A 56918-nucleotide genomic window follows, 5' to 3' on the forward strand; every position below is an offset into this window, starting at 1 on the left:
AGCGACTGCAGGGCGGATGCGAGCGTGCACGAAGGAGTCATCGGCGAAGGCTGAAAGACGGCGAAGGGCGGCATCATGCCGCAATGTTCCGCGAGCGTCTTGTGCACTGGGATGACATGCGGTACCGCATGGTGAACGCGTACGGCATCGCGTCGTCGCACGCCTGGGTCTCGCCCGGCTCAGGGCGCGAACACGACCTTGCGATAACCCTGCGCCACCCGCAGCAACGCGGTGGCCTTGGCCTTCCAATGCGCGCTGCGCTGCCTCTGCACGTGCGTCAACGGCGCATCGATGGTGCTGGTGAACACGATCTGCTCCGGAGCGGCGTGGAAGAACTTGTCCTGGATGCAGGCCGCCGGCGCCAGCTGATAGGTGGACAGCTGCTGTGCGACCGGCGATTCGTTCCAGCCGAACAGGAAAATGTCGGCCATGGTGTGCCAGCGTGCCTCGGCCGCCAGCAGCAGGCGCGCCGCATCGCGGCTGAGGATCAGCGCACCGGCGCAGACCGGCCAGCAGTGTTGGTGGGTCGAGGGACGCACCAGGCGCAGCTGCCGGCCACCGACTTCGGCAACCTTGGCATCGAGTTTGATGCGGTTGTAGGACGGCTCCAGCCGCACGATGCTGTTGCCGCCCGGCAGCCACTCGCTGCTGCGCAGCAGCGCCGGCAGCGCGTCGGACAGATGCATGTCGTCTTCGAAGATGGCGGTGTAGGCGTCGTCGGAGTCGGCTGCGATGCGCCACGCGGCCTGATGGCTCAGGAAGCACCCGATGTTGGAGGCGGTCCACTTGCGCGGGCCGGTGCTGAAGGCATCCCCGGAGCCTTCCAGCGGCCGCTCGCGTGCGAAGTCGGCAATCTGCGCAGGCGTCAGGGTGGCGCCATCGACTGCGGGAATCCGCTCGAACGGCAGGCCCAGTGCCTGGAACCGCGTCGACATCGCCTGCAGGCGCTCGCCGCTGCGCTGCATGTTGATGAGGTAGGACTTGATCACGGCGCCACTCCAGCTCGATCGTCGTGGCGGATCGTGGGCGGTAGCGGTCATCGGCACAGACCCGGGGACGAGGTTCTGGCCGCAGAAACGCAGGCATGGCGTCGAGCAGGCACGCAAAGGCCAGACAGCGCGCGAGGATCGAATCGCCGCCAGCGCCAGCGCAGCGCGCGACACCCGCCCCCGATAACGCACGGCTCTCGCATAATCACTGGATGACACCTCCCGCCCCAGCTGCCGACGCCTGGACCCTGATTTCACTGCGGCCCAGCGGTGAACACGCGCCACTGCGGCGGGCCGCCGCGCGGCACGGCGGACGGCTGCTGGCGCTGTCGCCGTGGCGGCTGCAGACCAACGACACCCCGCAGGCACGGGCTGCATTGCGGCAGGCCTTGCATGCGCCGATCGCGGTGTTCACCAGCCCAGCCGCAGTGCACGCAGCGCATCGCCTGGCGCCGCTGCAGCGGCCGGCGCAGGCGCAGTGGGTGAGCGTGGGAGACGGCACTGCGCGTGCGCTGCAGGCCTGCGGCATCGACACGGTGATACGCCCGGAGCGCATGGACAGCGAGGGCCTGCTCGCATTGCCGCTGTTCCGGCAACCGCTGCAGGCCGTCGGGCTGGTCACCGCCCCGGGCGGGCGCGGCATGCTGGCGCCGGCCCTGGAGCAGCGGGGCGCCCGCATCCTGCGCGCCGATGTCTATCAGCGCGTGCCGTTGCGCCTGCGCGCATCGGCAGTGCGTGCCCTGGCGAACGCGCTGCCCGCTAGCGTGCTGGCGCTGAGCAGCGCCGAAGCGCTGACGCTGGTGCTGCAGCAACTGCCCGGACCGCTGATCGACGCCTTGCGGCAACGCCCGCTGGTGGCCTCCAGCGAGCGCATGCTGCAAGCCGCACACGCCGCCGGCTTCCAGCATGCGGTGCGCGCTGCGGGTCCCTTGCCCGAGCAATTGGCCGCTGCCGCCGCCGCGATCGTGACACCATCGCGATCTTGCTGAACTTCGAACTCAAGCACGGCTTGCGGCTGTCTGCCGCTGCACGCCATGCTGTGGCAGATGACTGCGGCACCTGCACCCGTCGTGACCGCGCGAGGATGGACGAATGACCGAAATGCCCGCTTCCACGCGACGCTTTCCCCTGGCATGGCTGCTGCTCGTCGTCGCGCTGGCCGCCGTGGGCGTGGCGCTATTCTTCGGTTGGCGCGCGTGGCAGGGCTATCAAAGTGCGCAGCTGCAGGCCGCCGAAGCGCAGCAGCAGCGCTGGGATGGCACGCAGCAGATGCTGGAGACCTTGCGCCGCGACCAACGCCTGGCCAACGAACGCCTGGCGGATGCGGCAGCCACCAACCGCGTGCTGCGCGACGAGATGCTCGGCCTGAGCCAACGCAGCGCCTTGCTCGAAGAAACCGTGCAAAAGCTTGCCGATCCCAACCGCCACGGTGCACAGGCGCTGCGGCTGGATGAAGTAGAACTGCTGCTGCGGCTGGGCCAGCAGCGGCTGAGCATCGCCGGCGACGCCGACGGTGCGCGCCGCGCCTACGCACTGGCCAATGCCGCACTCAATGGCATCGACGATCCCGGCTATCTCAACCTGCGCCAGGCGCTGGTACAGGAACGCGACGCACTGGATCGCCTGGGCGCCGGTCCGCAGGCGCAGGCCGGCCACACCCTGGATCAGTTGGCCGGCGACCTGCTGCGCCTGCCCGAACAGACCGCTCAAGAGAGCGAAGCAGCGCAGCCGTGGTGGCAGAAAGCACTCACACCGCTGGTGGACATCCGTCCCAGCCGAGGCGATGCACTGCTGACCGGCGGCGATCGCCATGCCGCGCGCGACGCCTTGCAGATCGAGGTCAGCCTGGCCCGCGCTGCGGCCGAGCGCGGCGATGCCGCCGGCTTTGCGCAATCGCTGCGCCGGGTGGACACCTGGACCACCCGGCTGTGGCCGGATTCACCACAACGTCGCCAGGCACGTACCCGCCTGCGCACGCTGCAACAAGCGCCACTGCGTCCGCGCCTGCCGGAACTGGGCACCACCCTGCTGCAACTGCAGGCCATGCGTGAAGGGAGATCCACCCAATGAAAGTGTTGCGTACCGTCTTGATCCTGTTGGTTGCCGTGGCGCTGGGCGTGCTCGGTGCGCAATGGCTGTCGCATCAGACCAGTTACGACCTGGGCAATGTGGTGGTCAGCGTCGGCGGCAACGACTACCGCGCCGCCATGCCGCAGGCGTTGCTGATCCTGGTCATCGCGCTGCTGGTGCTGTGGCTGGTGTGGACGCTGGTCAGCCTGCCGTTCCGGGTCTGGGGCAAGTACCGCCGCAGGAAGGGCCGCGCCCGCCTGATCGAAGGCCTGCGCGCAGCCGATCACGGCCAGTGGCAGCGTGCCGAGCGCCTGTTGGTCAACGCCAGCGAGGATGCGGAGGTCAGCGGCATCGCCCTGGCCAGCGCGGTGCGGGTTGCCGATGCACGCGGAGACGAGGTGGCGGCCAACGCGCTGGCCCAGCAATTGGCAGAGCGCGACCCCACCGCACATGCGTTGCTGCAGGGCGAGCGGCATCTGGCGCGGCAACGCCCGGTCGAGGCGATCAATGCGCTCGATCATGCCAACGCCCAGCCGCTGCCGGCGCGTGGCCTACTGCTGCGCACGCACGCCCTGGCGCAGATCGGCCGCGCCGACGAGGCTTACGGCCAGCTGGGCGCATTGCGTCAGCAGGCGGTACTGGCACCGGAGGCCTACAGCGCCCTGGAAGCCACGCTGGCCGAGCAGACGCTGTTGCAGGCCGGCGATGCCAATGCCCTGGCCGAACGCTGGGAAGCGCTGCCCAAACCGCTGCGTACCTATCCTGCGGTGGTAGGCGCCTATGCACAGCGCGCCGCGGCGCTGCATTGGGACGACGCGGCAGTGCACAGCCTGGAGCAGGCGCTGGACACGCAGTGGGACGAATCGCTGGTGCGCCTGTACGGCGTGCTGCCCTTGGAAAAATACGATTCGCGCCGCGCCAGTGCGCAGCGTTGGCTGGCCCAGTACCCGGACAGCCCGGGCCTGTTGCTGACCCTGGCGCGCCTGGCCCGTCACCAGCAGCAGTGGTCGCAGGCCGAAGAGTTCCTGCATCGCGCGGTGGCCAATGGCGCGGGCAGCGAGGCCTGGGAAGAACTCGGCCACGGCTTTGCCGCCGCGGGGGATCTGCTGTCTGCACAGCATTGCTACGCCAACGCCCTGCGCGCCGCACGCGGCGAGCCGGTGCACGAGGGCTTGCCGCAGCAGTCGCTGCACGGGCCGATCGTCTCGGCGTATGCCACGCCGCCGGCCGATCCGCTCGCACCGGACGATCGCGTGCTTTGACCTGAGGTCTGATCGCCGTTGCGGCGATGCGTGGACTCACCATCAGCCCCGGCATGTCCGGGGCTTTTGGTTTTCTAGATCAGGGCAGAAGCGCCGCCGGCAACGTTTGCCGGCCCGTCGTCCTCACGTCCGCGGGGATGGCAACGCATTGACGTTACAAAGCTATCTGCAAACATAGCGGCGCAGATCACCCATCGCGCGATTCCCGGGGCGGCGCTGGCAATGCGCGCAAAAACGCGTCACAGGCACCGAAATAACGTGCCTGCTCGTGATCGACCGATTGCGCCGACAACACGCGCGAACCGCGCCTGCCGATCAACAGCATCGCCGCCGTCACACCGGCACCGGTCAGCCAGCCGGTCGCACCACCGATCCACAGCACCCCGACCAACAACGGCACGATCGACGCCATCGCGATGGCGACACACCGCACGCGGCGGCGCTCATGCCACGCGCACAGGCTCAGCACGTGCGCACTGCGCTTGCGCAGCACGATGGCCAGGATCAGATACGGCAGCACCCCCATCAATAGGGTCAGATAGATCGCCGGGTGATGCCAATGGAAGATGTAGCGGCGCGGCGAGATGTCCGCGGCCGCGTTGCACTTGACGCAACGCGGCGGCAGATCGGCGCCCGGCGTGCACACCAGCACATCGCCCTCGCGCCAGACGGCGCCGTGCGTCGGGGGCAAATAAAGCGTAGGGGGCTCGTGTGAATCAATGTTCGACATCCATGCGTCCTTGCAGGTTGGGGATTCGGGATTGGGGATTCGTAAAATCAGGAGTCCGCAGCTGCTTTTGCGAATCCCCAATCCCGAATGCCCAATCCCACGCTGCGCAGCAGCGTCAGCGCTCGACGATGGCCACCACGCCCATGCCGCCGGCGGTGCAGATCGAAATCAATGCACGGCCGCCGCCACGTTCTTCCAGTTGCTTGGCGGCAGTGGCCACCACGCGTGCGCCGGTGGCGGCGAAGGGGTGGCCGGTGGCCAGCGACGAGCCCAGCGGGTTGATCTTGTCCGGGTCGATACGGCCCAGCGGCGCTTCCAGCCCCAGGCGATTGCGGCAGTAATCCTCGCTTTCCCAGGCGCGCAGCGTGCACAGCACCTGCGCGGCGAAGGCCTCGTGGATTTCGTAGATGTCGAAGTCCTGCAGGGTCAGGCCCTGACGCGCCAGCATCTGCGGCACCGCAATGGTCGGCGCCATCAACAGGCCTTCGCCATGCACGAAATCCACCGCCGCCACCTGCGCATCGCGCAGATAGGCCATCGGGGTGTGGCCATGCGCCAGCGCCCAGGCTTCGCTGGACAGCAGCACCGCGGCCGCACCATCGGTGAGCGGGGTGGAATTGGCCGCGGTCAACGTGCCGCGGCCGGAGGTCTTGTCGAAGGCCGGGCGCAGCGTGGCCAGCTTTTCCAGCGAAGTGTCGGCGCGCAGGATGTTGTCGCGCGAGACGCCGCGGAACGGCGCGATCAGCGTGTCGAAGAAGCCGCGCTCATAGGCAGCGGCCAGCTTGTGGTGCGAGGACACCGCCCATTCGTCCTGCGAGTCGCGCGAGATGTTCCATTCCTTGGCCATGTCCTCGCAGTGGTCGCCCATGCTCTTGCCGGTGCGCGGCTCGGCCACGCCGGGGAATTCGGGCTTGAGCTCGCTCAGCTTGAAGCCGCGCAGCAGCGCCTTGAGCTTGTCGCCGGTGGCCTTGGCGCGGTTGGCGGCCATCAGCCGCGCGCGCAGCTTCTTGCCGTAGACGATCGGCACTTCGGAGGTGGTGTCCGAGCCGCCGCCGATGCCTGAATCGATCTGGCCCAGCGCGATCTTGTTGGCGATGGTGATCACCGAATCCAGGCTGGTGCCGCAGGCGCGTTGCAGGGTGATGCCCGGCGTCAGCGGCGACAACCCGGACGACAGCGCCGCCTCGCGCGCCAGGTTCCAGTCCGAGGAGTGCTTGATCACCGCCCCCATCGCCACTTCGCCCAGTTGCTGCCCGTGCAGCCCGAAGCGCTCGACCAGCGCCCCCAGCGTGCGCACCGACATGCCCAGGTTGCCCACGTCCGCGTAAGCGGTGTTCTGACGACAGAACGGGATACGAACGCCGCCCAGAATGGCGACGGGACGGGCTGCGGGCATCGGTTGACCTGGCATGGAGGACTCGGGGACATGGCCTGCACAGGGCCGGCAGGCATAATGGCCGCAGTGTAGCTTCGACCCCGTGATGGGCCAACCGCGAATCATGAGCAAGACCGAACACGGCGTGACCGCCATGGGTGTGATGGCGCTGGAATTGACGGGCGGCACCGCCCCCGAGCGCGGCGCCCTGGCGCCCGAGCAAGCCGGCATGCTGGCCGAACGCATCGGCCGCGACCTGGCGCAGTGGATCCCCGAAGTCCGCGAGCTCGAGCTCAGCGTGGCAATGGCGCACTTCGACCCGGCCGAAGTGCTGCGGCCGGGCTGGCCGTTGCATCGCCGGCTGGACGAGCTGCATGCGCGCGCGCCCGGGCGCGATCAGGGCCCGCGCGTGCTGGCGTTCGGCGCCGATGCGCAGGGCGAGATCCCCCTGCCCTTCCAGGCCGACGCACAGCTGACCGGCGGCGGCCTGCGCGTGCTGCCGTTCCTGCTGTCCGGCGATCCGCAGGTCGTGGCGACGGTGGCCGATGCGATGGAAGAAGTGCTGCTGGCCCAGGGCATGGCGCAGGCCGATACCGCGCTGCTGGCGCAGGAAAGCTTCGGCGCACGCATCGAACATGCGCGGTATCTCACCGCGAACGATCTGGCCGCGATGATTTCGATGCAGTACGACAACCAGGGCCTGGCCCCGTTGTGGCCGCTGATCGAAGCCGCCCTGCTGGCGCCGCATACCGAAGAGTGGCTGGAACAGCCGCCCGAGCCGGTGCTGCGCTATGTCGAGGGCGAAGTGCGCATCGCGCTGTTCGACCCGGCCGGCTGGTGCGATTACTACGCGCACGACCGCGAGAATTGCGAACGCCTGCGCGGCGTCTACGAACAATTCCTCTCGCGTCAGCGACAGATGGCCGCAGTGCTGGAAGCGCATGGCCTGCCGGTACTGTACGTGCATGTGGAACCGGGCCAGGATCCGCGCCAGGCATTGGCCGCGTGAGCCAGACGCCGGCTTCCACAGCGCCGGCGTTGCAGGGCGTACTGGAAACCGGCGTGTATGTGGCCGACCTGGAGCGCGCATGCGCGTTCTATGCCCGCGTACTGGGACTGGCAGCCATGTATCGCGACACGCGCATGGCCGCGTACGCAATCGCGCCCGGGCAGGTGTTGCTGCTGTTCTTGCAGGGCAGCACCGCCTCCACGGTCACGCTGCCGGGCGGCACGATTCCGCCGCACGATGGCAGCGGGCGCGCGCATTACGCATTCGCCATCGCCAGTGATGAGCTGGCCGGATGGGAGGCACATCTGCAATCCTGCCACGTGCCCATCGAGGGCCGCACGCAATGGCCGGGCGGCGGGCACAGCCTGTACTTCCGCGATCCGGATGCGCATCTGCTGGAGCTGGCGACGCCGGGGCTGTGGCCGAATTACTGAGTGCCGATGACGCGGGTCTTGCGCAAGCGATCGACGTTGGTCGCCTGTGCGGTGCGCCCGGTGTGCGGTGTATCGACGGTTCGAGATGTACCGACAATTCAACAGGAAGCATGCAGCGCGCGACATGCGGCGTGCCGGATGCACTAGCGTCGGCACGCCGCAGGACCGGATCGCTCCCCCACCGTAGCCCAGAAACAACAACGCCGCGGTAATCGATCACCGCGGCGTTTTGCCTGGCTGCTGGCCTGTCCTGCTTACTTGGCTGCAGCTGGGGCGTTGTCGGTGGTGATCACACCGCAGGCCAGACGGCCGCCGGCGTTGCCGGTGGGCTGGGTTTTGTAGTCGTCGGCATCGGCGTGCACGATCACCGCGTGGCCGGCGATATCGAACTGATCGGCCTTGCCCAGATTGACGTTGCTCGACACCGGGCCATCGATGCTGGCATTGCCCTGCGCATCGGCCTTGATGTTGGGCATGTCGCCGCCGTGGTGCGGATCGGCACTGACGGCGCCGTGATCGGACTGGGCCGGGTTGAAGTGGCCGCCAGCGCTGCTGCCGTCCGGTGCGCTGCAATCGCCCTTTTCGTGGATATGGAAGCCGTGTTCGCTGTCGGGCTTGAGGCCACTGAGCTGGCCGGTGACGCGTAGCGCGCCGTCGACGATCTTGAAGCTCACCGTGCCTTTGACGTCGTTGCCCTTGGTCGGCTTGAGCTCGGCGGTGGCGGTGGTGGTGGCCGCCGCTTCGGTGACCATGGACGCGGCGTGCTCACCGCCATGCGCCGCTTCGGCCGCTGCGCCGGCCTGCGGTGCGGGTGCAGGGTCGGCCGGCGCGGGTTCGTCGCGTTTGCACGCGGTCAGCACCAGCGCGGTGGCCAGGAACAACGTCGTTGGAAGAATGCGCATGAGAAAACTCCTGTAGAAAGGCCGCAGCTGCAGCCAGGGGTGCCCCGACTCAGGGCTGCGAAGGGGGTGTGCGCCACTGGGTGACGCGGATGACGCCGCAGGCCAGGCGCGCGCCGGCATTGCCGCTGGGTTGGCTGCGATAGTCGTCGGCATCGGCATGCACGACCAGCGACTTGCCGACCACGTCGGTGGGCGCGGCATCGCCCAGGGTGATGCCGGCAACGATCATGTCCAGATGCGCGACACCTTCGGCATCGGCACGCAGGTTGTCCATGTCGCCGGCGTGGTGGGGAGTGTTGCCGGCACGTCCGTGCGCCGCACCGGTCGGATTGAAATGCGCACCGGCACTGCTGGCGTCGGCGGCGCTGCAATCGCCGCGTTCGTGCACATGGAAACCGGCCACGCCGCCCGGGCGCAGGCCACCGACCGTGCCGGTGATGCGAATGCCTTGCAGCGCAGGGACCAGCACCACCCGACCACTGACCAGGCTGCCCGACGCCGATGCCAGCGCCGCTTCGGCCTGCTGGACCGGACGCACGGGTACCACGCGCGCCGCCGGGGGCGGTGGTGGCGGAGGCGGTGGCGTGCTGCTGCAGGCGGCAAGCGCCAGCGCGGTGAGGGCAACGATCGTGGACGACCGGTAACGCATCGAGCTGTTCTCCTGATCAGGCTGGAAACCTATGCGGGCGCATGTTCACATGTCATGAAATGCGCGCGCTGGCAGTACAGGAGTTTACGGGGTTGGTGCGGATGCTCGGGTTGTTGGAGGTGCGGGTCGATGGGATGCGGGTTGTTGGGATGGTGTGCGGGGCGCCGAGTACACGTGTCGTGAGCTGCTTGGACGATGGCGTCGGCACGTTAGAACTGCGATGGCGTCATCGAGCGCAAGGACGCGGCGGCGTGTCACTGATCAACGCTTGCCGCGGGTAGTGTCGGGCAGCCTCAGCTCGATCAAGGCATCGTTGCAATAGATGCGCGTGCAGCAGCGCTTCCATCGGCACAGGGACCCTCACCCCAACCCCTCTCCCATCGGAGAGGGGCTTTAGCGCCAGATCAGCGGCGTTTGCGGCCTGGGCCGAGTTTGCGGGTGACGGTGTTGCGGCCCAGACCCAATCGGGCGGCGGCTTCGGCACGGCGGCCCTGGGTGAGTTGCAGGGCGGCTTCGAGCAGGGTCTTGTCCAGGCGTTCGCGGGCTTCGGCGTGCAGGCCCTGGGCGCCTTCACTCAGGCGTTGCGCAGCCCAGCTGGAGAGCATCTCGTCCCATTGCCCGTCGCCGCGGCCGGCACGCTGGCGGCGGCCGCCGCGCGCCAGTGCCGATTCCACGTCCACCACGTCGATGATGTCGGCAGTAGCCAGGGCCGCCAGGCGCCAGCAGACGTTTTCCAGCTCGCGCACGTTGCCGGGCCAATCGTATTGGCGGAGTTGTTCCAGCGCGACCGAGGAGAGCCGCTTGGGCAGCATGTCGAGCTTGCGCCCGGCCATGGCCAGGAAATTCTCGGCCAGCTGCGCGATATCGCCGCGGCGCTCGCGCAGCGGCGGCAATTGCAGGCGCACCACGTCCAGGCGATGCAACAGGTCGGCACGGAAGCGGCCTTGTTCGACCAGCGCCTCCAGGTCCTGGTGGGTGGCGGCGATCACGCGCACATCGACGCGGATCAACTCGCGCCCGCCGACGCGGAAGAATTCGTTCTCGGCCAGCACGCGCAGCAGGCGGGTCTGCAGCGGCAGCGGCATGTCGCCGATTTCGTCCAGGAACAGCGTGCCGCCGTCGGCCTGTTCGAAGCGGCCGATATGGCGTTTGGTGGCGCCGGTGAAGGCGCCGGTTTCGTGGCCGAACAACTCGCTTTCCAGCAGTTCCGCGGGGATGGCGGCGGTGTTGAGCGCGACGAAGGGTTTGCGCGCGCGCGGCGATTCGTTATGCAGCGCGCGCGCCACCAGTTCCTTGCCGGTGCCGGTCTCGCCATTGATCAGCACCGACAGCGGTGCCTGCGCCAGCCGGCCGATCGCGCGGAACAGCGCCTGCATCGCCGGGGTGTCGCCGATCAGCGAGGCCGAGCCTTCTGCCAACGGTGTCCCGATGATCTCCTCGACACCGGCATCGGCATCCGGCAGCGCGCGTGCGGCCAAGGCCACCGCATCGTCCAGATCGAAGGGCTTGGACAGGAACTCGTGCGCGCCGCCGCGGAAGGCGCCGGCGGTACTGGCCACATCGGTGTAGGCCGACATCACGATCACCGGCAGTTGCGGGTGCCTGGACTTGAGCTTGTCGAGCAGGCTCAGGCCGTCTTCACCGGGCATGCGCACGTCGGTGAACAGCAGATCCGGGGTGGGCCGCATGGCCAGTGCCTGCAGTGCGGCGGCGGCGCTCTCGAAGCCATCCACGGCGTAGCCGGCATCGCGCAAGGCGGTGGACAGCACGAAGCGGACCGAACGGTCGTCGTCGACCACCCAGATGTGGTGGGATGCGGCGGCGGCCTCAGCCATGCAGATGTTCCTTGTCGTGATCGCCGGCCAGCTCGGGCAACAGCAGGGTGAAAACGGTATGTCCCGGCCGCGAGCGGTAGGTCAGCGTGCCGTGGTGTTCGCGCGAGACCTGCTGGGCCAGCGCCAGGCCCAGGCCGCTGCCCTCGGCGCGGCCGCTGACCAGCGGCAGGAACAGGTGCTCGGCCAGTTCCTCCGGCACACCGCCGCCGTCGTCGATGATCTCCAGCCGCAGCGACATCGCATGCACGCGGTCGCGGATGCGCTGGCCGTGCTCGACGCGGGTGCGCAGGGTCACCCGCGTGGCGCCGGCCTGGAACGCATTGCGCACCAGATTCCACACTGCCTGGGTCAGGCGGTCGCCATCGCCGAGGATGTCGGGAATGCTGGGGTCGTAATCGCGCTGCACCTGCACCGACCAGCCGCCCTCGGCCTCGGCCAGGCGCAGCACACGCTCGAGCACGACGTGGATGTTGAGGCGGTCGTGCGGGCGCGCCGGCGTGGGCGAGAGCAGGCGTTCGAGCAAGGTATTGAGGCGTTCGATCTCGGTGCCGATCAACTCGATCAGCTCGCGCTCGTCCTCGTCGCGCCCGGCCGAGCGCCGCGCCAGCAACTGCGCCGCGCCCTTGAGCCCGGCCAGCGGATTGCGCAGTTCGTGCGCTAGGCCCTTGAGCGCGGCGCTCAAGGCATTGGGCAGCGCGTGGGTGGGATCCAGCGCGGGGAATTCGTCGACCGGATGGGTTTCCAGCAGCCAGCCGCCGTCGTCCAGCCGCGACAGCCAGCCTTCGGCAAAGCGCGGCGCGTCATTGGGCAGGCCCAATGCCAGCCGATGCAGGCGCAGCACGTCGCGCTCGTCGTTGAGCAGGAAACGGGCCAGCGCATCGCCCTGCACTTCCAGCGCGGCCAGCGGTTGATCGACCAGGCGCCGCGCACTGACCCCGAGCCAGCGCGCGAAGGCGGGATTGACGCCCAGCACGCGGCCCTCGCGGTCGGCCCAGGCCACAGGCGTGCCCAGGCTGTCCAGCGACGGGAGGATGGACGACATCAGCATTGCACCAATTTAGTGCAAACATGATCGGCCTGCGCATATGGCGCGCAAAACGAAGCATGCAGGCAAGGAATCGGGGCCGGACGGCAGCAGGTCGCACCGATCCAGCGGACATCCGCGCCGACAGTCACAGGCGTGGGGCTGGTCATGCAGGCACCTCGGCAGTTGGTCCGCGCCCAGTGGGGCAACGGGGAAAACGGACCCGGCATGGCTGTCCCGGCCGGGTCGTTGCGCCACCCGCGGCAGCGTGGCCGCGGGTGTGCATGCTCAGGACTCGTATGCCGCTTCGCCGTGCGAGGTGATATCCAGGCCCTCGCGTTCGGCTTCTTCGGTGACGCGCAGCCCGAACACCAGCTTGGCGACCAGGAAGCCCACCACCGACACCACGCCGATCCATACCAGGGTGATGCCCACGCCCAGCGCCTGGATGCCGACGTGATGCACGATGTCGTAATCGCCGCCCTTCTGGCCGCCCAGCGAGGCCGCCGAGAACACGCCGGTCAGGATGGCGCCGATGATGCCGCCCAGGCCATGCACGCCGAACACGTCCAGGCTGTCGTCTGCGCCCAGCAGGCGCTTCAGGCCGGTGACGCCCCACACGCACAGCACGCCGGCGGCCAGGCCGATGACGATCGCACCGAACGGACCCACGGTGCCGCAGGCCGGGGTGATGCCGACCAGGCCGGCGACCATGCCCGAAGCCACGCCCAGCGCCGACGACTTGCCCTTGATGATCTTCTCGGTCAGCGACCAGCCCAGGATGGCGGCCGCGGTGGCCAGCAAGGTGTTGAGGAAGGCCAGGGCCGCACCGGCATTGGCTTCCAGGTTGGAGCCGGCGTTGAAGCCGAACCAGCCCACCCACAGCAGCGAGGCACCGACGAAGGTCAGGGTCACGTTGTGCGGCTTGATCGCCTCACGACCCAGGCCGGCCCGCTTGCCGACGAAGTAGGCGCCGACCAGGCCGGCGATACCGGCGTTGATGTGCACCACGGTGCCGCCGGCAAAATCCAGCGCGCCCAGGCCGAACAGGTACCCGCCGGTGGCCCAGACCATGTGCGCCAGCGGCAGGTAGCCGAAGGTGAACCAGATCACCGAGAACAGCAGCACCGCGGCGAACTTGGCGCGTTCGGCAAAGGCGCCGACGATCAGCGCGCCGGTGATGCCGGCAAAGGTCGCCTGGAACGCCACGAACACGTATTCCGGCAGGCTCACGCCCTTGGTGAAGGTGGCCGCCAGCGTCTCGATGGTCACGCCCTTGAGCAGCGCCTTGTCCAGATTGCCGATCCACGGGCCTTCGCCGGAGAACGCCAGGCTGTAGCCGTACACCACCCACAGGATGGTCAGCAGCGAGAACACCACCGCGACCTGGATCAGCACCGACAGCACGTTCTTGGCGCGCACCATGCCGCCGTAGAACAACGCCAGGCCCGGCACCACCATCAGCAGCACCAGCAGCGTGGAGGTCAGCATCCAGGCGACATCGCCCTTCTCCACCACCGGCGCGGCTTCGGCGGCGGCCACCGGTGCGGCGGGCGGCTGCGCCGACGGCAGCGGTTCGGTGGTGACCGGTTCGGTCGGCAGCGGGGTGACCTGCGGGGTGGACTGCGCGTGCGCGCTGCCCATGCCGCCCACCACCAGCGCGCTGAACAGCATCAGCATGCAGACACTGTAGAACCGGGCTTTCCACCCGGCAAAAAGGGCTGTCTTCATAAGAACTCCGGGGGTGGGGGACTCAGAGCGCATCGGCGCCGATCTCGCCGGTGCGGATGCGCACGACTTGCTCGATCGCGGTCACGAAGATCTTGCCGTCGCCGATCTTGCCGGTGCCGGCGGCGTTCTGGATCGCCTCGACCACTGCGTCCAGCCGGTCGTCGGTCACCACCGTCTCGATCTTGATCTTGGGGAGGAAATCGACGACGTACTCGGCGCCGCGGTACAGCTCGGTGTGGCCTTTCTGGCGCCCGAAACCCTTGACCTCGGTCACGGTGATGCCCGACACGCCTGCTGCGGACAGGGCCTCGCGGACCTCGTCGAGCTTGAACGGCCGGATGATGGCGGTGATCAATTTCATGCGCATACCCCGAATGGTGGAAAAGACCGGCCGGCATTGCGCCGCCCGGCGGTGTCATTCACCTGGATGCCAACCCCGGCATCCGCGCGTTCGCGATTACGCAGACCTCGGCCGATGCAGATGCATCCGCCCCGTGGGAGAGGTCAGGCCCGCGCGTCGCGAACTGTGTGCTCTCTCAATACCCCTTCGCTCCCCGGCCGGTGCCGTGGAGCGATCAAACATGTGCGGCGATGGCGGAGGTGGGAGGGGGGGCCTCCGCCATCACCGCGGTGGAACTCAGTTGCCGTAGTACAGCTGGTACTCCAACGGGTGGGTCGCAGCACGGAACTTGGTCACTTCCTGCATCTTCAGCGCGATGTAACCGTCGATGAAGTCGTCGCTCATCACGCCGCCGGCCTTGAGGAACTCGCGGTCCTTGTCCAGCGCTTCCAGCGCCTGATCCAGGCTGGAGCAGACCTGCGGGATCAGCTTCTCTTCTTCCGGCGGCAGGTCGTACAGGTCCTTGTCGCTCGGCGCGCCCGGGTCAATCTGGTTCTTGATCCCGTCCAGGCCGGCCATCATCAGCGCGGTGAAGGTCAGGTAGCCGGACTGCAGCGGATCGGGGAAGCGCATTTCGATACGGCGCGCCTTCGGGTTGGTGACCCACGGAATGCGGCACGAGGCCGAGCGGTTGCGGGCCGAATAGGCCAGCATCACCGGCGCCTCGAAGCCCGGGACCAGGCGCTTGTAGCTGTTGGTGCCGGAGTTGGAGAAGGCGTTGATCGCACGTGCGTGCTTGAAGATGCCGCCGATGTACCACAGCGCCATCTGCGACAGGCCGCCGTAGCCGTCACCGGAGAACAGGTTGACGCCGCCCTTGGTCAGCGACTGGTGCACGTGCATGCCCGAGCCGTTGTCGCCCACGATGGGCTTGGGCATGAAGGTCGCGGTCTTGCCGTTGCGGTAGGCGACGTTCTTGATGATGTACTTCATCGTCAGCAGTTCGTCGGCCTTCTGCACCAGCGAGCTGAACTTGGTGCCGATCTCGCACTGGCCGGCGGTGGCCACTTCGTGGTGGTGCACCTCGGTCTCGATGCCGACCTGTTCCAGCGTCTTGATCATTTCCGCGCGCAGGTCGTGCAGCGTGTCGGTCGGCGGGACCGGGAAGTAGCCGCCCTTCACGCCCGGACGGTAGCCGCTGTTGCCGCCGTCGTACTTGGCGCCGGTGTTCCAGGCAGCCTCTTCCGAGCCGACCTGGAAGAAGGTGTGGCCCATGTCGTTGGCAAAACGCACCGAATCGAAGATGAAGAATTCCGGCTCCGGGCCGAAGAACGCCTGGTCGGCGGTGCCGGAGGACTTCAGGTAAGCCTCGGCACGCTTGGCGATGCCGCGCGGGTCGCGCTCATAGCTCTGCATGGTGGCCGGATCGAGGATGTCGCAGGTCAGCACGATGGTCGGATCGGCGAAGAACGGATCCAGATACGCAGTGCCGGCGTCCGGGAGCAGGACCATGTCCGATTCGTTGATGCCCTTCCAACCCGCGATCGAGCTGCCGTCGAACATCTTGCCTTCTTCGAACAGCGCCGGCTCGATGATGTTGGCCGGGAAGGTGATGTGCTGCTGTACACCACGCATATCGACGAAGCGCAGGTCGACAAACTCGACCTTGTTGTCCTTGATCAGCTTTTCAACATTTTCCACGGACATCGGAAGAAACCTCTGCAGGAGTTAAGTGGCTCGTGAGCGGAACTACAGCAGGGACCATGCCAAGCGCCGGATCTTCACAAGTCCTTGATTTTGCTTGCATCGCTTGAGGCCGCTCACGCCTAGATAGCACCTTTTAGGTGCTAATCAATCGCATGTTGCACCGATATGGTGCATGCCGCAATGCACTATCCTGACGCCTCCCCCATCCCCTCTCCAGTCCGATGTCCGATCTGATTTCCGCCCTGTTGTTGGGCATTCTCGAAGGCCTCACCGAATTCCTGCCGATCTCCAGCACCGGCCACCTGCTGATCGCCGAACAATGGCTCGGACGCCGTTCTGACTTCTTCAACATCGTCATCCAGGCCGGCGCGATCCTGGCGATCTGCCTGGCGCTGCGGCAGAAGCTGTGGACCCTGGCCACCGGCCTGGGCCAGCGCGACAACCGCGACTACGTGCTGAAGATCGGCGTGGCCTTCCTGGTTACCGCGGTGGTCGGGCTGATCGTGCGCAAGGCCGGCTGGCAGCTGCCGGAAACCGTGCACCCGGTGGCCTGGGCGTTGCTGATCGGCGGGCTGTGGATGCTGGTGGCCGAGCACTTCGCCGGCAAACTGCCCGAGCGCGACGTGGTGACCTGGAAGGTCGCCATCGCGGTCGGTCTGGCGCAGGTCGTCGCCGGCGTGTTCCCCGGCACCTCGCGCTCGGCCTCGGCGATCTTCCTGGCCATGCTGCTGGGCCTGAGCAAGCGCTCGGCGGCAGCGGATTTCGTGTTCATGGTGGGCATCCCGACCATGTTCGCGGCCAGCGGGTATGCCCTGCTGGAGATGTACAAGGAAGGTGGCTTCGGCAGCGAGAACTGGGCCGATGTAGCAGTGGCCTTCGTGGCGGCGACCATCACCGGCTTTGTGGTGGTGAAGTGGTTGCTGGGCTACATCAAGAAGCACCGCTTCACGGTGTTTGCGGTCTACCGCATCGTGCTGGGCGCCGCCCTGCTGCTGTGGCTGCCGGCGCTGGCCTGAGACGGCCACGCGGTCGTGTGTCGTGCCGGGTGAGACGGCGCGGCATGCGAGGCACATGGCCGGGCAGTGACTTGCGTCATTGCCCTGGCCGCGCGGTGGCGGTATCACTGACGTATCGATCACCGGGAGCCGCCGCATGCGTGCCGTGTTGTTTGCCCCTGCCCTGCTGGCAGCGGGCGTGACGGCCTGCGGGTCGAGCGCGCCGCCGCAGGCGCCCGGATCCAGCGCCGACGCCGCTGCTGCCGAGCCGGCCACGACCAGCTCGATCGCCGCCGACAACGCGCCACTGCAGGGCGCGTTGCGGGCGCAACACTGGCAGCTGCAGCAGGCCAGCGATGCGCACGGCACTGCCTTGCGCAGCCTGTTCGTCGCCGGCACACCGCCCTTGCAGCTGGATTTCAGCGATCACCGCATCCAGGTCAGCCAGACCTGCAACGCCTTGGGCGCCGACTACAGCGTGGCGCAGGCGCATTTGCAGATCGGCCGGGTGGTGTCGAGCAAACGCCTGTGCCCGCAACCGCGGCGGATGGCCCAGGAGCGCGCTGCCAGCGAGTTGCTGTCCGGCCGCTTCGCGGTGGCGCTGAACACCGCGCAGGCCTCGCCGCAGCTGACCCTGACCCGCAGCGACGGCACCCGGCTGGTGTTCGGCGGTGTCGCCACGGCCGACACCCGCTACGGCGGCCGCGGCCAGACGCTGCTGATCGAAGTGGCGGCCGACACCGTGGCATGTGGGTCCGACCCGGCGCGCCAATGCCTGCAACTGCGCGAACAGGATGCGGCAGGGCAGCCTGTCACCCAGACCTGGCAAGTCTTCGAGGGCAAGATCGAAGGCTTCGAGCACGAGGCCGGCATCCGCACCCTGCTGCGCGTCACCCGCTACCCGGCCGCTGCAGGCACGGACGGCGCGCCGGTGTACGTGCTCGAGCAGATGATCGAAGCCAACGGTTGACCGGTATGGCGGCGATCGTGCGATTGACGCCGCACGCACCAGGTCACCAGGGCCGCAACCGGCCCCGCGCCGACCTGACCGGTGGCGCAGAACCGTTCGTTGCCGTCAGCGCAGCGCCGGATTCAGCGTGTAGGTGCCATGCAACGCCGCCTCGGCCAGCACGTGGCCCTGGATCGCCGACAGCACATCGGCTGCGGTGAAGGTCTCGGGCAGGCTGAGCTGCGCCACGTCCAGCGCAAACACGCGGAAGAAATAGCGGTGCACCCGCAGGTCGTTGAACGGCGGGTACGGGCCGTCGTAGCCCAGATAATTGCCGGCCATGTCGGCATTGCCGGCAAACCATTCGGTATACGAATTCAGGCCCTGGCGCGCACCGGCCGGGCCGGCCGGCTGTTGCTTGCCCTTGGGCACGAAACCGTCGCTGCAGCTGCCTGCGGCGATCTCATGCACGTCGGCGGGGATGTCGGCCATGGCCCAATGCACAAAATCGGTGCGTGGCTGATCCACCGGGATCTGCACATCGTCGCGGCCCACGGTTTCCGGCACGGTCGGCACATCCGGGTCCAGGCACAGCAGCGCGAACGAGCGCGTGCCGGGCGGCACCTCGCTCCAGGCCAGATGCGGGTTGCGGTTGGGCGCAAAGCCCTCGGGCGTTCCGGCGGCAAATTCCACCGCGATGGGCTTGCCGTTTTCGATGCTGTTGCTGGTCAGGCGCATGCAGGAGTCTCCGAGGCAATGAGGCCGACCAGGGTGCCTGGGTCCGCGCCGCAGAGGAAGCCATCGCCATGGAACCCTCTGGTGCGCCCGGCCGGGTTTATCGCGGCCGGTTCACCCCGCCAGCGAACGCCGTGGCCGCGTGATCATGCATCGGCAACGTGGACACTGCAGCGCCCGCGTGCGCGTAGCAGGGAGCGCCATATTCAGCCGGCCAATCTGCCCCGATTCGTAGGAGCGGACCTGGCCGCGACGGGGCGTTATCGGTAAAGCCACATTATTCGGTGGCGACGCATCGTCGGTGGCCGCGTTCATCGGTAACGCCTCGTCGCGGCCGGGGCCGCTCCTACGAGGTGGTGCGGGCTGCGCCGCCGATGGCATGCCGCATCGGGCGCCGGCCGCCCACCGGGCAGTGAGCGCCACATTCGTTCGCCGGCCAATCTGCCCCGATTCGTAGGAGCGGACCTGGCCGCGACGGGGCGTTATCGGTAACGCCACATCATTCGGTGGCGACGCATCGTCGGTGGCCGCGTCCGTCGGTAACGCCTTGTCGCGGCCGGGGCCGCTCCTACGGGGTGGTGCGGGCTGCGCCGCCGAAGGCCGCCCCGGGCGCCGGCCGCGCCCACCGGGCAGTGAGCGCCACATTCGTTCGCCGGCCAATCTGCCCCGATTCGTAGGAGCGGACCTGGCCGCGACGGGACGTTATCGGTAACGCCACATCATATCGGTGGCGACGCATCGTCGGTGGCCGCGTTCATCGGTAACGCCTCGTCGCGGCCGGGGCCGCTCCTACGAGGTGGTGCGGGCTGCGCCGCCGACGGCATGCCGCACCGGGCGCCGGCCGCGCTCACCTGGCAGTGAGCGCGGCCGTGCTGAGCGGTGCTCAGTCCTGCGGGTAACCGAAGCGCACCGCGATCAGCGTGAGCAGATCGAATTGCGCGCCCAGTACATTGCGGTAGTTGCGCCAGCGACCCGCGGCCAGGCGGGCCGGGCCGCGCGGTTCGACCAGCGGAAAGCGCAGGCCGAACGCCTGTTCCAGCGCGGTGGAAATGCCTTGCGGGTCGCTCTCGATGCCGTCCAGGCGGATGATCCGGTGCGGATACAGATCGCGCTCGTGCAGCACGGCGAGCTGTTCCAGCGCCGTCAACAGCCAGTCGGCGGCCTGCTGTGGCGATTGCACGGCCAGCGGTGCCGGCGCGCCGGCCGACAGCCAGTCCAGCAGCATGTCGCGCGGGTCGCGCAGCGCGATCGCCAACCGGCCTTCGGGCAGGTGCGGGCGCAGCGCGGTCAGCAGGGTGTTGTCCCACCACAGCAGCCAGTCGATGACGTTGCCGTCGTCGATACCGCGCCGCGGCAGCTGCGCCTTCCAGCCTTCCACCAGCGCCATCGGCGCCAGCTCGCCGGACGCCAGCTGCTCGACAGTGCGGTAGCTCTGCAGCGCATCGGACGGCGGCGTGCTGCCATAACGATCGTCGCGCACCAGCGGGGTGGCCGCGCTCATCACCGCGACCAGGCGTTCGACATGCGAGCCGGGCGTGCCCCAGACGAACAGCGGCCGTGCCGTCACGCTCTCGGGAATGGTCCCCAGCTCCGGCCATTGCATCGGCTGCTTGGCGGCCAGCGGCGGCAACGGCAGGCGGTGCTGGGCCTGTTCGCGCTGGAACTGCATCCAGGTCGCCACGGCCGCCTCGGGCTGGCCGGCGCGGTCCTGCACATTGCCCAGCCACGGCCGCAGCACGGTCTGCTGTGGCTCGGGCAGCGAGTCGATCAGCGATTGCACGCAGGCGATCGCCGCCGGCGGGTCGCGCTCCAGCAGCGCCTCGACGATGCGCTGCTCGCCGCTGAGGCGGCCCGGCTCCACCGCCACGATCTGGCGCGCCACCATTTCCGCCTGTTCGGCATGGCCCTGCATGTCGTGCACGCGCATCAGCGCTTCCAGTGCCGGCAGATGCTCGGGCATGGCCAGCAGCCAGCGCTCGATCACTGCCTGCGCCTGCGGCCCGCCGACCGGCTCCACCGCCAGCCGCGCCAGCCACAGGTCGTGCGCATTGGCCGAGGTGGCCAGCGCCGCGTCCAGGGTGTCGCGCGCATCGTCCACCGCGCCCAGCCGCTCCCAGGCGGTCAGCAAGGCATGCAAGGTGCGGCGGTCGGCCGGCCAATGCGCCAGCGCCAGGCGCAGGTGCGCGGCGGCCTGGTCGGGGCGGCCGGCCTGCAATTCCATCTCGCCGGCGAGCCGGCGCATGGCCGGGAGATCGCCGCCGGGCTGGGCGAACACACCCTGCATCGCGGCCAGCGCATCGTCCAGGCGGCCCTGGCGCTGGGCCAGCTGGGCGATGAAGGCGCGCAGCGCCGTACCCGGTGGATTGAGCTCGACCACGCGCTCGAAGGCGCGCTCGGCAAACGCGAAATGCTCCTTCTGCAGATACGCAAAGCCCAGCGCGAACATCACCCGCGGGTCGTCGGGCAGTTGCTCGGCGGCGCGGGTCAGCAGCGACAGCGCGCGCTCGCCCTGGCCGCGGCGCAACTCCACCACGCCATCGACGGCCAGCAACTGCGGGTGCTCGGGCGCCAGACGCGCGGCAGTGCGGCTCAGCCGCTGCGCCTCGTCCAGATCGCCGCGCGCCACCGCCAGATGCGCCTGCATCACGTAGGCGTTGAACTGGTTGGGGTCGAGCGCGGTGGTGCGCGACAACGCGTCGTCCGCCGCCGACAGCTCGCGCATCGCCAACAGCAGGCCGGCGCGCAGCAGATGCAGATCGGCATCTTCCGGCGTCAGCGTCAGCGCGGTTTCGATGCTGGCCAGCGCCAGCGCCGGTTGACCCTGCTGCTGCAGGGCCAGGCCCAGCCAGCGATGCGTGGCGGCGTTTTCGGGCGCGCTGAGGACCCACTCGCGGGCCAGCGCCACCGCATCGTCGGCCGCGTTGCGGCGCAGGGCTTGAAGAATGGCGTCTTGCATGGCGGAGGGCGTGTCCAGGACAAACGCCTATTGTAACGATGCGCGGGGTGCCGCCGACCTACGCCTGCGCCGCCAGCCGCTCGGCCACCCAGCGTTCGGCGAAACCATCGCCGCGGGCATTTTCCAGAAAGCCGCAGTGGCCGCCCCAGCGCGCGATTTCCAGCTGCGCATGCGCCGGCAGCTGCCAGGCAGCGAAATCCTCGAACGGAATGACCGGGTCGTCTTCGGCCATCAGGATGTCCACCGGCACCTGCAGGCCGGCCAGGCGCTCGCCGGCGATCGAATAACTGTCGAAATACGCTTCCAGCGAGCCATGCCCAGTGTGCTGCTCGGCCAGCCAGGCCATCAGCCCGCGCATGTCCAGCGCCAGCGTGGCGTCGTCGTAGCCGTGCTGATCGGGGAACAGCTTGCGCTTGCGCAGCAGCGACTCGCGCCATTTGCGGCGGAAATACCAATCGTAGAACTGCGGGCCCTTCTCCAGCTGCAGCATCGTCGCCGCCGGATCCAGCAACGGGCACACCGCCGCCACGCGCGCCAGCGGCAGCCCGGCCGCCAGTGCCCGCAGCGCCAGCCGCAACGCGAAATTGCCGCCCAGCGAATAGCCCGCCGCCAGCAACTGCGGCGCGGGAAACCGCCGCCACAGATCGCCCGCCGCATTGACCACTTCCTCGATGCGATCGGAGTGGAACAGGTCCACGTTGAGGTGGTGCGTGCCGCCGTGGTCGCGGAAATTCAGCCGGAACACCTGATAGCCCAGGCCGAGCAGGCGCGCGGCGGTCAACCGCATGTAATTGGACTCGGCACTGCCCTCCCAGCCGTGCAGCAGCAGCACCGTGCCGCGCACCGGGGCATCGCCGGGCGGGATGCTCATCCAGCCCTGCAGGCGCACGCCGTCGCCGCCGTCGAGAATGTGTTCGCTGGTGACCGCGCCGCTGGCGGCCAGCAACTGGCGGCTACGGAGCCGGCGCAAGGCACTGCTGCCCAGCACCGATTGCACATGCGGATTGCGCAGCCAGCGCGGCGGCAGATAGTCGGAGGCGTTCATGCGCTCATCGGGCCAGACAAGGGGGTGCCAGCCGCAGGGGTGATGAGCGCTTGCATCGTCGGCTCAGGACTCCATTGCCGCAATGATGCGTTGCCGCGAGGTATCGGCCAGGCGGCGGCGTCCTTCGATATCCAGCGCGCGGATCGGCTCGAGAAAATGCACCTCGGCCAGCCGCGACGGCTCGCCGAGCAGACGCACGATATTGGCGAAGAAACTCTCGCGCTCGCCGAACGCCACCACTGCCTGCGCATTGCCGCGCTCGCCGTAGCGCAGTGCCACCGGCTGCACCGGCACGCCGGCCTCGACCGCGGCCTGGAAGATGCGTGCGTGGAACGGGCCGACTTCGGTACCGCCACGGGTGCGGCCTTCGGGGAACACACCCACCGGCTTGCCGCTGCGCAAGCGCAGCAGCATTTCCTGCAGCACCCCACCCAGCGATTCGGTATTGCCGCGCTGATGGAAGATGGTCTGGCCCTTGGTCGCCAGCCAGCCGACCAGCGGCCAGCCGGCGATCTCGCGCTTGGCCACAAAGCCCATCACGCGCTGGCTGTGCAGCATCGAGATGTCGACCCAGCTGACGTGGTTGGCCACGAACAGGGTCGCGCCCGGCAGCGGGGTGCCGAAGCGCCGCAGGCGGAAGCCGAAGATGCGCATCAGGTTGCCCTGCCACCAACGGATCATCAGCTCGTCCAGGGTGTCGTCGCGCCCGGTGCGGATGCGCGCCAGCGGCGGCGTCACCACGCACAGCATGGTGATCGGCAGGCAGATGCTCAGATGCACCAGCAACAACGGCACCCGATACAGGTACCGGAACCAACGCAGCACGCTGCCAGCGTCGCGCGTGGCGTCCAGGGATGACTCGCTCATTGACGGAACCGGACCGGTACCAGGGGAAGGAAGCGCAACTATTGTGACAGCAGCGTGGCCTGCGCGCAGTGCCCGCCGCGGGTGGCGCTGTTCCACCCATGCACTTGCACGGCGTGCTCAGCCATTGCTGCGCGGGACCACGGCCAGGGTCAGCCGCGAGACGCAGACGCGCTTGCCGGCCGGATTTTCGATGCTGATGTCCCAGACCTGGGTGCTGCGCCCCACATGCACCGCACGCGCGGTGCCGGTGACCAGGCCATCGGTGGCGGCGCGCAGGTGATTGGCATTGATCTCCAGCCCGACGCACATCTGCGCGGTCATGTCCACGCACAGGTTGCCGGCGCTGCTGCCCAGGGTTTCGGCCAGCACCACCGACGCACCGCCGTGCAGCAGGCCGTATGGCTGCTTGGTGCGCGCATCCACCGGCATGGTGGCGCTCAACCAGTCGTCGCCGGCGGCGGTGAACACGATGCCCAGATGTTCGATCAAGGTGTCACGGCTGGAGGCGTTGAGGGCGGCCAGGTCGACGGGTTCGCGGAAGGTCATAGGCTGGGGATTGGGGATTGGGGATTGGGGATTGGGGATTGGGGGAATCGGGAATCGGGAATCGGGAATCGGGAATCGGGAATCGGGAATCGGGAATCGGGAATCGGGACAGCATCTGCGGCGCTGGGATCTGATGCAACTGCCTTTGGCTGGCGCTACGAGCCAGGCCGCGATGGTGACTTCGGCGGATGGCGGTGTGTGGCGCGCCGCCCATTTACCTACCGCAGCGCACCGGGCCATTGCAGCGGTGCGTCGCTCCACGATGCACCGGTTGCCACGCGCCGTCTCGATGCCGGCCCCAGGCCGGCACCGCTGCGATCAGAGGATCGGCACCAATCCCGCACCGAAGGCGGTCAGCATCCGCACCAGCAGCCACTTCGGGCCGACATTGACCTCGGGGAAATCGCCTACCGCCACATAGCACTGCCGGAACTGCGGGTCCTGGCGCTTGAGCGGGAACGGGCAACCCGGCCCCGGCTGAAACTCGTAATTGGTGGCGTAGCGCCAGGGCCAGAAATCCAGCACCGGCAAGGCTTCGGACACCTTGCCCACGCTGTAGTTCAATCCGCTCAGCACCGGCGGCTTTTCGCGCGGGGCCACGGTCCAGGCATTTTCCGGCGCCATGTCGCGCTCGATGCTGGCCGCAAGCGCCTGCGCAAAGCGCGCATCGTCGATCACCACCGCCGCTTCGGTGTTGTAGTTCTCGCTGCGCGGATCGAAGTTGTGCGTGCCGATCACGCCGATGCGGCGGTCCACCACCAACGACTTGGCATGCAGGCCCATGCGTGCACCGGCACGGGTCACCGGCAGCGGCCTGTTGACCGCGCGCGTGCCCAGGAACGAAGGCCGTGTCTCGGTGCGCAACACGCGCCGATCGACCTCGCTGCCGCCGGGCGCACGGCCTGCGCCACCCCCGCTGCCGCGGATCGCAGTGCCGGCCGTGCCACCGCCACCGCCACCACTGCCACGCATGGCGTTGCCGGCCGCACTGCCGCCGATCACCCGGTTGACCCGACCATCGTCTTCGGCCGGCTCGGCCGCCGCGGGATTGAGCGGATCGGGCACCAGGTTGGCGTACTCCACCGGCGCGTTCAGCGGGAACGGCTTGAATTCATAGACGTTGAAGCCCAGCTCGCGCATGTTGCGGCGTTTGAACTTGTACGACAGCGCATACACGATCGGGTTGTCGGTGGCGGCCAGGCTATTGGTCGACACCACGATCCGCGGCGGTTGCGGGCGCTGGCGCAATGCGCGGAAGATCGCCTGCGCCTCGTCGGACAGCACCAGATACGGCGTCTGCAGCAGCACTTCCTGCTGCGCGCCGGCAATCAGGCCGTCCAGCTCGGGCGCGGTGGACACCGCCTTGGCGGCGTGCTCCTTGCGATGCTTCTGCGGCAGGTCGGCCACGTACAGCACGCGCTGCACCGGCATGGCCGGGGTCACGAACGCATCGCGCACGAACTGCGGATCGCGCGCCTCCTGATCGACCCGCTCCACCCGATCGGGGCGGCGGAACGTGGCCGGCGGCATCTTGGGCGCGCCCTGCTCCAGCAGCAGGCGCCCGACATCGTTCAGACGCTCGGCCGGCACGCTGCGGCGCGCGCGCCAGAACGCATCGAAATTGGCGGCCATCGCGCGTACTTCCGGCCCGGCCAGGATCACGTCGCGGTCGCGGAAGTTGTACTCGCTGTCCCAGTCGTAATAGTCGTCCTGATAATTGCGGCCGCCGACCACGCCGAGCACGTCGTCCACCACCAGCAGCTTGTTGTGCATGCGCTGGTTGAAGCGACGGAAACAGCACACCACGCTGCCGGCATAGTCGAAGTAATTGAGCTTGACCTTGCCGAAGGTCGGGTTGTAGATGCGCAGCTGCAGGTTTTCGTGAGTGCTGGCCAGCGCACCGAGAATCTGCAGATCGGCGATCGCCGAAAGCTGATCGATCAGGATGCGCACCTTGACCCCGCGCTGCGCCGCATCGGTCAACGCATCCAGCACCATCCGCGCGCTGTCGTCCTTGTCGAAGATGTAGGTCTGCAGGTCGATGCTGCGGGTAGCGCTGCGGATCAGGTTGAGCCGCGCCACCAGCGATTCTTCGCCGTGATCGACGATGGTGGCGTAATGCCGCGGCGCGGCCGGCGTGGAGGCGGTGATCGCCTCGCCACCCAGCGCGCGCAGCGGCGAGAGCTGGGCGCAACGATTGGCCTGCGTGCAGCTGACCACGGTGCTGCGGGCAGCGGCCGCCACCCCGGCGGCACGGTTGCGTTCGATTTGCGACAGGCCGGCGCATCCGGTGCCGAGCAACAGCGTTGCCAGCACAAGCACCCTCAACAGGAACCTCACGGGCGCCGCGCCTCCTGCAACCGCCCACGCAGAATGAACGTCACCCTGTCGCCCAGGGCCATCTGCCACGCATTCATTCCGTAACGTCCACGCAGGACCGTACCTCGACTGATTACATCGCAATCATAGCCCGGACGCGCGCATTCAGCCGGCACCACGTGCAGGGTCTCGATGTGGGTGATTCCGCGAATGGTCAGGTTGCCGGTGATGTCGCCGCCCTTCTTCACCACCTCCGCGGTATAGGGAAACGACTCGAATTCCACCACCGGATACTGCGCGACGTCGAAAAAATCCTCGCCGCGCATCCACGCCGTGTAGCGGTCCTTGCCGGGAATTTCCACCTGCGTGGCATCCAGACGGAAGCGCACCTGCTGGCGCCCGTCAGGCAATTCCGCCAATTCACCCCGAAAGCGCGGGAAGAACCCCTCGATCTTCATGCCGAAGCGCGTCCTGATCTCGAACCCGAAGCGCGATTGCACCGGATCGATGGAATGCAGCTTCTGCTGCGCCATGCAGGGAAGAGCGACCCAGAGCGCGAGCCAGGCAAACCAGCGCAGCGACGATGACACGGATCAAGGCCACCAGAAGGCGGTCAGGCGGGCGATGCCCGGTTCGATGGCCGCATCCAGCGGCAGTGCCAGCAGGGCGATCGCGGCGGTCGGCATGCCGCGGTAGTCGCCGGTCTGGCCGCTGTGCATCAAGGCGGCCAGCCGTTCCAGGCCTGGGTTGTGGCCGACCAGCAGCAGGCGCTCGGCATCGCGGTGTTCGTCCACCAGGCTGGCCAGGGTGCCCGGCGTGGCGTCGTAGATCCGCTCGTCCAGGCGTTGTTCGATGTAGCCGGTGAGTTCCAGCACCGCTTCCAGCGTCTCGCGCGCACGTCGCGCCGGCGAGCACAGCACGCGGTCGGGCACCAGGCGCTGCTCGCGCAGCCAGCGGCCGGCAGATTCGGCCTCGGCGATGCCGTGCGGGGACAGCGGGCGATCCAGATCGGCATGGCCGGTATCGGCCGGTTCGGCGTGGGCGTGTCGCAGCAGTATCAGTTCGCGCATGAAAACACTCCGGTCTAGGACTTCTTGAGCCACTTGAACAGCGGCTCCCAGTCCTGTTGATGGTCGCGCACCTGCGCCGAGCGGTAATCGAACAGGCTGCGCCCCAACCCGGCCATCACCACATAGGCCTGGGTGTCGCGCAGCTGGGTTACCAGGGGATAGGGCCAGGCGCCGATCATCTCGGCAGCTTGCTGCGAGGTCTGGGTCCAGGGACGGGCGCGGTTGAGCACCAGGCCCACCGGCAATTTGCGCTGATGCACGCGCGGCACCTTGGCCAGCGTGTTGAGGAAGCCGACCACCGCTTCGATATCCAGCGCCGAGGACAATACCGGCACCACGATGGCATCGACGTGGTCGAGGAAGCCGCTCAGGTCGTCGGCCATCGCACCGGCCGGAGCATCGATAACCAGCTGGTCGGTACCATCGGGCACCGCGGCCTGCCAGTTGCGCCGGCGGGTGGCGTCGATCGGCAACACCGCACTTTCCAGGCTGGCGCGACGCTGCGCCCAGCGCGTGGACGAGCCTTGCGGATCGGCGTCCGCCAGCACGGTGCGCTGGCCCTGCAAGGCCGCATGGGCGGCCAGATTGGTGGCGATCGTGGTCTTGCCGACGCCGCCTTTGGAGCCGGCCACCAGGACTGTCTTCATGCACGCCTCGCTTCCGGGAGCAAGCCGGCAGCGTACACCGCGACGAAGTGAGGAAGTAGTCGAAAGGCGTTAAACGTCCACCGTGATCGCTCTCGCACTGCAGCATCGTCCGCTGGCGAATGGCCGAGGCGACATGCGCCGGCCAAGCGGATCAGCGGGTCTGGTGGCCCGGTGCGCCCGGCTGCCAACCCGCTGGCGGCTGCACTGCAAGGCCTTGACGCTGTAACTGCGCACGCAACGCCGGCACTTCGCCCTGCGTCAGGACGGCCTCCAGCTTGTCGGACATGCCATCGACGCCGGACGCGCGGAGCTGCTCCTGCTGCTGTAGCCACTGCAGTTCCCGCACCCGCGCCTGCCAGCGCGTGGCATCGGCGCCGCTGCTCAGTGCCGCCATGCCTTTGCTGCCGATCATGGCGATGGCCAAGGTGGACTCGTCATTGGCCACGTTGTTCAGCACGGACATGCACTCGTCGCGTAACGCGGCCGTGACACCGGTGGGGCTGCAGCGCCGCATCAGATCGCCCAGCGCGGGAAGTGCATGTGCAGACCAGGCACCCATCACGAACATCGCCGCCATGTCCGCGCCCGTGGAAGGCATGCCTTGCGCGTCGAGTTGCGCGCGCAGGCTGACCGAGGCCAGCGATGGCCATTGCACGCTGTCGTAGCTGGCATGCAGGGCCTTGCCGAATGCCAGCGCACCGCTGTCGAAATGATCGGACTGCACGGCCGCCTGCCAGGCGCGCTCGGCAGCCGCCTGGTCGCCGCGGCGCTGCGCAGCCGTGTAGGCACGCAGATGCACACTGGCGTTGCCGGCATCGGCCTGCTCCAGGAACGCCAGCGCAGCGCCTGGGTCACAGCGCAACGCAGGTGCGCAACCGGCGGATTCCATGCGCGCTACCAACGGGTCTCGCGGCCGCGCGTCCAGGGCACGCTGCAGCCAGACCCGCTGGATGGGGGCATAGCCTCCGTCTGCGGCCGACGCCGCGTCGTCCTCGGCATCGACCCACAACAGACCGGCCAGATACAGCTGCCTGGGCTCGCCGCTGGACGCCATGCTGCGCAGGCGTGCCTGCATGGTCTGGCCGACCTGGCGTGCCCATTGATCCACCAGCGGATCGTTGGCCGCAGCCGCTGTGCTCGCAGGCGCTGCCGCCATTGCCGAATGTGCCGCGCAGACGCTGCCAAGCCATAGCAGCGCCGTGGTGATCAAGCGATATCCGTGCATGTGTTGCTCCTGTCCATATGGGCGCGCAGTGTTGCGGGCCAGCATTTCATACGGACCAGGCCCTATCAAGCCACCAGGCGTGCCAACAGCCAGGCCCATGCAGGCAGGGTCAGCAGCGACAGCAGGATGCTGTAGCCGACCATCGCTGCGGCCAGGCGCGGCGCCAGCCGATGCGTGATGGCCAGCGCGGCGGCGGTGATCATGGTGGGCATGGCCGATTCGAGCACGTTGGTCTGCAGCATCGCGCCATGCAGGCCGAGCGCCAACGACAGCGGCAACGCCAGGATCGGCATCACTGCCAACTTGAAGGCCAGGCCCACGGCCAAGGGTTTGAGTTCGTCCGCAGGCAGGCGCAACTGCAGCGAAAAGCCCACCGCCAGCATCACCAGCGGCAGCATCGCGTCGGCCAGGCTCTTCAAGCCCGCGCCAATCCAGGTCGGCGGCTGTTCCGGCATCATCGTCAATGCAAACAGCAATGCCCATAGCGGCGGGAAGCGCAGCACGCGCAACAGGATCAGCTTCGCGGTCGGCGGAGTGTCGCCGCTGTAGCGGGCCAGCACATACAGCCCGAACGTCGATAACAGCACGAAGGTGCCGAACTGGTCGTAGACCACCGCATACGGCAGGGCGTGATCGCCGATCAACGCGCGCACCATCGGAAAGCCGATGAAGCTGGAGTTGGTGAACACCACGCACATCAGCAGCGCGGCGTATTCCTCGCGCTTGAACCGGAACAGGCGGCTGCAGCCCCACAGCAGCGGCACGATGATTGCGGTCAGCAGCCACGGGGTGGCGATCACTCCACCCAGCGAGGCATCCAGGTGCAACCGCGGCACATAGGTGAGCACCGAGGCTGGCAGGCAGATGTACAACACGATGCGATTGAGTACATCGGCGCTGTTGTCCGGCAGCACCCGCAAGCGCGCGAACAGCAGGCCCAGCCCCAACATCGCCAGAATCAACGCAAATGCATCCACCGCCATGGCGTGGTCAGGTCCGTGGGAAAGCGACACTCAGCATCGCATAGTGGGCGTGTCGTGCCTGGATCAGTGACGGGCTGGATCGGCGACGGGCTAAATCGGCAAGCATGCCTACGCGTGGCGCAGATCGGTCGCTCAACGCCTGGCGACAAGCATGTCGAGGCTTGCCGCTTCCGGGATGTTGCCAAAGCTAGTCAGTCGAGGGCTCGGCGCCCTCACCGCACTAGGAAGTTGGTCGGTGGCCGAATGAAAAACTGGTTGCTCGATGCATCGACCATTGAGCCATTGAGCCGGCCCATCATTCTCCAGCGATGCACATCGAGCACCGCTCTTGACCGTGCACACCGACCATCTCGACGGGTCCTTGCCCGCTCACCGTCGCGGGACCTTACGCGGCATGGATGCCGCGTAAGAGCCTACAGGGACGTACTCGCGGCGTGTCCCGCGATGGTGGGCGGGCGAGGGCCCTGCAACCAAGCTGCAGATCATCCGCTCTGCAACTGGTCCATCAGCGCTGACCAATCCTTCCAAGCACGACACCCAAAGCAATGACTTGGAGCGGTGGCTGCGTTGCCCTGCTGGTGCCGGCCGCAAAAACGCCGTGCGACGTGATGTACAGCAGCGCGCTACGGGACTTTCTGCAGCGCGCCCGCCGCCGAGTTACGGAAACGCCGGCGGGTTCGCCTGCCATGCCGCAAAGACCTCGGCCAGGCTGGCGCGTTCGGCCTCGCGCCAATCCGGCAGCAAGGTGGCGTAGCTGGCGGTGCTGCTCCAGCGATCCGGCCAGGTGCGCACTGCGGCGGCATACCACTCGACCGCTTCCTGCTTACGCCCGCTGCGCCATAGCGCCAGCGCCGCGGTCGTCGGCAACCAGGCCGGCGCGGCCGGGCGGCCGTTGGCCAGGCCGGCCCACTGCTGCAAGGCCTTGTCGGGCTGGTCGGCGCGCAACAGATCCCAGCCGTAGTTCCAGGTGATGGCACGGTATTGCTGGCTGCCGTTGGAGACCAGCCCCAGGGCACCCTGGTAGAGCTCGTCGCCCAACTGCGTGCGTCCCCCGGCATAGGCCAGCGATGCCAGCTGCGCGCGCGGCTCGGCCGCGCGGGCGTCACGCTGCACCATCGCCGCCAGGCGGTCGACCACCGCATCGCCCTGCCCCTGTACCGCGACCACGGCCTTGGTGGTGCCGCGATCTTCGTCGAAATAGAACTCCTTGGGCTTGGGCAGGTTCTGCGCCTGCGCCATCGACCACACGCCCCCGAGCAAGGCCAACATCGCGGCCCATGCGTATTTCCTTTTCACTGGCTTTATCCCCTGACAGCAAACGACCCTTCCCGTCCCCATCGTAACCGCAGCGCGACGGCTGTGCATCCGCATGCAACGGGCGCGTGAAGGGCGACTGTTACACTTTGTACCGCCGTTTTGGAATCCGTCGGGCGGGTCATTGGTTTCAGATGACACGCACCGGGTCCCAGCCACCCTTTCCGGGCACGCCATGACCAGTACTGCTGCACTCTCTTCTCCCGACTCTGCCAACACGCCGGAGCTCGGCCAGGTGGATGCGGATTACACGCTGGAGCACAAGTACACGCGTGCCGACGGGCGCATCTACCTGTCCGGCGTGCAGGCGCTGGTGCGGCTGCCGTTGATGCAGCGCCTGCGCGATGACGCCGCCGGCCTTGCGACCGCCGGCTTCATCAGCGGCTATCGCGGCAGCCCGCTGGGCGGTTTCGACCTGGAGCTGTGGCGTGCGCGCAAGCATCTGGACGCGGCCAGGGTGACCTTTACCCCCGGCCTCAACGAAGACCTGGCCGCCACCATGGTCTGGGGCACCCAGCAAACCAACCTGTTCCCCGGTGCCAAGGTGCAGGGCGTCTACGGCATGTGGTACGGCAAGGGCCCAGGCGTGGACCGCAGCGGCGATGTGTTCAAGCACGGCAACGCCGCCGGCACCTCGCCGTATGGCGGCGTGCTGGCACTGGCCGCCGACGACCATGCCTGCCGCAGCTCCACCCTGCCGCACGGTTCGGAAGAAGAATTCGTCAGCGCGATGATGCCGATCCTCAACCCGGCCGGGGTGCAGGACATCCTGGACATGGGCCTGCTCGGCTGGGCGATGAGCCGCTATACCGGGCGCTGGGTCGGTTTCAAGACCATTGCCGAGACGGTGGAGTCGTCGGCCTCGGTGGATGTGGATCCGTTCGCACGCAGCATCGTGTTGCCGGAGGACTTTGCGCTACCGGCGGGCGGCCTGAGCATCCGCTGGCCGGATCCGCCGGTGGACCAGGAAATGCGCCTGCACCGCTATGCGATCGCCGCCGCACAGGCCTTCGCACGCGCCAACCAGATCGACAAGGTGGTGCTGGATTCGCCGCATGCGCGGCTGGGCATCGTCACCACCGGCAAGAGCTATCTGGACGTGCTGCAGGCGCTGGAATACCTGGGCCTGGATGCGCAGGCCTGCGCGCAGATCGGCATCCGCGTGTACAAGGTCGGCATGACCTGGCCGCTGGAGCCGGTGGGCATCAGCGCGTTCGCGCGCGGGCTCGACGACATCGTGGTGGTGGAAGAGAAAAAGGCGTTCATCGAGCGCCAGATGAAGGAGCTGTTCTACAACTGGCCGGCCAGCGCCGGTGCGCGGCCGAGCATCGTCGGCAAATACGACGAGCAGGGCGAATGGATCCTGCCGTCCACCGGCGAGTTGACCCCGGCCACGATCGCCGCAGTGATCGGCAAGCGCATCCAGCGCTTTGCGCTGCCGTCCAGCGCGATGACCGAGTCGATCGAACAACGGTTGCGCTGGATGGACAGCAAGGAGGCCGAAATGGCCTTGCCGCGCGCGCTGTTCCCGCGCGTGCCGCATTACTGCTCCGGCTGCCCGCACAACACCTCCACCGCGGTGCCGGAAGGCTCGCGTGCGCTGGGCGGCATCGGTTGCCATTACATGGTGACCTGGATGAACCGCTCCACCGACACCTTCACCCATATGGGCGGCGAAGGCGTGACCTGGTCGGGGCAGGCGCCGTTCACCGAAACGCCGCACGTGTTCCAGAACCTGGGCGACGGCACCTATTTCCACAGCGGCTCGCTGGCGATCCGGCAGTCGGTCGCCAGCGGCGTCAACATCACCTACAAGATCCTCTACAACGATGCGGTGGCGATGACAGGCGGCCAGCCGGTGGACGGCACGCTCACCGTGCCGGACATCGCGCAGCAGCTGCGCGCCGAAGGCATCCACACCATCGCGGTGGTCAGCGACGACATTGGCAAATGGACGCGCCGGCGCGAGCGCTTCCCCAGCGAGGTGGCGTTCCACGATCGCAGCGAACTGGATGCGGTGCAGCAGCAGTTGCGCACGGTCAAGGGCGTGTCGATCCTGATCTACGACCAGACCTGCGCCACCGAAAAGCGCCGCCGCCGCAAGCGCGGCAAGTTGGTCGACCCGCCCAAGCGCGTCATGATCAATTCGCTGGTGTGCGAAGGCTGCGGCGATTGCGGCGAAAAGAGTTTCTGCGTGTCGGTGCTGCCCAAGGAGACCGAGTTCGGCCGCAAGCGGCAGATCGACCAATCCAATTGCAACAAGGATTATTCCTGCGTGTCGGGCTTTTGCCCGAGCTTTGTCACCGTGCATGGCGGTGCGCCGCGCAAGGGCAAACAGCGCGATGCCAGCGCCCTGCTGGGCAACCTGCCCGCGCCGCCGCAACGCACTACGCTGCAACAGCCCTGGAACATCCTGATCACCGGCGTCGGCGGTACCGGCGTGGTGACCATCGGCGCATTGCTCGGCATGGCCGGGCATCTGGAAGGCAAGGGTGCCACGGTGCTGGACCAGACCGGCCTGGCGCAGAAGGGCGGCGCGGTGACCACGCATATCCGCATCGCACGCCGGCCGGCCGATATCCACGCGGTGCGCATCGCGGCCGGCGAAGCGGATCTGGTGCTGGGCTGCGACATGGTGGTGGTCAACGATTACTGGGCCTTGTCCAAGGTGCGCGACGGCCGCACCCAGGTGGTGCTCAACACCTACGAAGCGATGCCGGGCAACTTCACCACCCAGCCGGACCTGCAGTTCCCCGCCGCCGAGATCATTGCCGGCGTGCGCACCGCATTGGGCGGCCAGGAGCCGCTATTGCTGGATGCCACGCACCTGGCGACGGCGCTGCTGGGCGATGCGATCGCCAGCAACCTGTTCGTGCTCGGCTATGCCTGGCAACACGGGCTGGTGCCGTTGTCGCATGCGGCGCTGATGCGCGCCATCGAGCTCAATGGCGCGGCGGTGGCGATGAACCAGCAGGCGTTTGCGTGGGGGCGCCTGGCCGCGATCGACCTGCCGGCTGTGCAGCAGGCCGCAGGACTGCGCAAGGGTGGCGAGCGTGCGCATGCACAGGGCGATACGCCGCCAGTGCGCGCACCCGGCAGCTGGGAAGAGCACGATCTTGGCGGACAGACCGCACCGCATGCGCTGGCGCAGAGCGACGGCAACACGCTGCATGGCGATGTCGATGCGCCCACGCATCCGCTCGACGACGAGCAGCTGGCGCAGTCGCTGGACGAAGCCATCGCGCGGCGCGTGGCGTTTCTGACCGACTACCAGGACGCCGCCTACGCACAGCGCTATCGCAGCCTGGTCGAGCGTGTACGCACGCACGAAGCGCAACAGGCGCCCGGCAGCAGCGCGTTGAGCGAGGCAGTGGCGCGTTACTTCTTCAAGCTGATGGCCTACAAGGACGAATACGAGGTGGCGCGGCTGTATACGCGTGGCGACTTCCAGCGCCGGCTGCAGCAGCAGTTCGAAGGCGACTACACGCTGCGCTTCCACCTGGCACCACCGCTGCTGGCAAGGAAGGATGCGCAAGGCCACGCGATCAAGCGCGAATACGGGCCGTGGATGTTCACTGTCTTCAAGCTGCTGGCGCGGCTGAAGTTCCTGCGCGGCGGCAAGCTGGATGTGTTCGGCTACAGCGCCGAACGGCGTGGCGAGCGTCAGCTGATTGCCGATTACGTGGCAACAGTGGACACGCTGCTGCAACGGCTGGATGCCGACAACGTCGGCCTGGCCGCGCAGATCGCCAGCATTCCCGAACATATCCGCGGCTACGGGCATATCAAGCACGCGCGTCTGGAAGAAGCCAAGGCGCGCGAAGCGGCGCTGCTGGTGCAGTGGCGCAATCCCAAGGCCCTGCATGTGGTGCAGGCGGCGTAGGTCTGGCTGAGCGGCGTTGCAGCGTTAAAGCGTTGCGCGCTGATCGGGTGGAGCGTTGCCGGTAGTGCAGCAGTGACGGGCTGGTGTGTTGTGGCGCAGATGCCGCGCAACGACCGCTGCGGCGGCGACTGATCGCGCTGCCGCATGACGGCGGTCAGTGCCGGCTGGGGCGATGGGCTGCCGGCGTCACGATCGGCTCGCAAAGGCGCTCCTGCCGCGCACGCGAGCGGCGCTGCGCATGCAGCGCCCCACCCGTCATTCGAAATGCCGGCCGCGCCTCAGGCGGACCGGCCCACGCACAGTTCGCACATCGACCACGTCGCCACGTTGGGTGATCTGCACCACGTCGCTGCCGGCCAGATCGGCGGCAACGCTGCGGATCTGCGGCATCAGCGCGCGCCAGCGCATTTCGTCATCGCTGAGCGCGCGGGCGACCTCGGACGGGCAGATCGATTGCTCCGGCCGCCGGCGCGTTAGCAGCGCGCGGATGGTCGCGACGATCTGCGCATCGTCGATCCGTTGCACGCCAGAGGCCAGAACTCAGAGCGGGCGCAACACGCGCAGGCCGAACCAGTCCTTGGCATCGTTCCAGCCGTGGGTGACCTTCAGCCCCGCAGCGGCGGCAAGTTCGGCAAAGCGTGCGTCGGTGTACTTGTAGCTGTATTCGACCTGCATCGCCTCGCCTTCGGCAAATTCGAATGCCTTGCCGCCCACCTGCACGCGCTGGGCGCGCTGGCTGATCAGGAAGGTTTCGATGCGGCCGCGTTCGCGCGCATACACCGCGTGGTGGCGGAAGCCGTCCAGATCGAAGTCGCTACCGATCTCGCGGTTGAGCCGCGCCAGCAGATTCAGGGTGAACTCGGCAGTGACGCCGGCCGCATCGTTGTAGGCGGCCTCGATCAGTCCGGCATCCTTGTCCAGATCGATGCCGATCAGGGCGCACCCGTCGCTGCCCATGGTCTGGCGCATTGCATCGAGCAACTCGACGGCGGCATCATCGGTGAAATTGCCCAGCGTTGAGCCGGGGAAGAACACCAGATGCCGGCGCGCCGGGCGCTGCGCCTGCGGCAGCTGCAGCGGCTTGGTGAAGTCGGTGCATACCGGCAGCATCTGGATCTGCGGGAACTGCTGCGCCAGCCGCGCGGTGCTCTCAAGCAAGGCCGTGCGCGAGATTTCCAGCGGCGTGTAGGCCACCACATCGCGCAGGCCCTGCAGCAGCAATTCGGTCTTGCGCCCGCTGCCGCTGCCGTATTCGACCACGTGCACACCAGCGCCGATCGCCTGCGCGATCGAGGCCATGCTGGCCTCTAGCAAGGCCAGTTCGGTGCCGGTGAGGTAGTACTCCGGCTGCCGGGTGATCGCCTCGAACAGCTGCGAGCCGTGCGCATCGTAGAAATACTTCGACGGCAGCGTCTTGGGCGTTTGCTGCAGCCCGGCCAGCGCGTCGGCGGTGATGTCATCCGGTTGCGGGCGCAGGTCGGTCAGCGCGGCGTGCGCGCGTTGCATGGCATGGGCGGCGGCGTTCAAGGCAGATCCTTGGCAAGGCGCACGCCGGCAAACTGCCAACGCGCATCGGAGGGAAAAAAGTTGCGGTAACTGGCGCGGACGTGGCTAGCCGGCGTGGCACAGCTGCCACCGCGCAGCACCCATTGCGCATTCATGAATTTGCCGTTGTATTCGCCCAGCGACCCGGGCCACGGCGCAAAGCCGGGATACGGCAGGTAGGCGCTGCCGGTCCATTCCCAGACATCGCCGAACAACTGCTGCAGGCCGGTATCCACCGCGTCGGCACCGCGCGGATGCAAGGTGTCGCTATCGACGAAATTGCCCTGCACCGGCACACCGGTGGCGGCCTGTTCCCACTCGGCTTCGGTGGGCAGGCGCGCGCCGGCCCAGCGCGCGAACGCATCGGCTTCGAACAGGCTCAGGTGGCATACCGGCGCATGCGCATCGCGCGGGCGCCAGCCATCCAGGGTGAATTCGCGTCCGTCCGCGTCCCAATACAGCGGGTGCTGCCAGCCTTGCGCCTGCACCATCGCCCAGCCATCGCTGAGCCAGGCACCGGCACTGCGGTAGCCACCGGCGTCGATGAACTGCTGGAACTCGGCGTTGCTGACCACCCGATGCGCCAACGCATGCGCACCGACCAGCACGCGGTGGCGCGGCGACTCGTTGTCGTAGGCGAAGGTGTCGGCCTGCGGCCATGCCGCTGCGCCGATCTCCACGATCTGTTCGTCGCGTGCCTGCCAGCGCAGCGTGCTGGCGACGGCCGCAGGCGGTGCCGGCGCATCGCGGTACGCCGGCTGCAGCGGATTGCTCCACAGCGCGTGCTTGATATCGGTCAACAGCAATTCCTGGTGCTGCTGCTCGTGCTGGATGCCGAGCTGCACGATGGTGCAAGCCTGCGCGTCCAACACCCCGTCACGCAGGCGCTGCTGCATCTGCGCATCGACTGCGGCCCGGTAGTCGCGCACCTGCTGCAACGACGGCCGCGACAACACTCCGCGACGCGCGCGCGCGTGCATCGGGCCCACGCTCTGGTAGTAGCTGTTGAACAGGAAATCCCAGGCCGGGTCGAACACACGGTAGGCCGGATCGGCCTGCAGCACGAAGCGTTCGAAAAACCAGGTGGTGTGTGCCAGATGCCATTTGCTGGGGCTGGCGTCGGGCATGCTCTGCACCATCGCGTCTTCAGCGCTCAGGGGTGCGGCGAGGCGATCGCTCAGCGCGCGGGTCTGCGCGTAGCGTTCCAGCAGCGTTAGCTGCTGTTGCTGGTGGTGGCCCAGCAGAGATGAGAGTGCAGACATCGCCATATGCTTGAGGAGCGCCTGTGAACGCGCCGTGTCGGCAGCGTGGCAGCCAGCGGTAAGCTGTCGCCATGTCTTCTTTTTCCCTGTCCAGCCTGCTCCCCGCGCCCGTCGAATGGGAACGCCGCCAGCAGGCATTTGCGTTACCTGCCGACATCACCTATCTGGATGCCGCCTCGCGCGGCCCGCTGCTGCGCGCGGTGCAAGCGGTCGCGCATCAGGCGGTGGATGCGCTGGCCACCCCGTGGCAGCTGCCGTTCGATGCCTGGCTGCAGGACATCGAGCGTTTGCGCACGCTCGCTGCAGGCCTGTTCGACGACGATGCCGACGGCGTGGCAATGCTGCCCTCGGCCGCGCACGGCCTGGCGACTGCCGCACGCAACCTGCCGCTGCAGCGCGACGAGGCGGTGCTGTTGCTGGAAGGCCAGTTCCCCTCGAACCTGCTGATCTGGCAACGCCGCTGTGCCGAGGTGGGTGCGCACATCGTGGCGGTGTCCACGGCCGGCGGCGATGCCTTGACCGCGGCGGTGCTGCAGGCCATCGCCCAGACACCGGCCTTGCGCATCGTCACCTTGCCGCATGCGTACTGGCTGGATGGACGACAGCTCGATCTGGACCGCATCAGCGCCGCGGTGCACGCACGCGGTGCGGCGCTGGTGCTGGATCTGAGCCAGAGCCTGGGCGTGCTGCCGACCGACCTGCCGCGCTGGCGGCCGGACTTCGTGGTCAGCGTCGGCCACAAATGGCTGCTGGGGCCGATGGGGCTGGCCTGGCTGTGGGTGGCCCCGCAATGGCGGGTGCACGGCGTGCCGATCGAAGAACACTGGATCGGCCGCGATGCCGGCAGCAGCTGGGAATTTCCGGTCGCCCAGGCGCCGTCCTATCGCAGCGGTGCGCGCCGGTTCGATGCCGGCGGCGTTGCCGATCCATTGCGGATTGCGATGGCGACGGTGGCCTTGCAGCAGGTCGCTGCCTGGCAACCGGCACGCATCGCGCAGGCGCTGGGCGCGCTTACCGCGCGCTGGGACGCGGCGCTGCAGGCACGCGGCCTGCGCAGCTGGTGCACGCCCGCCCACGCGGCGCATCTGACCGCGTTGCAGCCGCCAGCCAATCAGCTGGATGCGGTGGCGACGGCGTTCGGCGCGCGCAGGGCGATCTGCACACGCCGACACGGACGTCTACGTATCGCACCGCACCTCAATGTCACCGAGGATGCACTCTCAGCCCTGATTGCAGCGCTGCCAGCCTCGTAACCGTAGGAGCGGACCAGGTCGCGACCGGGCTTAGCCGGTAACGCCACGTCGCGGCCTGGTCCGCTCCTACGGGCTCAGCCGCGCTGGCGGATGCGCAGCCCGCGCGGGGTGACCCAGCGCTCCAGGCCTTCGAACAGCGCCTGCACGATCAGCGCGAGCACCGCCGCAGGAATCGCGCCTTCCAGGATCAGGCCGATATCGTCCAGGCGGATGCCGGTGAGGATCGGTTGGCCGTAGCCGCCTGCGCCGATCAAGGCGCCCAGCGTGGCGGTGCCCACGTTGATCACCGCCGCGGTCTGGATGCCGGCCACGATGGTGCGACGCGCCAGCGGCAGTTCCACCCGCCACAGGCGCGTCCATGCCGGCAGCCCGATCGCCTCGGCGGTCTGGCGCAACTCGCGCGGGATCGAGGTCAGCCCGGCATGCGTGTTGCGCACGATCGGCAGCAGGCTGTAGAGAAACAACGCGGCGATCGCCGGTTTGGCGCCGATGCCGAACAAGGGAATCATGAAGACGAATACTGCCAGCGACGGCAAGGTCTGCAGCACGCCGGTCAATGACAGCACCACCTGCCCGAGCCGCGGCCGCCGGGCCGCCAGCACGCCCAGCGGCAACGCGATCAGCAAGGCAAAGCCCAACGAGATGCCGACCAGGGCCAGATGCTCGCGCGTATGCCGCAGCAGACGCGCCACACGCGAGTCGGCTGCCGATGCCGGCGCAACGCCCAGCCACTGCGCAGCCACCGCCGCCTCGGACTGACGCTCCAGCTTCACCTGTGCGTTGAGCCGCTGCATGGTCGCCTCGTCGATGCGCCCCTGCAGCCCCTGCAATGCCTTGAGCATCGCCGGTGAGCGCTGCGCCAGGTCCTTGCGATACAGGAACACCGCCTGGTAATCGGGAAAGTAATGGCGGTCGTCACGCAGCACCTGCAGCCGGTAATACGGAATTTCCGCATCGGTGCTGTACAGATCGGTGACCTCGATCGCCCCGCTCTGCAGCGCGCGATAGGCCAGATCGTGATCCAGCCCGGTCGCGGTCTGCGGCAACGAATAGGCGGCGCGCACGCCCGGCCAGCCATCGGCGCGCTGCATGAATTCGTTGCTCAGCCCGATCTTGAGCGATGGATGCCGTGCCAGATCCGACATCGATGCGATGCCAAGCGCCTGCGCGCGCTCGACGCGCATGCCGAAGGCATAGGTGTTCTGGAAGCCGAGCGAGTCGGTCATCGCCAGCCCGCGCGCATTCAGTGCGGCGCGCAGTTCGGCCTGGCTGGCTTTAGGCAGCTTCAGCAGTTCCTGCGCCAGCGTGCCGGTGTATTCGGCGTACGCATCGATCTGCCCGGTCTCCAGCGCGCGCCACAGGATGCGCGTGCCACCGAGCTGCGCGCGGTGTTGCACGTCCACTCCGTCGCGCTGCCCGGCGGCGGTGGCGATCTCGCCCAGCAGCACGGCCTCGGTGAAGTTCTTCGAGCCGATCGTCACCTGCGCGGCCTGCGCACCGACGCTTGCGATCAGCAGTGCCACGGCGAGCAGCACGCGCGCGATCATGCGGCGTCGCCGATGCTGCGCTGCGCAGTGAGAAAGCGCTGCACGAACGGATCGGCCGGCTGTTCCAGCAGGCTGCGTGCACTGCCCTGCTGCACCACCTGGCCGGCCCGCATCAGCACCAGGGTGTCGGCCAGGTAGGCGGCTTCGGCAACGTCGTGGGTCACCAGCACCACGGTCTTGCCGAGCTGGGCGAACAGCGCGCGCATCTGCGCCTGCAGGTCGTAACGCACGATCGGGTCGAGTGCGCCCAGTGGCTCGTCCAGCAGCAGGGCCGGTGGATCCAGCATCAGCGCACGGATCAAGCCCACGCGCTGGCGTTGACCGCCAGACAGTTCGGCCGGATAACGCGCCAGCAACTCCGGCGGCAACTGGCAGAGCGCGCACAGGGTCTGCAGGCGTTGGTCGATACGCTGCCGCTTCCAGCCCAGCGTCTGCGCCAGCAACACCACGTTGCTGCGTGCATCCAGATGCGGAAACAGCCCGCCTTCCTGGATCACATAGCCGATGCGCTGGCGCTGCGCCTGCAGGCCGGCGCGTTGCAGCGGCGCACCATCGAAGGCGACCGTGCCGCTGTCCGGCCACTCCAGCCCCACTAGCATCCGCAACACGGTCGACTTGCCTGCGCCGCTGGGGCCGATCAAGGCGGTGGTGACGCCGCTGGCGAACTGCAGGGAGACGGTATCGAGGGCAATGGCCTGGCCGTAGCGCCGGCTGACCTGGTCGAGAGTGAACATGCGCTCGAGCTTGCCGAACGCAGCGTCAGACGCGCGCGAAGGTAGGCATCAGCGCGGCGGCGCCAGCAACTCGCGCGCGCTCAGGTAGCCGTCGCCGTCGGCATCCTGCCGCGCGAAGCGCTCGATCAGCGTGGCACGATGCGCGGCACGGGTGATCGGCTTGCCGCGCCGGCCAGGCAGCTCATCGCCCTGCAGCACGCCGTCATGGTCCAGGTCGCGCTGCTCGAAGGCATAGCTCATCCAGGCCAGATATTCGTCGCGGCTGACCCGGCCATCGCCATCGGTATCCATGCGTTGCAGATACTGCTGGCTGTCCTGCACCTGGGCGTGCGCCTGCGCGAACACAGCCGGCCCGCACACACAACATGCCAGCAGCAGGCCGCGCGCGATCAAGCCATACGATCCACGCACGCGCACAGCAGCACGCGTGCCCCGACGATTACGACCCACTCAGCGCATAACCCTTCAGCCGCGCCGCATAGGCCTGCAAGGCGGCATTGCCGCTGGCTTCGGCTTCGTGACACCACTGCTGCAGGTGCTTGAGCCGTTCGGACGCATCGTGGCTGCGCGCCTCCAGCACCGCAGTCAGGCGTGCGCGGTACTCGACCAGCGTGCGCATGCGCGGGCGCTCGGCCACCCAGTGCTGCAGTTGCGCGCGCGCATCGGGCTTGAGCCACCGCCCGTCATCGACCAGGCCCTTGCGCAGCCGCCGCGGCAACAGCTGCCGCAACTTGGCGCCGGTGGCCGCGGCCTCTTCGCGCAGCGCCGGGGTGAACACATTGCGCTGGTAATCGGTCATCGCCTGGAAGCGATGCGAGAGCAGGGCCTTGAGCGTGTCGGCATCGGGCACGGCGATGTTGGGGCGGATGTCCAGCGACGGCGCCACCCGCAGCACCTTGGCCAGGCCGATCGTCTGCAGCCCGCGAATGGCGACCCAGCCGATATCCAGCTCCCAGCGCCGCATCGAAAACCGCGCCGAGCTCGGGAACGCATGATGGTTGTTGTGCAGTTCTTCGCCACCGATCCACAGCGCCCACGGCGTCAGGTTGGTGGAGGTGTCGGCCGACTCGAAATTGCGATAGCCCCACCAGTGGCCCAGGCCGTTGACCACGCCGGCGGCCCAGAACGGAATCCACGCCATCTGGATCGCCCACAGCGCGATGCCGGGCAAACCGAACAGCACCGCGTTGATCACCAGCAACGCGATCGGGCCGGCATTGGCATGCGGGGTGTACAGATGCCGCTCGATCCAGTCGGTGGGCGCGCCCTTGCCGTACTGCTCGATGTCGGCACGCTGCGCGCGCGCTTCGCGGTACAGTTCCACGCCACGCCAGAACACCTGGCTGATGCCCTTGGTCTGCGGGCTGTGCGGGTCTTCCTCGGTCTCGACCTTGGCGTGATGCTTGCGATGGATCGCCACCCATTCGCGGGTGATCATCGAGGTAGTCAGCCAGGTCCAGAAGCGGAAGAAGTGCGCCACCACCGGATGGAAGTCCACACCGCGATGGGCCTGGCTGCGATGCAGGTACAAGGTCACCGCGAAGATGGTGAGCTGGGTGAACACCAGCAGCACCGCCAGCATGCCCCATACGCCCAGCCCGGCCACGCCGGAAGTCAGAAGGTCGATGATCGGGTCGGACAACATCGGCATTTCCACAGCGGCGCCATCGGGTTGGGTCGATGCAGACATGATGGGGGCGATGGCGGCAAACTTCACCCTCCGGATGCGTAGGGTGCGCCCTACATTTCTAAAGCGGTTCACACGCTCCCCTTCCCCACTGCGCCTGATGTCACCCGTATGACGGTTACTGCCGAGATGTCCACCGATCCTGCTGCTGTTGCCAACGCCATCCCGTTGATCGAGCTCGACCAGGCCAGCGTGATGCGCGGCCAGGTGCGCGTGCTGCATGCGCTCAGCCTGCGCATCGCGCTGGGGCAGCACACCGCCATCCTCGGCCCCAACGGCTGCGGCAAATCCTCCTTCATCAAGCTGATCACCCGCGAGCTGTATCCGCTGGTGCGCGCCGACGGCCAGGCCGCGGTGAAAGTGCTCGGGCAGGTGCGCTGGCAGGTGGATCGCTTGCGCTCGCAGCTGGGTATCGTCACTGGCGACCTCAGCGTCAACCTGGCCGACATGCCGGGGCTGGATGTGGAAAGCGCGGTGCTGTCCGGTTTCTTCGCCAGCTATGTGGTGCCACCACATCGGGAGATCAGCGACGACATGCGCGCGCGGGCACGGGAGGCCTTGGCCCTGGCGCGCGCGCTGCCGTTGCTGGACCGGCAATTTGCCGAACTGTCGGCCGGCGAGACCCGCCGCGTGCTGATCGCGCGCGCACTGGTCAACCGCCCTCAGGCGCTGCTGCTGGACGAGCCGTCCACCGGCCTGGACCTGGTGGCGCGACAGCACCTGCTCGACACCATGCGTCACCTGGCCCGGCAAGGCATCACCCTGATCCTGGTGACCCATCACATCGAGGAAATCGTGCCGGAGATCGCGCGGGTGATCCTGCTGCGTGCCGGCACCGTCGTGGCCGACGGTCCGCGCGATGCGCTGCTCACCGACGCCAGCCTGTCGGACGTGTTCGGCGGCCCGGTGCGGGTGCAGCGCGACGGCGAGCGCTATTGGGCGACGGTGGGCGAGTAAGCGCCATCCGCCCTACCGCGCACGCAGCCCGGAGTCTTGCGCAAGCTGCGCGGCGACAGCCGGCAGCCACGCGCTCCTTACAGCCCACAACCGCGCCCAACCGCACCTTCCGGGCATGACCTTGGACACGGGACGCCGTCACCGCGGCTGCGCTTAGACTCGGCGCACGCACAGACAGGAGTCGTCCCGATGGCCCAGTGGTATTTCCATGTTCCCGGACAGGCCGATCGCATTGGCCCGCTCGACGATGCCAGCGCCCGCGCGCATGCCCAGCGCCAGCCCGACGCGCTGGCCTGGCGCGACGGAATCGATGGCTGGACGCCGGCCCGCCAGCTGGCCGAGCTGCAGGGCGGCAGCGGCCTGCCGCCGCCGCTGACCGGCGCGGCCGGGCGCGCCGACGAGATCGACTACCGCATCGTCGGCAACGACATGCAGTTCGTCGAGGTCGAGCTGGACCCGGGCGAAAGCGCCATCGCCGAGGCTGGCGCGCTGATGTACAAAGACGCCGCGGTGCAGATGGACACCGTGTTCGGCGACGGCTCGCATGCCGGCCAGAGCGGCGGCGGCGGGCTGATGGGCAAGCTGCTGTCGGCCGGCAAACGCGTGGTCACCGGCGAGAGCATGTTCACCACCGTGTTCACCCATGCCGGCAGCGGCAAGGCCAGGGTCGCATTCGCCGCGCCCTATCCGGGCACGGTGCTGGCGCTGCGCCTGTCCGAGCATGGCGGGCAACTGATCTGCCAGAAGGACAGCTTCCTGGCCGGCGCGCGCGGCGTGTCGCTGGGGATCGCGTTTCAACGCAAGATCCTCACCGGCCTGTTCGGCGGCGAGGGCTTCATCATGCAGAAGCTCGAAGGCGACGGCTGGGTCTTCGTGCATGCCGGCGGCACCGTGGTGGAACGCGAACTCGCCCCTGGCGAACGCATCGATGTGGACACCGGCTGCGTGGTCGCCTACCACGCCGGTGTGGACATGGACGTGCGCCGCGTCGCTGGGCTGAAGAGCATGTTCTTCGGCGGCGAAGGCGTGTTCCTGGCCACCCTCACCGGCCCCGGCAAGGTGTGGCTGCAATCGCTGCCGTTCTCGCGCATGGCCGGCCGCATGCTGCAGGCCGCCCCGCAGGCCGGTGGACAGCAACGCGGCGAAGGCTCGGTGCTGGGCGGCCTGGGAAGGTTGCTGGATGGCGACAACCGGTTTTGATTTGGTGATGCGGCAGGCGGGTGTGCGGACACCCTTCTCCTGCCGGGAGACGGTGGCGCGCCGCGCCGGATGAGGGGACCGGCGAAGCCTGCTGCGATCCCATGTGGCCTCGCTCCTTACCCTCACCCCCCGCTCCGCGCCCCCTGCCCGTGCAGGTGGCTGCGGTCATCGCCCGAATGAACGGCTCGCCCTTCTTGCCGGGACAAGGTAGTGCAACGCCTGCAAACGATGCCGTTCTGAACAATCTCCACGCACGCCAACCATCAGCGCCACCGTGACGGCACGCGTGTATTCTCCCTCGCCTTTCCCATCGACGTTTTCGCCATGACTGCGCTCCGCCGCCCCCGCTCGCTTGCCCTGTTGTCCATGCTCGGTCTGCTCTCGGCCTGCGGTGGCGAGCCGCGCCCGGCAGCACCGGCGCCGGTGGTGCAGGCACCGTCTGCCGGCGCGGTCAAACCGGTGAAGATCGGCGTGGCGCTCGGTGGCGGCGCGGCCAAGGGCTTTGCGCATATCGGCGTGATCAAGATGCTCGAGGCCAATGGCTTTGCGCCGGTGGTGGTGTCGGGCACCAGCGCCGGCAGCGTGGTCGGGGCGCTGTATGCCAGCGGCATGGATGCGTTCCAGATGCAGGAAAAGGCCGTCGCGCTCGACCAGACCAGCATCCGCGATGTGCGGATCTTCTCCGGCGGCCTGGTGCAGGGCCAGAAGCTGCAGGACTACGTCAACGAACAGCTCGGCGGCAAGCCGATCGACAAGTTGCGCAAGCCGTTCGCGGCGGTCGCCACGCGGCTGGAAGACGGCGAACGCACCGTGTTCGTGCGCGGCAATGCCGGCCAGGCGGTGCGCGCGTCCAGCAGCATTCCCGGCGTGTTCGAGCCGGTGACCATCGGCCAATACCACTATGTGGACGGCGGCGTGGTCAGCCCGGTGCCGGTGGATGCGGCGCGCCAGCTCGGTGCGGAATTCGTGGTGGCAGTGGATATCTCCAGCAAGGCCAGCGGCAAGAATCCCGGCGATCTGCTCGGCACCGTCAACCAATCGATCTCGATCATGGGCCAGCGCCTGGGCGAGGCCGAACTCAAGCGTGCCGATGTGGTGATCCGCCCAAAGGTCAACGACATCGGCTCGGCCGATTTCAACCAACGTGGCGCGGCCATCCTGGAAGGCGAGCGTGCGGCGATGGCGGCGATGCCGCAGATCCGCGCCAAGATCGCGCAGTTGCAGGCGCAGCGCAGCAGTGCCACCCGCACCGCCGCCGAGCAGGCTGCCGCTGCCAAGGCGGAAGCGTATCGGCGCTGCCTGCAAGAGCGCTCGCGCTGGCAGAAACTGCGCGGCAAGGACGAGGCCTGCGTGGCGCCGTGAGGCAAAGGCGGTGCGAGGCGATGTGCAGCTGATGCGCAGCTGATGCGGGTGCCGCGCGAGGTTCCTGCGAGCTGAGCGGGCGTGGGCGCCTGTTTCGAGACGCGCGCGTTTTTTAAAGCCGATGCGTGGGGCGACTGCGTTGTTGATGCCTTGGGTTGATGCACCGAGGGTGTGCCGGACAAGGTCGCGGCCGGGGCGGCGGTTCTTTTCGGGTGCGCTGAGATGTGTCGCGGAGGGGGTCGCGGCCTGGGCCGCTCCTACGACGGCGGGGCATTTTTTTCAGGTGCGCTGAGGCGGGATCGGGTCGCGGCCGGGTCCGCTCCTACCGGGTGCGGGTGTATCGGCTATGTCGGCGCGGCCAGCACCGCTCTTGTAGGAGCGGCCCTGGCCGCGAGGCCTTACCGGTAACGCAACCGCTTCATCGGCAACGCCTCAATAGCGCCAACGCAACGACAGGCTGACAAACCGCGGCTCGCCGTAGTTCTGGTAATCCAGGTTGGCCCAGTAGGTCTTGTCGAAGGCGTTGCGTACCGCCAGCGTGGCGGTCCATTGCTCGCTGATGCGGTAGTTGGCGTTGAAGTGCACCAATGCATACGGGTTCTGCACCACGGTCACCGGCGTGGTGGCGCCGGTGCCGTCGCCGGTGGGGCGCTGGATATTGAAGCCGCGCACCGCGCTCTGCCAGCTGACGCCGCCGCCGATGCTCAGGCGCTCCCAGGCGCCGGGCAGGCGCAGCTGCGTGGACAGCTGCAGGTAATCCTCGGGCAGGTTGGCGTAGATCGCATCGGTGGGCGGGCGCGTCACCTTGACGTGGGTAAAGCCGGCATTGACGGTCCAGCCGGGCAGGAGTTCGCCGTTGAAGTCCATTTCCCAGCCACGGCTCTTGGTGCCGTTGATGCCGATGTAGGCCGAGTTGCCGTCCGGCAGCGAGGATTCCGGCTGGGTCATGTCGCGCACGGCAAAGTTGTCCTGCTTGGCCTCGAACACGGCGGCGGTGGCCATCGCACGGCCGTCGAACAACTGCGCCTTGATGCCGGCTTCCAGGTTGGAACCTTCCACCGGGGCGAGCAGGTTGTTGTCCTTGTCGCGGTAATTCTGCGGGTTGAAGATCTCGGTATAGCTGGCGTAGAGCGACACATCCGGCACGATGTCGTAGACCAGTCCCACATACGGGGTGACTTCGTCGCTCACCTCATACCGGCCGCTGGTGCCGGTGTAGGCGCCGCTGGCATTGAAAGCCTGGGTGCGGGTTTCCCAGGAGCTCAGGCGTGCACCGGCGATCAGCGACAGCGGGTCGGCCAGACGCAACCGGGTGGAGGCATACACGCCGCGCTGCGTGGTGCGCGCTTCGTTGCGACGGCCGTTGCGCGCATAGGTCACTTCGGAAATATCGCCATCCCAGTTGCGGATGTCGGGGATGAAATAGCAACGTTCGCTGCCGCAGGTGGCCCAGTCATCGGGATAGGTCTGGGAGACGCCGTAGGAGGTCGACTGCAGATCCTGCCAGCTGCCGCCGACCACCACATCGTGCTGGCGGCCGAACAACGAGAAACCGCCGGACAGGTACACGTCCACGCCATCGCGCGCGTCGCTGGTTTCGCCGGCTCCAGTGCGCAGAAAGATACCGCTGCCATCGGCGGCCGGATAGCCGGTGCCGTAGACGCGCAGGCTCTGCACATCGCCCTTGGTGTGCGCGTAGTTGACGCGCAGCAGCCAGTCCTCGCCGAAGCGTTGTTCCAGGTTGGCGAAGGCGGTGCTGGTCTCGCGCTGCCAGCGGCTCCACTTGGGCGCCATATTGGTCGAGCGCGGCAGGTTGGCCGGCGAGCCATCGGCGGCGAAGAACGGCACCGTGCCCCAGGTCGAGCCGACGGGGGTGTTGTCCTGGCGCTGATAGCCGACGGTGAGCGTGGTGCTGTCGGTCAGGTCGCCTTCCAGCACCGCCATGCCCGACATCTTGTTGTCGTGGTACCGGTCGTAGTAGTAATCGCGGTCCTGCCAGGCCGCGACCACGCGGCTGCGCCAGCGCCCGTCTTCGGTCAGCGGCGCATTGACGTCGGCCTGCATGCGGCGGAAATCCCAGGTGCCGGCGCTGACTGCGAACGAGGCATCGAAGTCCTTGCCCGGGCGCTTGCGCAGCAGGTTGACCGTGGCCGAGGGAATGCCGGCGCCGGTGAGCAGGCCGTTGGCGCCGCGGATCACCTCGATGCGGTCGTAGAAGACCGTGTCGTATTCCTGGTTGGTCGCACCGCTGTAGGTGGGCAGGCCATCGACCTGGAAGTCGGTGATCTGGAAGCCGCGTGCGAAATACAGCGGGCGCTGGGTGTCGTAGAACGACACGTTGACGCCGGTGACGTTGCGCATCACATCGTCGATGCTGAACAGCGATTGCTCTTCCAGCCGCTGCAGCCCGATCACGCTCACCGACTGCGGCGTTTCCTGCAGGGTCAGCGGCAGGCGTGTGGTGGTGGCCGGCTGCGCGCGGCTCACCGCGCCGTTGACGTTGACCTGGTCCAGCGTCTTGGCATCGCTTGCATCGGCGGCGGCATTGTCGGCACGGGCAGCGCAGGGCGTCAGCGCCAACGCGCATAGCAAGGCAGCGGACAACGTGGCCAGGGGGGCGGAAATCGCGGGCATTGGAGGGTTCTCGTCGATCGGTGCGGGACGCGCGGCGTCACCGGGCAAAAAAACGCAGGCATGCGCGGCGCGTCCCACTCGGGCGACGAGCTGGCTGGCCCTGTCGGGCTGGCGGATCGACGAGAAGACATGCCGGGCGCAGCCGGATGTTACGCAAATGTAAATCGTTATCGTTTGAGAGGCAAGTCACAGTGCACGTGTGCCTGCCTCACAGCCTGCCGGATCAGCCCAGATGCGAGAGCGGCAGGCCTTCCGGTGCTTTCACCGTGCGCAGCACGAAGCTGGAATTGACGTCGGACACGCCGGTCGCATTGAGCAGGCGGTCGAGCAGGAAGCGCGAGAAATGCTCCAGGTCGCGCACCTGCACCTGCAGCAGGTAATCCATGTCGCCGGTGAGCGCCCAGCAGGCCACCACCTCGTCCCAGCCGCGCACGCCGTCGGCAAAATGTTCGATATCGGCCTGGCCGTGCTGCTCCAGCTGCACCCGCACGAAGGCCTGCAGCCCCAGCCCCAGCGCCTTGGCATCCAGGCGCGCGCCGTAGCCGGCGATGATGCCGGCAGCCTCCAACCGCTGGGTGCGGCGCAGGCAGGCCGAGGCCGACAGATTGACCTGCACCGCCAGCTCCGCATTGCTGCTGCGGCCCTGCGTCTGCAGCAGGGCGAGCAGGCGCAGATCGGTGCGGTCCAGGGCGATTGGCTGGTCCATATGTTGCGCAGCAGCAGAGGATGACGCACGAATCTTGCGCCCGGAAGCATCGGACACGCAAGATTCGCAATCCCGTTGCGCGACCATCCGGCTAAGGTGAGCGCTGATCATCGGGAACCGCCGCCGCATGAACATCGCACCGCAACGCGTCGAGAATCAGCTCACCGACAAGGGCTATGTGCCGGTCTACACCACCGCCGTGGTCGAGCAGCCGTGGGATGGCTACAGCGCCGACGACCACGCCACCTGGGGCACCCTGTATCGCCGCCAGCGCGCGCTGCTGATCGACCGTGCCTGCGACGAGTTCCTGCAGGCGCAGGATGCGATGGGCATGGGCGAGACCCACATTCCGCGTTTCGATGCGCTCAATGCGGTGCTGCAGGCGGCCACTGGCTGGACCCTGGTCGGCGTGCAGGGCCTGCTGCCGGAGCTGGATTTCTTCGAGCACCTGGCCAACAAGCGCTTCCCGGTGACATGGTGGATCCGCCGCCCCGATCAGATCGACTACATCGCCGAGCCGGACCTGTTCCATGACCTGTTCGGGCACGTGCCGCTGCTGATGAATCCGCTGTTTGCCGACTTCATGCAGGCCTATGGCCGTGGCGGGGTCAAGGCGCACGGCATCGGCGCGGACGCGCTGCAGAACCTCACCCGCCTGTACTGGTACACGGTGGAATTCGGCCTGATCGCCACGCCGCAGGGGCTGCGCATCTTTGGTGCCGGCATCGTGTCGTCGAAGGGCGAATCGCTGCACTCGCTGGAATCGCCGGCGCCCAACCGGATCGGCTTCGACCTGCAACGCATCATGCGCACGCGCTACCGCATCGACAGCTTCCAGAAGACCTACTTCGTCATCGACAGCTTTGCGCAGTTGATGAGCGCCACCGCGCCGGATTTCACCCCGATCTATGCCGATCTTGCGCAGCAGGCGCAGGTGCCGGCCGGCGAGGTGCTGGACACGGATCGGGTCATCCAGCGCGGCAGCGGCGAAGGCTGGAATACAGACGGCGACGTGTGAGGCCGCACCGACTCGACACCATCGCCGACGCAGACTATGGTCAAACCTCCCCATACCGCCTTCGCTCAATGGACCTGACGCAGCTTCGCATCCGGCGCTTGGAGCTGGACGACACCCGCCTGCTGTTCACCCTGGCCAACGGCATCCGTATTGACGAGCCGATCAAGGCGCAGCGGCTGTTGTTGAAGGCAACGCCGCCGCAGCGTGCGCAATGGCAGCTCACCGACGACGGCTTCGGGGTGAACTGGCCGGCGGTGGCGCCGCCCACGGATGAGGGGCTGCTCAACATGCCCGAGTTGCTGTGGCGCCGCCGCAGCGCACGCGCGCAAACCAAACTGACCGCGCTGCGCGGACGCATGGATGCCCTGTCGCCCGGCGAGCGCGAGCTGGTGGCATTGGCGCGGCTGGATGCGGACATGAGCGAGAGCGGCTATGCACGCTACTTCGACCGCTGGGACGCCGCCACCCGGCGCGATGCATTGCAGGGGCTGGGCGCGATGGGCGCGGCGCAGGCGCGCCAGGCGATCGAAGGCCTGGGCACGGTATTCGAACGCCTGGAAGAAGACCCCAACCTGCTCAGCATCGAAGACATTCTCGACGCGATGAGCGAGACCGATCGCCAGCGCGTGGATGGCTGGGAAGAGGTCTACTACCGCCGCTCCGGCGAACTGGCCCGGCTGGGCCTGACCCACTACGGGGTCGACAAGGCGTAAGCGCGCGTGCAATGACGCGCATGGCTCACAGCCGGCGTTGCGCATCGTCCATACCCGCAACGCGCTCCCGATGCACCGGGCCTGTCTCAGCCTGCCGGCTTGGCGAGATAGGCCAATAGCAGCACCAGTGGCTCATCGCCGGTCTGCTGCAAGGCATGGGTGCTGCCCGGGCGCGTCAGCAGCGCATCGCCGGCAGTGACCTGGTACTGCTTGCCATCCAGCGCGTACAGCCCGCGCCCGCTGACGATGTAATAGATCTCGTCCTTGTCGTGCAGATGCAGGCCGATGCCTGCGCCCTTGTGCAGCACGCGCTTGCGCAGCACGAACGGCAACTGCGGTGCGTCGGCGAAGAACGGATACGCCGTGGTCGGCCCGGCGCCGCCATGCGGGCCGGGTTGCGGGCGTGCGAGATCGCGTTCGTGCACCACCAGTGAGGGATGCGCCTGCGCCGCGCGTTGTGCGGCGGTGTCGGGAGCGGCGCCGCAATCGGCATCGCGGCGCAGCTGTGACATGAGAGCGGGTTGCAGCTGCACCCAGCCATGCACGACCAGGCACGCCACGGCAGTGGCGCCGGCGCGGCTGAAGTGGGTGCCGTCGGCTTTGCCTTGTTCGGGAACGAACAGGAAGTACGCCCTGGCCGCCTGTTCGCCGAGGGCGCGGATCCAGTCGCTGGAACTGGCGTTGAGATCGATCAGGCCCACGTGTTCCTGCGCAGCGAGTTGCTGCATGGCCAGGGTGTAGCGGCCGTGGGTGTCGAGCAGCGCGCCGAAATCGTAGAGCAGACGGGCGGCGGGCGTGATCAGGATCGGCGTGGCGCCCTTGTCGCGCGCGGTGGCGATATAGCGGCGCAGGAACTGCTGATAGTCGCCCTGCGGGTCGGTGTAGCGGGTTGGATCTTCGTGTTTGGCGTCGTTGTGGCCGAACTGGATCAACACCACGTCGCCGGCACGGAGGTCCTTGGCGATGGCGTCCAGGCGCCCTTCGGCGATGAAACTGCGGGTGCTGCGGCCGCCCTTGGCGTGGTTGCGCACCTGCCATTGCGCCGGGTCGAACCACTCCTGCAGCATCTGGCCCCAGCCGGCCTGCGGCGCACGCTCGGCACCGTATTCGGCGGCGGTGGAATCGCCGGCGATGAAGATGCGGTGTGGTTCGGCGCGGGCGCTATTTGCGCAGAGCAGCAGCAATGCGAACAGCAGCAGACGCATGGTGGGCTCCGGGAACAATGCCAAGGACGCGACGCTGTTCCTTCTCCCATCGGGAGAAGGTGCCCGAAGGGCGGATGAGGGTGCGGCGGCACAGGAAACGTTGGACGGCCGTACTGTCGTCTCAAGCCTTTCAAGCCTCCCCTTTCAGGGCAGCTGTCTTCCGCCGCGGCCTCACTCCCCCGCTCCGCGCCCCGGCCCGCGCCGGCAGCGCGGGCTCCAAGGCACGCGCGCCAGTGGCGCGCGAACAGTGCCCTCTCACCCCGCGGGAGGAGGGCTTTAGGCCGTTATGCTGCTGCGGCGGCGGCTTCGGGCTTGCCCAGCACGCCGGCGACGAAGTTGCGGATCTCGGCGTCCTGCGCGTTATCGAAGAAGCACTGCTGGAAACGCTCGCCGCCCACGGCCTGCTTGATCAGCTCCGGGTCGATGGCGCGCAGGCCGTCGAGGTAGGACTTGGCAGTGGCCTGCTTGACCTGGGTCAGGATGCCGGCATTGGCGGCCTGCGATTCGCGACGCTCGGCCGGGTAGCCCATGCCGCGCTCGCCGCTGAAGGCCTTTTCAAAGATGTAGCGCACGTTGATTTCCGCGCCCCAGCCGTAGCCCTTGGCAAATGCCAGCGACAGCGCGTTGCCGTTGTTGACCTGGGCGAACAGGTAGGCGTCGGTCGGCTCGATGCAATAGCCGCAGAACACGCCCGGATGCGCATTGAGCGACATCATCGCGCCCTGGCCGGTGCCGCAGCCGGCGACGACGAAGTCCACGGCCTTGGAGTTCAGCAGCAGGCTGGCGACGATGCCCAGGTGGATGTAGGTCAGGCGGTGGTCGTTGTCGCCGTCCATGCCGACGTTGAAGACGCTGTGGCCCTGCTCGCCGGCCACGTCGTTGAGCTGCTGCAGGATCACCGGGTTCTTGCCGGCCTGACTGAACTCATTCATGAGTGCGATTTTCATGGGGATGCTCCGATTGGTTTGGGGAAGTTGTGTCGACTGTGGAGGTGATTGGTGTGCGCGCCTGGATGCGGTCTTGCTTCGCTTTTCAGGTGCCTTGTCGGTGGGCGATCAGGTGCTGAAGGTCTTGTCGGAGCTGCGGCACGCGTCTGGTCATGTACGTGCCTGCCGGTCCTCATTCGCCCTTCGTGCACCTTCTCCCTGAGGGAGAAGGCACCGCGTGGGTTTGACTCAGCGTGCCAGCCAGCCGCCGTCGACCGGGATGATGGCGCCGTTGACGTAGTCCGAGGCGCTGCTGGCCAGGAACACCGCGGTGCCGCCGAGGTCGGCCGGCACGCCCCAGCGCGCGGCCGGGATGCGGTCCAGGATGGCCTTGTTGCGGTCCTGGTCGGCTCGCAGCTGGGCGGTGTTGTCGGTGGCCATGTAGCCGGGCGCGATGGCATTGGTGGTCACGCCCTTGCTCGCCCATTCGTTGGCCAGCAGGCGGGTGATGCCGGCGATGCCGGACTTGCTGGCGGTGTAGGACGGCACGCGGATGCCACCTTGGAACGACAGCATCGAGGCGATGTTGATGATCTTGCCGCTGCCCTGGGCGATGAAATGGCGGCCGGCGGCCTGCGCCATGAAGAAGGCCGATTTCAGATTGACGTTCATCACGTCGTCCCAATCCTGCTCGCTGAAATCCACCGCGTCGGTGCGGCGGATCAGGCCGGCGTTGTTGACCAGGATGTCCAGGCGACCCAGGCCGTCCAGCGTTTCCTTGAGGATGCGTTCGACCGGTTCGATGCTGATCAGGTTGGCCTGGATGGCGACGAAGCGGCGGCCCAGTCCCTTGACCAGTTCCTCGGTCTCGGTCGGCGCCTGGATGCCGGCGGCGGCGATGTCGGCGCCGGCCTGCGCCAGTGCCAGCGCGATGCCCTGGCCCAAGCCCGTGTTGGCACCGGTGACCAGTGCGACCTTGCCTTCGAGACTGAACGGATTGCTCATTACCTTATCGCTCCTGCTGGGTGTGCCACGTTGGATGAGTGCGTGCGTCCGCGCGATGCGCGGCCGCTGGCATGGGGTGGAGCTGGCGCGTTGATGGCGCTAGCGCATCGACGCGGTGAGTGCGGTGCTGGCCGGCATGCATGGCCTTACTTGAGCTGGCAGATGTCCAGCACATGCATGTCGGTGTAATCCAGGTTTTCGCCGCCCATCGCCCAGATGAAGGCGTAATTGCTGGTGCCGGCGCCCATGTGGATGGACCACGGCGGCGACACCACCGCTTCGTTGTTCTGGATCACGATGTGGCGCTGCGCGTCCGGCTCGCCCATGAAGTGATAGACGCGGTCGTTGGCGCCGAGATCGAAGTAGAAATACACCTCGCTGCGGCGGTCGTGCAGATGCGGCGGCATGGTGTTCCAGACGCTGCCCGGCTTGAGCACGGTCAGGCCCAGCAACAGCTGCGAGGACTGGCAGGTGGTCGGCACGATGTACTGGTAGATGGTGCGCTCGTTGCTGGTTTCCAGCGCGCCGCGCTCCAGCGCCACGGCATCCTTGATCGACAGTTGCTTGGTCTCGAAACGCGCATGCGCCGGTGTCGAGGCCAGATAGAACCTGGCCGGGTTGGCGGCATCGTCAGAAGCGAAGCTGACATCGGTGCTGCCCATCGCCACGTACAGGCCGTCCTTCGGCCCGAGCGTGTAGACGGTGCCGTCCACGGTCACGCTGCCGGTGCCGGCGCCGACATTGAGGATGCCCAGCTCGCGGCGCTCCAGGAACGGATGGCCGGCGGCAGACGCCGGTTCGGTCTGCCTGGGCAATTCCAGCGTGGTGCCGAGCGGTGCTGCGCCACCGAGCACGAAGCGCTCGTAGTGGGTGTATTTGAGCGTGACCGCATCGTCGACGAACAGGCCATCGAGCAGATAGAGCTCGCGCAGGTCGTCGTTGCTGGCGCCCTTGATGGCGTCGGGATGGGTGGCGTAGTGGGTCTTGCAGTACAGGGACATGCGCGATCTCCGGTGCCAAGCGCGGGGGGATTGGCTTGCACCGGGCCATTCTACCGGCTCTGGTTAACCGGTGTCATTGCGCAGTGCACGATAGCCGCATGGCGGTGCGCCGGCCTCGTCCCTTCTCCCTGCGGGAGAAGGTGGCGCGCAGCGCCGGATGAGGGGACGAGGCTGCGCGCGCTCCCTAGCGGGAGGGGCTTGACGCGCTCAATCCTCCGGCGGTTGGCAGGAGTCGCGCACGATCAGGTGCGGGCGCACGCTGGCGGTGGGCAGTTGCGGGGCGTTGTCGGGCTGGATCAGCATCGCCGCGGCGGTGCGGCCGGTGTCGCGGGTGTGGCGGCGCACCGAGGTCAGCGGCGGCCACAGGCGCGAGGCCAGCGAGCTGTCGTCGTAGCCGATCACCGACAGCTGGCGCGGGATGCTGATGCCGGCGCGCAGCGCGACCTTGTAGATACCGGCGGCCATTTCGTCGTTACCGGTGAAGATGGCGGTGGGGCGCTTCTTGCCCAGCAGCAGCTTTTCGGCCGCGGCCACGCCCGATTCGAAGGTATAGCCGGCTTCGACGATTCGCT

At 67.7% G+C, this 56918-nt stretch carries 51 protein-coding genes (2 of these 51 running past the window's edge); 14 read left to right on the forward strand and 37 right to left on the reverse strand.

Translation table 11 applies throughout. The features are described from left to right. A protein-coding gene (locus tag DYQ94_RS10535; RefSeq protein WP_024940488.1) for a YiiD C-terminal domain-containing protein crosses the window boundary here: on the reverse strand, window positions 1-41 show its 5' portion. Its footprint begins 430 nt before the window's first position; 41 of the gene's 471 nt are visible here — the first part of the coding sequence; it begins with the start codon at window positions 39-41; its stop codon lies off the left edge, out of view. Window positions 42-179: 138 nt separating this feature from the next. Further along, a complete protein-coding gene (locus DYQ94_RS10540) occupies window positions 180-989 on the reverse strand; it encodes a glycosyltransferase family 25 protein (protein WP_126965470.1) in 810 nt (269 codons plus the stop codon). A gap of 95 nt (window positions 990-1084) precedes the next feature. Between DYQ94_RS10540 and DYQ94_RS10545 the strand changes: the two genes are divergently transcribed. From DYQ94_RS10545 to DYQ94_RS10555, 3 genes are all read left to right on the forward strand, one after another. Beyond that, on the forward strand, window positions 1085-1978 hold the full coding sequence (locus DYQ94_RS10545; RefSeq protein ID WP_160954795.1) for a uroporphyrinogen-III synthase: 894 nt from the start codon (window positions 1085-1087) through the stop codon (window positions 1976-1978). 103 nt (window positions 1979-2081) lie between these two features. Continuing rightward, entirely contained in the window at window positions 2082-3059 is a 978-nt protein-coding gene (locus tag DYQ94_RS10550) for a uroporphyrinogen-III C-methyltransferase (RefSeq protein ID WP_102580133.1), read from the forward strand. Further along, window positions 3056-4321: a heme biosynthesis protein HemY gene (locus DYQ94_RS10555; protein ID WP_102250751.1), complete on the forward strand. Its 1266-nt coding sequence runs from the start codon at window positions 3056-3058 to the stop codon at window positions 4319-4321. Before DYQ94_RS10550 ends, DYQ94_RS10555 begins: the two co-directional genes overlap by 4 nt. Before the next feature lie 187 nt (window positions 4322-4508). Here the strand turns inward: DYQ94_RS10555 and DYQ94_RS10560 are convergent, their stop codons facing one another. After that, window positions 4509-5051, reverse strand: a complete 543-nt coding sequence (locus tag DYQ94_RS10560) for a hypothetical protein (RefSeq protein WP_160954807.1) — start codon at window positions 5049-5051, stop codon at window positions 4509-4511. Between the two features lie 115 nt (window positions 5052-5166). Next, window positions 5167-6462 (reverse strand): acetyl-CoA C-acetyltransferase, encoded by a 1296-nt coding sequence (locus tag DYQ94_RS10565; RefSeq protein ID WP_024940494.1) that lies wholly within the window; start codon window positions 6460-6462, stop codon window positions 5167-5169. Window positions 6463-6550: 88 nt separating this feature from the next. Here DYQ94_RS10565 and DYQ94_RS10570 point away from each other — a divergent pair, with 88 nt between their 5' ends. Further along, window positions 6551-7435 carry a hypothetical protein gene (locus tag DYQ94_RS10570; protein WP_160954796.1) on the forward strand — a complete coding sequence of 295 codons (885 nt, stop codon included), beginning with the start codon at window positions 6551-6553 and terminating at the stop codon, window positions 7433-7435. Further along, entirely contained in the window at window positions 7432-7869 is a 438-nt protein-coding gene (locus tag DYQ94_RS10575) for a VOC family protein (protein WP_160954797.1), read from the forward strand. Before DYQ94_RS10570 ends, DYQ94_RS10575 begins: the two co-directional genes overlap by 4 nt. Window positions 7870-8123: 254 nt before the next feature. Here the strand turns inward: DYQ94_RS10575 and DYQ94_RS10580 are convergent, their stop codons facing one another. From DYQ94_RS10580 to glnA, 7 genes are all read right to left on the reverse strand, one after another. Then, on the reverse strand, window positions 8124-8771 hold the full coding sequence (locus tag DYQ94_RS10580; protein WP_160954798.1) for a superoxide dismutase family protein: 648 nt from the start codon (window positions 8769-8771) through the stop codon (window positions 8124-8126). 49 nt (window positions 8772-8820) lie between these two features. After that, window positions 8821-9420: a superoxide dismutase family protein gene (locus DYQ94_RS10585; RefSeq protein WP_039516513.1), complete on the reverse strand. Its 600-nt coding sequence runs from the start codon at window positions 9418-9420 to the stop codon at window positions 8821-8823. Between the two features lie 404 nt (window positions 9421-9824). After that, complete coding sequence (gene ntrC / locus DYQ94_RS10590; RefSeq protein ID WP_160954799.1) at window positions 9825-11255, reverse strand: nitrogen regulation protein NR(I); 1431 nt, start codon at window positions 11253-11255, stop codon at window positions 9825-9827. Then, window positions 11248-12303: a two-component system sensor histidine kinase NtrB gene (locus DYQ94_RS10595; RefSeq protein WP_016903409.1), complete on the reverse strand. Its 1056-nt coding sequence runs from the start codon at window positions 12301-12303 to the stop codon at window positions 11248-11250. The genes ntrC and DYQ94_RS10595 overlap by 8 nt, the downstream gene beginning before the upstream one ends. Window positions 12304-12567: 264 nt before the next feature. Next, window positions 12568-14010 carry an ammonium transporter gene (locus DYQ94_RS10600; protein ID WP_160954800.1) on the reverse strand — a complete coding sequence of 481 codons (1443 nt, stop codon included), beginning with the start codon at window positions 14008-14010 and terminating at the stop codon, window positions 12568-12570. Window positions 14011-14032: 22 nt separating this feature from the next. Beyond that, entirely contained in the window at window positions 14033-14371 is a 339-nt protein-coding gene (locus DYQ94_RS10605; RefSeq protein ID WP_002808480.1) for a P-II family nitrogen regulator, read from the reverse strand. 276 nt (window positions 14372-14647) lie between these two features. Beyond that, complete coding sequence (gene glnA / locus DYQ94_RS10610; protein WP_016903411.1) at window positions 14648-16057, reverse strand: type I glutamate--ammonia ligase; 1410 nt, start codon at window positions 16055-16057, stop codon at window positions 14648-14650. A gap of 221 nt (window positions 16058-16278) precedes the next feature. Here glnA and DYQ94_RS10615 point away from each other — a divergent pair, with 221 nt between their 5' ends. Beyond that, window positions 16279-17073 (forward strand): undecaprenyl-diphosphate phosphatase, encoded by a 795-nt coding sequence (locus tag DYQ94_RS10615; RefSeq protein WP_047124532.1) that lies wholly within the window; start codon window positions 16279-16281, stop codon window positions 17071-17073. Window positions 17074-17209: 136 nt separating this feature from the next. Continuing rightward, window positions 17210-18022, forward strand: a complete 813-nt coding sequence (locus tag DYQ94_RS10620; RefSeq protein WP_160954801.1) for an META domain-containing protein — start codon at window positions 17210-17212, stop codon at window positions 18020-18022. A gap of 105 nt (window positions 18023-18127) precedes the next feature. On the opposite strand, the gene DYQ94_RS10625 is transcribed toward DYQ94_RS10620, so the two are convergent. The 12 genes from DYQ94_RS10625 to DYQ94_RS10680 form a co-directional block, all read right to left on the reverse strand. Further along, window positions 18128-18739, reverse strand: a complete 612-nt coding sequence (locus DYQ94_RS10625) for a YbhB/YbcL family Raf kinase inhibitor-like protein (RefSeq protein WP_102255369.1) — start codon at window positions 18737-18739, stop codon at window positions 18128-18130. A gap of 880 nt (window positions 18740-19619) precedes the next feature. Next, the gene (locus DYQ94_RS10630; protein WP_126965474.1) at window positions 19620-21692 is read right to left on the reverse strand and encodes a tetratricopeptide repeat protein; all 2073 of its coding nucleotides are present in this window, start codon (window positions 21690-21692) and stop codon (window positions 19620-19622) included. 58 nt (window positions 21693-21750) lie between these two features. After that, window positions 21751-22737 carry a YheT family hydrolase gene (locus tag DYQ94_RS10635; protein ID WP_126965475.1) on the reverse strand — a complete coding sequence of 329 codons (987 nt, stop codon included), beginning with the start codon at window positions 22735-22737 and terminating at the stop codon, window positions 21751-21753. A gap of 63 nt (window positions 22738-22800) precedes the next feature. Continuing rightward, complete coding sequence (locus DYQ94_RS10640; protein WP_181116495.1) at window positions 22801-23700, reverse strand: lysophospholipid acyltransferase family protein; 900 nt, start codon at window positions 23698-23700, stop codon at window positions 22801-22803. A gap of 21 nt (window positions 23701-23721) precedes the next feature. Beyond that, window positions 23722-24150 carry a hotdog fold thioesterase gene (locus DYQ94_RS10645; RefSeq protein WP_046345313.1) on the reverse strand — a complete coding sequence of 143 codons (429 nt, stop codon included), beginning with the start codon at window positions 24148-24150 and terminating at the stop codon, window positions 23722-23724. 318 nt (window positions 24151-24468) lie between these two features. Next, window positions 24469-26490: a phospholipase D family protein gene (locus tag DYQ94_RS10650; RefSeq protein WP_126965334.1), complete on the reverse strand. Its 2022-nt coding sequence runs from the start codon at window positions 26488-26490 to the stop codon at window positions 24469-24471. Beyond that, on the reverse strand, window positions 26487-27059 hold the full coding sequence (locus tag DYQ94_RS10655) for a YceI family protein (protein ID WP_024939492.1): 573 nt from the start codon (window positions 27057-27059) through the stop codon (window positions 26487-26489). The genes DYQ94_RS10650 and DYQ94_RS10655 overlap by 4 nt, the downstream gene beginning before the upstream one ends. Before the next feature lie 3 nt (window positions 27060-27062). After that, window positions 27063-27539 carry a SixA phosphatase family protein gene (locus DYQ94_RS10660; RefSeq protein WP_160954992.1) on the reverse strand — a complete coding sequence of 159 codons (477 nt, stop codon included), beginning with the start codon at window positions 27537-27539 and terminating at the stop codon, window positions 27063-27065. A gap of 14 nt (window positions 27540-27553) precedes the next feature. Continuing rightward, window positions 27554-28186: a ParA family protein gene (locus DYQ94_RS10665; protein WP_016904235.1), complete on the reverse strand. Its 633-nt coding sequence runs from the start codon at window positions 28184-28186 to the stop codon at window positions 27554-27556. Between the two features lie 151 nt (window positions 28187-28337). Next, window positions 28338-29411 (reverse strand): hypothetical protein, encoded by a 1074-nt coding sequence (locus DYQ94_RS10670; RefSeq protein WP_160954993.1) that lies wholly within the window; start codon window positions 29409-29411, stop codon window positions 28338-28340. Window positions 29412-29476: 65 nt separating this feature from the next. Next, window positions 29477-30394: an AEC family transporter gene (locus tag DYQ94_RS10675; protein WP_104609355.1), complete on the reverse strand. Its 918-nt coding sequence runs from the start codon at window positions 30392-30394 to the stop codon at window positions 29477-29479. Window positions 30395-31051: 657 nt separating this feature from the next. Continuing rightward, entirely contained in the window at window positions 31052-31690 is a 639-nt protein-coding gene (locus DYQ94_RS10680) for a hypothetical protein (RefSeq protein WP_046345310.1), read from the reverse strand. Between the two features lie 193 nt (window positions 31691-31883). On the opposite strand from DYQ94_RS10680, the gene DYQ94_RS10685 reads away from it, so the two are divergent. After that, entirely contained in the window at window positions 31884-35591 is a 3708-nt protein-coding gene (locus DYQ94_RS10685; protein WP_126965336.1) for an indolepyruvate ferredoxin oxidoreductase family protein, read from the forward strand. Between the two features lie 255 nt (window positions 35592-35846). Here DYQ94_RS10685 and DYQ94_RS10690 read toward each other — a convergent pair whose 3' ends face one another. Genes DYQ94_RS10690 through egtB form a run of 3 tightly spaced genes read right to left on the reverse strand, consistent with a single transcriptional unit; the run spans window position 35847 to window position 38404 of the window. Beyond that, window positions 35847-36116, reverse strand: a complete 270-nt coding sequence (locus DYQ94_RS10690) for a DUF3253 domain-containing protein (RefSeq protein WP_126965337.1) — start codon at window positions 36114-36116, stop codon at window positions 35847-35849. A gap of 15 nt (window positions 36117-36131) precedes the next feature. Continuing rightward, window positions 36132-37118 (reverse strand): L-histidine N(alpha)-methyltransferase, encoded by a 987-nt coding sequence (gene egtD, locus DYQ94_RS10695; RefSeq protein ID WP_039529166.1) that lies wholly within the window; start codon window positions 37116-37118, stop codon window positions 36132-36134. Next, window positions 37115-38404 (reverse strand): ergothioneine biosynthesis protein EgtB, encoded by a 1290-nt coding sequence (gene egtB / locus DYQ94_RS10700; RefSeq protein WP_054592027.1) that lies wholly within the window; start codon window positions 38402-38404, stop codon window positions 37115-37117. Before egtB ends, egtD begins: the two co-directional genes overlap by 4 nt. Window positions 38405-38469: 65 nt before the next feature. On the opposite strand from egtB, the gene DYQ94_RS10705 reads away from it, so the two are divergent. Beyond that, window positions 38470-39651, forward strand: coding sequence for an aminotransferase class V-fold PLP-dependent enzyme (locus tag DYQ94_RS10705; protein ID WP_126965338.1), 1182 nt, complete (start codon window positions 38470-38472; stop codon window positions 39649-39651). A 74-nt stretch (window positions 39652-39725) separates the two neighbouring features. On the opposite strand, the gene DYQ94_RS10710 is transcribed toward DYQ94_RS10705, so the two are convergent. From DYQ94_RS10710 to DYQ94_RS10725, 4 genes are read right to left on the reverse strand one after another with little or no spacing between them, the layout of a single operon-like run. Further along, a complete protein-coding gene (locus tag DYQ94_RS10710; protein ID WP_126965339.1) occupies window positions 39726-41198 on the reverse strand; it encodes an ABC transporter permease/substrate-binding protein in 1473 nt (490 codons plus the stop codon). Beyond that, complete coding sequence (locus DYQ94_RS10715) at window positions 41195-41932, reverse strand: ATP-binding cassette domain-containing protein (protein WP_126965340.1); 738 nt, start codon at window positions 41930-41932, stop codon at window positions 41195-41197. Before DYQ94_RS10715 ends, DYQ94_RS10710 begins: the two co-directional genes overlap by 4 nt. A 48-nt stretch (window positions 41933-41980) precedes the next feature. Further along, complete coding sequence (locus DYQ94_RS10720; protein ID WP_126965360.1) at window positions 41981-42325, reverse strand: EF-hand domain-containing protein; 345 nt, start codon at window positions 42323-42325, stop codon at window positions 41981-41983. Between the two features lie 46 nt (window positions 42326-42371). Further along, window positions 42372-43577, reverse strand: a complete 1206-nt coding sequence (locus DYQ94_RS10725) for a DesA family fatty acid desaturase (RefSeq protein ID WP_126965359.1) — start codon at window positions 43575-43577, stop codon at window positions 42372-42374. Between the two features lie 153 nt (window positions 43578-43730). Here DYQ94_RS10725 and DYQ94_RS10730 point away from each other — a divergent pair, with 153 nt between their 5' ends. The 3 genes from DYQ94_RS10730 (at window position 43731) to DYQ94_RS10740 (ending at window position 47138) form a co-directional block, all read left to right on the forward strand. Further along, complete coding sequence (locus DYQ94_RS10730; protein ID WP_016901219.1) at window positions 43731-44576, forward strand: ABC transporter ATP-binding protein; 846 nt, start codon at window positions 43731-43733, stop codon at window positions 44574-44576. A gap of 189 nt (window positions 44577-44765) precedes the next feature. Further along, entirely contained in the window at window positions 44766-45776 is a 1011-nt protein-coding gene (locus DYQ94_RS10735) for a TIGR00266 family protein (RefSeq protein ID WP_126965341.1), read from the forward strand. Window positions 45777-46100: 324 nt separating this feature from the next. Then, window positions 46101-47138 carry a patatin-like phospholipase family protein gene (locus DYQ94_RS10740; RefSeq protein ID WP_016901221.1) on the forward strand — a complete coding sequence of 346 codons (1038 nt, stop codon included), beginning with the start codon at window positions 46101-46103 and terminating at the stop codon, window positions 47136-47138. Between the two features lie 432 nt (window positions 47139-47570). On the opposite strand, the gene DYQ94_RS10745 is transcribed toward DYQ94_RS10740, so the two are convergent. Both DYQ94_RS10745 and DYQ94_RS10750 read right to left on the reverse strand, forming a co-directional pair. Further along, entirely contained in the window at window positions 47571-49772 is a 2202-nt protein-coding gene (locus DYQ94_RS10745) for a TonB-dependent siderophore receptor (RefSeq protein ID WP_126965342.1), read from the reverse strand. A 223-nt stretch (window positions 49773-49995) separates the two neighbouring features. Next, window positions 49996-50478, reverse strand: a complete 483-nt coding sequence (locus DYQ94_RS10750; protein WP_016901223.1) for an Lrp/AsnC family transcriptional regulator — start codon at window positions 50476-50478, stop codon at window positions 49996-49998. A 127-nt stretch (window positions 50479-50605) separates the two neighbouring features. Here DYQ94_RS10750 and phhA point away from each other — a divergent pair, with 127 nt between their 5' ends. Both phhA and DYQ94_RS10760 read left to right on the forward strand, forming a co-directional pair. Then, complete coding sequence (gene phhA / locus DYQ94_RS10755) at window positions 50606-51496, forward strand: phenylalanine 4-monooxygenase (protein ID WP_160954994.1); 891 nt, start codon at window positions 50606-50608, stop codon at window positions 51494-51496. A 68-nt stretch (window positions 51497-51564) separates the two neighbouring features. Then, on the forward strand, window positions 51565-52209 hold the full coding sequence (locus tag DYQ94_RS10760) for a DMP19 family protein (protein ID WP_039510571.1): 645 nt from the start codon (window positions 51565-51567) through the stop codon (window positions 52207-52209). A gap of 86 nt (window positions 52210-52295) precedes the next feature. On the opposite strand, the gene DYQ94_RS10765 is transcribed toward DYQ94_RS10760, so the two are convergent. From DYQ94_RS10765 to DYQ94_RS10785, 5 genes are all read right to left on the reverse strand, one after another. Then, complete coding sequence (locus DYQ94_RS10765; protein ID WP_160954995.1) at window positions 52296-53414, reverse strand: GDSL-type esterase/lipase family protein; 1119 nt, start codon at window positions 53412-53414, stop codon at window positions 52296-52298. Between the two features lie 284 nt (window positions 53415-53698). Then, a complete protein-coding gene (locus DYQ94_RS10770; protein ID WP_054592012.1) occupies window positions 53699-54361 on the reverse strand; it encodes an RpiB/LacA/LacB family sugar-phosphate isomerase in 663 nt (220 codons plus the stop codon). 228 nt (window positions 54362-54589) lie between these two features. Further along, the gene (kduD, locus tag DYQ94_RS10775) at window positions 54590-55345 is read right to left on the reverse strand and encodes a 2-dehydro-3-deoxy-D-gluconate 5-dehydrogenase KduD (RefSeq protein WP_126965344.1); all 756 of its coding nucleotides are present in this window, start codon (window positions 55343-55345) and stop codon (window positions 54590-54592) included. A gap of 146 nt (window positions 55346-55491) precedes the next feature. Then, window positions 55492-56346, reverse strand: a complete 855-nt coding sequence (gene kduI / locus DYQ94_RS10780) for a 5-dehydro-4-deoxy-D-glucuronate isomerase (RefSeq protein WP_016901229.1) — start codon at window positions 56344-56346, stop codon at window positions 55492-55494. A 207-nt stretch (window positions 56347-56553) separates the two neighbouring features. Next, window positions 56554-56918 carry the 3' end of a LacI family DNA-binding transcriptional regulator gene (locus tag DYQ94_RS10785; protein ID WP_024939515.1) on the reverse strand. It continues 694 nt past the right edge of the window, so 365 of the gene's 1059 nt are visible here — the last part of the coding sequence; its start codon lies off the right edge, out of view; the stop codon is at window positions 56554-56556.

It is taken from the genome of Xanthomonas sp. LMG 8993 (genome assembly GCF_009835065.2).
GTDB classification, from domain to species: Bacteria; Pseudomonadota; Gammaproteobacteria; order Xanthomonadales; family Xanthomonadaceae; genus Xanthomonas; species Xanthomonas arboricola.

Excerpts from the sequence above, each read along its gene's own strand:
- DYQ94_RS10620 (WP_160954801.1), top strand. The coding sequence starts at position 17,210 with ATGCGTGCCGTGTTGTTTGCCCCTGCCCTGCTGGCAGCGGGCGTGACG.
- DYQ94_RS10765 (WP_160954995.1), bottom strand. The coding sequence starts at position 53,414 with ATGCGTCTGCTGCTGTTCGCATTGCTGCTGCTCTGCGCAAATAGCGCC.
- DYQ94_RS10555 (WP_102250751.1), top strand. The coding sequence starts at position 3,056 with ATGAAAGTGTTGCGTACCGTCTTGATCCTGTTGGTTGCCGTGGCGCTG.
- egtB (WP_054592027.1), bottom strand. The coding sequence starts at position 38,404 with ATGGCGATGTCTGCACTCTCATCTCTGCTGGGCCACCACCAGCAACAG.
- DYQ94_RS10585 (WP_039516513.1), bottom strand. The coding sequence starts at position 9,420 with ATGCGTTACCGGTCGTCCACGATCGTTGCCCTCACCGCGCTGGCGCTT.
- DYQ94_RS10595 (WP_016903409.1), bottom strand. The coding sequence starts at position 12,303 with ATGCTGATGTCGTCCATCCTCCCGTCGCTGGACAGCCTGGGCACGCCT.
- DYQ94_RS10675 (WP_104609355.1), bottom strand. The coding sequence starts at position 30,394 with ATGGCGGTGGATGCATTTGCGTTGATTCTGGCGATGTTGGGGCTGGGC.
- DYQ94_RS10750 (WP_016901223.1), bottom strand. The coding sequence starts at position 50,478 with ATGGACCAGCCAATCGCCCTGGACCGCACCGATCTGCGCCTGCTCGCC.
- DYQ94_RS10745 (WP_126965342.1), bottom strand. The coding sequence starts at position 49,772 with ATGCCCGCGATTTCCGCCCCCCTGGCCACGTTGTCCGCTGCCTTGCTA.
- kduD (WP_126965344.1), bottom strand. The coding sequence starts at position 55,345 with ATGAGCAATCCGTTCAGTCTCGAAGGCAAGGTCGCACTGGTCACCGGT.
- DYQ94_RS10550 (WP_102580133.1), top strand. The coding sequence starts at position 2,082 with ATGACCGAAATGCCCGCTTCCACGCGACGCTTTCCCCTGGCATGGCTG.
- DYQ94_RS10685 (WP_126965336.1), top strand. The coding sequence starts at position 31,884 with ATGACCAGTACTGCTGCACTCTCTTCTCCCGACTCTGCCAACACGCCG.
- DYQ94_RS10710 (WP_126965339.1), bottom strand. The coding sequence starts at position 41,198 with ATGATCGCGCGCGTGCTGCTCGCCGTGGCACTGCTGATCGCAAGCGTC.
- DYQ94_RS10560 (WP_160954807.1), bottom strand. The coding sequence starts at position 5,051 with ATGTCGAACATTGATTCACACGAGCCCCCTACGCTTTATTTGCCCCCG.
- DYQ94_RS10570 (WP_160954796.1), top strand. The coding sequence starts at position 6,551 with ATGAGCAAGACCGAACACGGCGTGACCGCCATGGGTGTGATGGCGCTG.
- DYQ94_RS10625 (WP_102255369.1), bottom strand. The coding sequence starts at position 18,739 with ATGCGCCTGACCAGCAACAGCATCGAAAACGGCAAGCCCATCGCGGTG.
- DYQ94_RS10615 (WP_047124532.1), top strand. The coding sequence starts at position 16,279 with ATGTCCGATCTGATTTCCGCCCTGTTGTTGGGCATTCTCGAAGGCCTC.
- glnA (WP_016903411.1), bottom strand. The coding sequence starts at position 16,057 with ATGTCCGTGGAAAATGTTGAAAAGCTGATCAAGGACAACAAGGTCGAG.
- DYQ94_RS10670 (WP_160954993.1), bottom strand. The coding sequence starts at position 29,411 with ATGCACGGATATCGCTTGATCACCACGGCGCTGCTATGGCTTGGCAGC.
- DYQ94_RS10545 (WP_160954795.1), top strand. The coding sequence starts at position 1,085 with ATGGCGTCGAGCAGGCACGCAAAGGCCAGACAGCGCGCGAGGATCGAA.
- DYQ94_RS10645 (WP_046345313.1), bottom strand. The coding sequence starts at position 24,150 with ATGACCTTCCGCGAACCCGTCGACCTGGCCGCCCTCAACGCCTCCAGC.
- DYQ94_RS10735 (WP_126965341.1), top strand. The coding sequence starts at position 44,766 with ATGGCCCAGTGGTATTTCCATGTTCCCGGACAGGCCGATCGCATTGGC.
- DYQ94_RS10605 (WP_002808480.1), bottom strand. The coding sequence starts at position 14,371 with ATGAAATTGATCACCGCCATCATCCGGCCGTTCAAGCTCGACGAGGTC.
- DYQ94_RS10715 (WP_126965340.1), bottom strand. The coding sequence starts at position 41,932 with ATGTTCACTCTCGACCAGGTCAGCCGGCGCTACGGCCAGGCCATTGCC.
- DYQ94_RS10665 (WP_016904235.1), bottom strand. The coding sequence starts at position 28,186 with ATGAAGACAGTCCTGGTGGCCGGCTCCAAAGGCGGCGTCGGCAAGACC.
- DYQ94_RS10725 (WP_126965359.1), bottom strand. The coding sequence starts at position 43,577 with ATGTTGTCCGACCCGATCATCGACCTTCTGACTTCCGGCGTGGCCGGG.
- DYQ94_RS10565 (WP_024940494.1), bottom strand. The coding sequence starts at position 6,462 with ATGCCAGGTCAACCGATGCCCGCAGCCCGTCCCGTCGCCATTCTGGGC.
- DYQ94_RS10635 (WP_126965475.1), bottom strand. The coding sequence starts at position 22,737 with ATGAACGCCTCCGACTATCTGCCGCCGCGCTGGCTGCGCAATCCGCAT.
- DYQ94_RS10740 (WP_016901221.1), top strand. The coding sequence starts at position 46,101 with ATGACTGCGCTCCGCCGCCCCCGCTCGCTTGCCCTGTTGTCCATGCTC.
- DYQ94_RS10580 (WP_160954798.1), bottom strand. The coding sequence starts at position 8,771 with ATGCGCATTCTTCCAACGACGTTGTTCCTGGCCACCGCGCTGGTGCTG.
- DYQ94_RS10760 (WP_039510571.1), top strand. The coding sequence starts at position 51,565 with ATGGACCTGACGCAGCTTCGCATCCGGCGCTTGGAGCTGGACGACACC.
- DYQ94_RS10730 (WP_016901219.1), top strand. The coding sequence starts at position 43,731 with ATGACGGTTACTGCCGAGATGTCCACCGATCCTGCTGCTGTTGCCAAC.
- DYQ94_RS10660 (WP_160954992.1), bottom strand. The coding sequence starts at position 27,539 with ATGCGCGAACTGATACTGCTGCGACACGCCCACGCCGAACCGGCCGAT.
- phhA (WP_160954994.1), top strand. The coding sequence starts at position 50,606 with ATGAACATCGCACCGCAACGCGTCGAGAATCAGCTCACCGACAAGGGC.
- kduI (WP_016901229.1), bottom strand. The coding sequence starts at position 56,346 with ATGTCCCTGTACTGCAAGACCCACTACGCCACCCATCCCGACGCCATC.
- DYQ94_RS10770 (WP_054592012.1), bottom strand. The coding sequence starts at position 54,361 with ATGAAAATCGCACTCATGAATGAGTTCAGTCAGGCCGGCAAGAACCCG.
- DYQ94_RS10630 (WP_126965474.1), bottom strand. The coding sequence starts at position 21,692 with ATGCAAGACGCCATTCTTCAAGCCCTGCGCCGCAACGCGGCCGACGAT.
- DYQ94_RS10705 (WP_126965338.1), top strand. The coding sequence starts at position 38,470 with ATGTCTTCTTTTTCCCTGTCCAGCCTGCTCCCCGCGCCCGTCGAATGG.
- ntrC (WP_160954799.1), bottom strand. The coding sequence starts at position 11,255 with ATGGCTGAGGCCGCCGCCGCATCCCACCACATCTGGGTGGTCGACGAC.
- DYQ94_RS10600 (WP_160954800.1), bottom strand. The coding sequence starts at position 14,010 with ATGAAGACAGCCCTTTTTGCCGGGTGGAAAGCCCGGTTCTACAGTGTC.